Consider the following 56,886-nt stretch of genomic DNA (forward strand, 5'->3'; position numbering starts at 1 on the left):
TCGACCTCGTCCTCGCCGTCGAGCTCCCGCTGGGCCGTGATCATCGCCGGCTTCGGGGCGCTCGTGAACGAGAAGCGCACAAAGGGCGTCTCGATCACGGCGAGGCCTTCGATGAGGTAGTGCGGGTTGAACGCGACCGTGATTGGCTCTCCGTCGAGCTTCGCCTCGAGCTCCTCGGAGGCCTGGGCGTCCTCGCCGGTTCCGGCGTCCAGGGTCACGAGTCCGTCGGTGAATGCGAGGCGGACCGGAGTGTTGCGCTCCGCGACGAGCGAGACGCGGCGCACGGCCTCGACGAGCTCCTGCGTGGCGACGACGGCATGGATGGGGGTCGACTCGGGGAAGAGGGATCGGATCTTCGGGTAGTCGCCGTCGACCAAGAGCGAGGTCGTGGTGCGGCCGCCGCTCTCGAAGCCGATGAGCCGCGAGTCGTCATCGGCGAGGGCGAGGCTCAGCTCGCCCGAGCCGCCCAGGGTCTTGGCGACCTCACTGAGGGTCTTGGCCTTCACGAGGGCTGCCGTGGATGTGCCGGGGTTCGCCGGATTCCATGGGATCTCGCGCATCGCGAGGCGATAGCGGTCGGTGGCCAGCAGGGTGATGAGCTCGTTCTCGATCTCCATCCGCACGCCGGTCAGGATCGGCAGGGTGTCGTCCTTGCTCGCGGCGATGGTCACCTGGGCGACGCCCTTCGCGAACGTGTCACCGGAGACGGAGCCGAGGATGGCGGGCAGCCCCGGAAGAGGCGGGTACTCGGCCTCGGGCATCGTGGCGAGGTGGAAGGAGCTGCGGCGGCATGTGAGGGTGACCTTGGTGCCGTCCGTCTCAACATCCACCGGGGCGGCGGGGAGGCTGCGGCAGATGTCCGCGAGGAGCCGGCCGGAGACGAGGATGGTGCCCTCTTCGCGGATTTCGGCCGGGATCTCGAGGCGTGCCGACGTCTCGTAGTCGAAGCTGCTGAGGCTCACGACGCCGTCGTGGGCTTTGAGCAGCAGGCCGGCCAGGACGGGCACAGGGGGACGCGGGGAGAGCGAGCGGGCCGCCCAGCTCACGGCCTCGGTGAGGACATCCCGTTCGACTCGGAACTTCACGGACGCGTTCCGCCTTTCATCGCTGTCTCATTGGCCGCGGGGGCACACGTTCAGGGGTGCCGGCCGGGTCCGGCCAGGGCCTCGGTTCGAGGCGGCGGACCCACAGCAAGCGTTGAGCACAGCTTAGCCCCATGGGAGCTCACGGGTTCAAGCCAGAGCGGCTGGCGCCGGTTGGCCTTCGGTCGAGGACTCGTGCTGTCCGGTCGGGGCGGGGCAACTGTTGGCTAACGGTCTGGAGATTCTTGTAATTGGTGGTGTTAATAAGTGCTGTGGAAACTGTGGATAACCGGCTCTGGCCGCGGACTGGCGCGGAACTGGCCTGTTCATCCGGTGTTGATCCCGGCCGTCGAGCCTGAGGGCGGCCTGTGGATGCCCGGATTCGTGTCATTCGGGCTCTCCACAGCGGGCCTGGGGGTTTTAAGCCCATGGGGGCAGGATGTGCACTTAACCATCCACAGGCTTGTCCACAGGTGCCTGTTAATAAGGCACGCACGGGCGCGCGAGGCTCTGTTGGCTACAGGCCTCGCTGGGCCTGCTTGATCTTGTTCGTCAGCTCCGTCACCTGGTTGTAGATCGCGCGGCGCTCGGCCATCAGCTCGCGGATCTTGCGATCGGCGTGGATGACCGTGGTGTGGTCGCGGCCGCCCAGGACCTGCCCGATCTTCGGGAGCGACATGTCCGTCAGCTCGCGGCACAGGTACATCGCGATCTGGCGGGCCGTCACGAGCGTGCGGGTGCGGGACTTGCTGTTGAGCTCGTCGACCGTGAGCTTGAAGTAGGCCGCGGTCTCCGTCAGGATCTGCTCCGCCGTGATCTCGAGGGCGGACTCGTCGGTGATGAGGTCCTTGAGCACCATCTCGGCCAGGGCGACGTCGACGGGCTGCTTGTTCAGGCTCGCGAACGCTGTCACACGGATCAGGGCGCCCTCGAGCTCACGGATGTTCGCCGAGATGCGGGACGCGATGTACTCGAGCGCGTCGTCCGGCGCCGAGAGGCCCTCGCTGTTGGCCTTCTTGCGGAGGATCGCGATACGGGTCTCGAGGTCCGGCGGCTGGATGTCGGTCAGGAGGCCCCACTCGAAGCGGGACTTCATGCGGTCCTCGAACCCGTGCAGCGCCTTGGGGGGCTGGTCCGAGGTGATGACAACCTGCTTGTTGCTGTTGTGCAGGGCGTTGAACGTGTGGAAGAACTCCTCCATGGTCCCCGTGCGGCCGGCGAGGAACTGGATGTCGTCGATCAGGAGCAGGTCCACGTTGCGGTACGTGGTCTTGAAGCTCGTGCCCTCGTCGTCGCGGATGGAGTTGATGAAGTCGTTGGTGAACTCCTCGGAGTTCACGTACCGGACCCGGATGCCGTTGTAGAGGCGGCGGGCGTAGTGGCCGATCGCGTGCAGGAGGTGCGTCTTGCCGAGGCCGGAGTCGCCATAGATGAACAGCGGGTTGTACGCCTTGGCCGGCGCCTCCGCCACCGCGACCGCGGCCGCATGGGCGAAGCGGTTCGAAGCGCCGATCACGAACGTGTCGAACACGTACTTCGGGTTGAGGCGGCTGACCTCCTGGGACGTGCTCGGCGGCGTCGGTGCCGGCCGCAGCTCCTCGCGGATCGCCTCGCGCATCTCGGGACGCTGGACCGGCTCGAACGTCTCGGCCCGGACGGGGACGAGGTCGGTGTCGACGTCGATCGCGCACCGGATGTCCTCGGAGAAGACCGAACGGAGTGCGTCGTCGAGGGCAGACTTGACCTGCCCCTGCAGGACCTCGCGCGTGAGCTCGTTGGGAACGGCGACCAGGAGGGTGGAGCCGATCAGCCCCTGCGCCTGCGCCAGCGAGACGAAGCCGCGCTGGCGCGGCGAGACCCGGTCATCCTCCTCGAGGAGGCGCACCACGCGGCGCCACGAACTGCCAAGGGTGTTGGCTTCGTTGGCTTCCTCTGGTCCCATGTGCTCCTCTACCTGCCTGCTTCGCATCTCACGCCCTCGCTGCCCTCGCGTCCGTGACGCGACGATGACCGGGGGCGAACCGGACGCGGGCTGGGAGGTTTTTGTCCCCCCGTGGGTGCGCCCGCATCCTCTGAACCGCTTGTTTCATCCACAGGGATACCCACAGGCGTGGAGGAGGGCGCTCGAACAGACTAGATGATGGGACAACCCAGAAGATAGCTGGCATCGGCGGGCGGAGGAATTACACTGGTGAAGTTCTCGACGGGGGCCGTGCAGGGGCGCTGTCCACAGGCCTGTGAGTGGAGTTGGCCACAGCTGGGGACAACCTCGGCAAGAGGGGTCCTGGCTGCACGGGCGCAGCCGGTGATCGGCACGGCGAATTGACGCCGCCCCTTGCCGTGCCCTAACGTCGTTAAGTCCTTTGTGTCTGCCTACTTCTCCTGTCGCATGCCCTCGGCACGCCCCACGCACAGCCCCTCCTGGCGCTCGTGCTGCGGATGCCGGCATGAGGCGCGGCGGGGGCGGCAGGCCGTGAATACATAGCGTCCGCCAGCACTTCGACCCGTCCGGCAGACGCGCTCGATCTACTGGAGTGAGAGAAGTGAGCAAGCGGACTTTTCAGCCGAACAACCGCCGTCGTGCCAAGAAGCACGGCTTCCGTCTGCGGATGCGCACCCGCGCCGGCCGCGCCATCCTGGCTGCGCGCCGGTCCAAGGGCCGCGTTGAGCTCTCGGCCTGAGTCCTGACTCGGCCGGGTCGGATCGCGGGCACGCGCTGATGGCGGACTGATGCTCGCCGCGGCCCATCGCCTGCGCTCCGGCGCGGACTTTACGCATACCGTACGTTCCGGCGTCCGCCAAGGGCGCCGGAACGTCGTGCTGTATGCGGCCCCCAACGGCGAGCGTGCCAGCCGGTTCGGTTTCATCGTGTCCAAGGCCGTGGGGAACGCTGTCACCCGCAACCTCGTTAAACGGAGGCTGAGGGAGGCTGCCGCCTCGACGGTGCGTGCGCGCCCGGTGGGACTAGACGTCGTGGTCCGCGCACTCCCTGCCTCGTCGACGGCGAGCTGGGGCGACCTCAGCACGGACTACGAATCGGCGCTCGGCGCAGCCCTGCGCCGCCTCGAGCGGGGCACCGGCCCTGACGGGGCCGCCGGACGGGAGAGGACAGCGGATGGCAGCGGTGGCTGAGATGCCCGCCGGCGCGCGGCGACCGGCGGCCGTCAGGTGGGTGGCCTGCGTCGGCCGCTTCGTCTGGACCCTCCCTCAGCACGTGCTCATCCTGCTGCTGAAGGCCTACCGCGCCGTCGTCTCCCCGCTGTATGGGCAGGTGTGCCGGTTCTTCCCCTCCTGCTCGGCGTACGCCCTCGAGGCCGTCACCGTGCACGGCGCTGTGCGAGGATCGTATCTGGCGGTGTGCCGGCTGGCCCGATGCCATCCCTGGAACGCCGGGGGCATCGATCCCGTCCCCGAAGGCCATCGCCATTGGCCCGAGGACCGCATCCCGCGGATCGTCGTGCTGAACCACCCGGACCGCTTCTGGACCGACGGTGCTGGCCCCGCAGGGCCGCGCCCCAACGACACGAGTAACTGACATGAGGAACAGGGAAAACGCATGGACCCTCTAGGGACAATACTTCTGCCCTTCGAGTGGCTGGTCTCCTTCGTCATGGTGGCCTTCCACGAGGCCCTGTCCTTCATCGGCCTGCCTGCAGCGAGCGGCTGGACGTGGACGTTCTCCATCATCGGGCTCGTCCTGGTGATCCGCGGAGCGCTCATCCCGGTCTTCGTCAAGCAGATCAAGGCCCAGCGCGGCATGCAGCTGCTGCAGCCTGACCTCCAGAAGCTCCAGGCGAAGTACAAGGGCAAGACCGACCAGCTCTCCCGTCAGGCCATGGCCCAGGAGCAGATGGCGCTCTACAAGCAGCACGGGACCAACCCGTTCTCGGCCTGCCTCCCCATGCTGATCCAGATGCCGTTCTTCTTCGGGCTCTTCCGCGTGCTCTCGGGGATCAGCAACGCTCAGGCGAACAACACCGGCATCGGCGCGATGACCCACGACCAGGTCGAGCAGTTCCACAACTCGAGCATCCTGGGGGCGCCGCTCTCCGCCTCGCTGCTGCACGGCGGTGGCGGGGACGCCGTCGCCGTGGCCATTCTCTCCATCCTGATGATCGTGGCGATGACGGCCTCGCAGTTCATCACCCAGAAGCAGATCATGGCGAAGAACATGTCCGACGCGGCCATGGCCAGCCCGTTCATGCGCCAGCAGAAGATCCTGCTCTACATCCTCCCGCTCGTCTTCGGCATCGGCGGCATCAACTTCCCGATCGGCGTGCTGATCTACTGGACCATCTCCAACCTGTGGACCATGGGGCAGCAGTTCTACGTGATCCGCCGGATGCCCGCTCCCGGGTCGCCGGCCGCACGGGCCCTCAACGAGCGCAGGGCCGCAAAGGGCCTTGCCCCCATCGACGTCACCACGGGCAAGGTCATGCGGGCCGAGGACATGCCGCCTCCGCCGCAGCCCAAGACGCAGCGCCAGCAGCCGCAGCGGAAGAACAGGAAGAAGAAGTCATGACCTCCGAGAGCACTGCCGTGAACGTCCCCGAGGACCACGACGCCGAGGACGCCGCCTCCGAGACGCCGCTCAGCCGGCTCGAGGAGGAGGGCGACGTCGCCGCCGACTATCTCGAGGAGCTCCTCGACATCGCCGACATCGACGGCGACATCGACATCGAGGTGCGCAATGGGCGAACCTACCTCTCCGTCGTCGGCGACGACGAGGCCGAGGGCCTCGACACCCTCGTAGGTGCTGACGGCGAGGTCCTCGAGGCCCTCCAGGAGCTCACGCGCCTGTCCGTGCTCTCTGCCACGGGGAACCGCTCGCGGCTCGTCCTCGACATCAATGGGTACCGCGGCGAGCGGTCCGTGCGCCTCCAGGAGATCGCCGAGAAGGCAGTGGAGCGGGTCAAGGCCGGCGAGTCGACAGTCCACCTCGACCCCATGAGCTCCTACGAGCGCAAGATCGTGCACGACGCCGTGGCGGAGCTCGGGTTCGTCAGCGAATCCGAGGGCGAGGGCGCCGCCCGGCACATCGTCGTCTCGGCCGACTGACGCCGTGGCCGAGAAGTCGCCCGCTGAGGTCGCACTCGGCGGCGTACCCGAACTGACGGGAAGCGATCTGGCTGCTGCCGAGCACCTCTTCGGCGACCGCCTCGACCTCGCCCGCCGCTACGTGCGCCACCTCGCCACGTCCGGCCTCGAGCGCGGTCTCATCGGTCCGCGAGAGGTTCCGCGGCTGTGGAGCCGGCATGTCCTCAACTGTGCGGTCATCGAGTCCGAGTTCCCTGCCGGGGCTCGGGTTGCAGACGTGGGGAGCGGCGCCGGTCTGCCCGGCCTGTGTCTGGCGATCGCGCGGCCCGACCTGCACCTGACGCTCATCGAGCCGCTCGAGCGGCGTGTTCTGTGGCTCGAAGAGGTCATTGCCGATCTGGGCCTCACCAATGCCGCCGTGCTCAGGGGACGGGCCGAGCAGGTTGCCGGCGAGGTCGATGCTGACTTCGTCACCGCCCGTGCAGTGTCCGCGCTCGCGACACTAGTGCCCATGACGCTCCCGCTCCTGCGGGGATCCGGGACACTCGTGGCGATCAAGGGCCGCAGCGCGGCGGAAGAAGTGGAGAAGGCCGCCAAGGCCATCCGGAAGTTCAAAGGCCACTCCGTAGACGTGCACCCCGTGGGCGAGAGCCTGCTGGAGGAGCCGACGACCGTCGTGAGGATCGATGTCGGCGAGGCCTGAACTCCCGCGGGAGGACGGGTTGAGCCGTTAGTCTAGGGAGAGGCAATCGACGCGAATCGAGAGTGAGTTGACAGTGACCAGTGGCGAGACGTCGGCCCAGCGCATACCTCCCTTTTTGACGCTGGGGTCTGCGCGCGCCACGGCCGGCGGGACCACGGAAGCCGGTCCCCAGCCACCGTCGGTCCCGACCGAGCTCTTGGCTGCGCCGAAGGGCGATGCCCAGTCCTTCCTGCAGAACCTCGACGAGGGCAGCCCGATCGCGAGCCAGCTCGCGAGCGAGGCGCGGCGCCGCGAGAGACTCAGCGGACGCACGCTCCGCCGTCCCGAGCGGACCCGCGTCTTCACCGTGTCGAACCAGAAGGGCGGGGTCGGCAAGACCACGACGACCGTCAACATCGCTGCGGCCCTGGCCTCGGCGGGGATGCAGGTCCTCGTCATCGACATCGACCCTCAGGGCAACGCGTCGACAGCACTCGGCATCGAACACCATTCTGAAGTCGAGAGCATCTACGACGTCCTCATCAACGATGCCCCACTCAAAGACGTCGTCGCCCCGTGCCCGGACGTTCAGAACCTCGTCTGCGCGCCGGCGACGATCCACCTCGCGGGAGCCGAGATCGAGCTCGTCTCGCTGGTGGCCCGCGAGCAGCGCCTGCGCCGCGCCATCGACAACTATGCCGCGGAGCGCGAGAAGGCGGGGCTGGAGCGCCTCGACTACATCTTCATCGATTGCCCGCCGAGCCTCGGCCTGCTCACCGTCAACGCCTTCTGTGCGGCGACCGAAGTGCTGATTCCGATCCAGTGCGAGTACTACGCGCTCGAGGGATTGAGCCAGCTGCTCAAGAACATCGAGATGATTCAGAAGCACCTCAACGCCGAGCTGCGCGTCTCAACGATTCTCCTCACCATGTACGACGGCCGTACGAACCTCGCGGCCCAGGTGGCGGCGGAAGTGCGGGAGCACTTCCCCGATCAGGTCCTGGAGGCAGTGGTGCCGCGCTCTGTCCGGATCTCGGAAGCACCTAGCTACCAGCAGACGGTGCTGACGTACGATCCGACGTCGACGGGTGCACTGTCCTACCTCGAGGCCGCGGCCGAGATCGCGGAACGCTAGCTCGTTGGCGGGTCACCAGTCTCGCACCACCTGTGAACAGCCAGTGCCCGGGCGAACGGGCTCAAGGGAGGAAACCGCTATGAGCGAGAAGCGCCGAGGACTGGGCCGGGGCCTAGGAGCCCTCATCCCGAGCACGGCCCCGGCTAGCGGCTCGGCGACTCCGTCACGCCCTGTCGACCTGTTCTTCCCGGATAGCGGACGGCGGACCGGCCAGGAGCCGCAGGAGAAGGCGGAATCCCGCGCGCCAGAGGCGGAGGCAGCCGCCGAGGAGCATGCCGACAGCAGCGGAAGCCAAGCCGCTCTGAAGTCTTCGTCGTCTGCGGAGGCGAGCTCGGGCGCCGACTCGGCAGAGGCTGAGCAGCCGGTAGCCAAGGCGCCGCGCGGTCGGTCGAAGCGCGCGCAGGGCGAGGATGAACTTGACCTCGTTGAGGTCCCGGGAGCCCAGTTCGCTGAGGTCCCCGTGGAGGACATCCACCCCAATCGGAAGCAGCCTCGCACCGTCTTCGATGAAGAGGACATGGCCGAACTCGTGCACTCCGTGCGGGAGATCGGCATCCTCCAGCCCATCGTCGTACGGAAGTCAACCGAATCCGGTAGCGAAAGCTATGAACTTGTCATGGGTGAGCGCCGCTGGCGCGCTGCCAAGGCGGCTGGACTCACCGCGATTCCCGCGATCGTCCGCGACACCGGTGACGACGCACTGCTGCGCGATGCTCTGCTGGAGAACCTCCACCGGAGCCAGCTGAATCCTCTCGAAGAGGCCGCGGCCTACCAGCAGCTCCTCGAGGACTTCGGAACCACGCACGAAGAGCTTGCGGACCGTCTGGGCCGTTCGCGGCCGCAGGTGTCCAACACCATCCGGCTTCTGCGCCTTCCTCCGCTCGTGCAGCGGCGGGTTGCTGCGGGTGTACTGAGTGCTGGCCATGCCAGGGCGCTCCTCTCTCTGCCTGACGACGCGGCCATCGAGAGGATGGCCCAGAAGATCGTCGCCGAAGGATTGTCTGTGCGGGCCACCGAGGAGGCCGTCGCCCTGTATCAGGAGCCCCAAGAGGCGCGGCGCGCTTCGACTCGGAACAATGCGCGTCACGAGCGGCTCGACTTCCTCGCGTCGAGCCTGGCCGATCGCCTCGACACCAACGTCAAGATCACCCTCGGTGCGCGCAAGGGGAAGGTCAGCATCGAGTTCGCCTCGGTTGAAGACCTCAACCGCATCATGACCCTCATCAGCCCGGAAGAAGAGTAGTCTTTCATCGCTGAGATGCATTAGAGGGATGAGCTGGGGAAGGGGCCCGTTTCACGTGAAACGGGCCCCTTCCTCGTTCTGCAATGGCACCAACAGGCTGCGTTCGGAGGCCTTTGAACCGTGGGCGCGTGTGCCTGGGCTGAGGTGGCCTTCTCCGGGGAGAGTACCGAACGCACACCGACAGTGCCGGTACCGCCCGCGTGGGCTCGCGTGATGTTTGGCCCGATCACGTTGTTGACGGGTATCACCACCGCGACGGCGGGGCTTTCGTCCCGCTCTGCTCGCCATTAGCTCACGGCCCAAAGAGCAAACCGCGGTGCGGCAAAGGGATCCGCTGGCGCGATCCCTACTGGGCGGGGCGCATTGTCTGAATCCAAAGGCGAAATGGCCCCAACTAGGCGGTGTCGGCGCTGCTGCTGGGGCGGATTGTCGCTCGGCGCCGAGTCTCGATGGCTTGAGCGATGGACGTTGAGCTCGTCTCGTAAGCGTTGAAGCGAGTATCTTCTGTCAGCAGTGCGGGTCATGAGAAATCGATCGCAGCGCAAAGGGTGCGACAAGCCGCGCGTCGGCGATCAGCCGAGGGATCTCGTGGGATCGATAGAGTTTTTCTCCGGTATGGGCGGCCCCGCTGGATGCCTGCACGTGGCCACGAGCCATGCGCGTGCGCTCCACGCCGTGCGGGTGTGGATGCCGCGATATACGCTCAATGCCGGCCGCGGCAGGCCACCGCGCGACCTGGTGCAAGATCACGCCCCACAACTGCAAGAGCTCACTGACGGGCCGTCCCCATGACGCGGTCCGAGACGCGGAGCTCGACTGTTCTCTCTGGGGTCGTTTCACGTGAAACGCTCGGCTCCTCTGGTCCGCCCATCGCACCAGAGACTCACGTGAAGCTGCCGCGTCGACGTCTTTTAGGAGGCTGGCGCCATGACGCGGCTGGCTGGCTTGTGGCGGCCGGTCGACGTGGACGAGCCTAGGTTCGCACCGATAAGTCGCCACATTCGTCCGCCCAGGTCGGTCTACACGCCTGCGCGGCGATCATCGGGAGCCTCGACAGCTATCGGTGGACCGCGATGAGTGGCGGCTCCGTACGATGCCGATCTCTCGGGGCGCCCTGCTGGCAGCTACCAGGGCCGGCGAAGGCTCCCGACCCGTGGCTCCCGGCGGGGAAGCCTCGGCGGCATCTCATGAGCCCTGCCAGCGTCAAAGAGTGCTTTGGGGCGCGTCGCATGTCCCCAGTGCGCCTCCCGAGATTGACCGCCGCGACTGTCGAACACACTGTGTTTCACGTGAAACATGCTCGGTCTTTGGCCGTGCGTCCGGAGTCCGGTGGGTACATGAGATGTGCAGGCGCAGTGTTTGACCACGGTCTAGAGGCGACCCGTCCGACGATGCGGAAGAGGGAGCCTCGCTTCTCATCGGGCATAGCTGAAGCGGATTGGGGTCACACAGCCCGTGGACAGCGGGAACCGGGCTGGCGGCGGGTCGCTCCCTCGGCCTCCGGCGGTGGGCTGGAAAGAGTCGCCGATCTATACTCCAGCCGGCGTTTTCGCCACAAGGCAGGGACTGGAGCGGCGCGCGGCCCAGGGGCACACCGATCATCGAGCGAGGTTGGGCAGGGAACAAGCCAGGGCACGGTCCAGTACCTATTCGTGGCGCCCGGTTTAGCCGGCCTCTAGACAGGCTGCCAGACAGGCTGGCTGTGGATCGCTCACGCGCGTCGTGGCTTGCCGCAGTTGAGGCACGCGATCTACACGAGAATGTCCGAGTGCCGCGACAGCCCTGTGGATATCCCTGTGCGTGGCCGCGGCAGTTCCGATCGCGGCCTGTGGATAACACTGGGGATAAACTCTGTGGATTGCACCACTTCTCGGCACCTCCGTTGCTCACGAAAGAGGGCGCAGGCACCGGGATCCTCCGATGGGTGCCGACCACACTGGGTATCTCCGTGCCGGGAAGCGGCGGAGATGGCTGGTGCCGTACTCGCTCCGCTCGCCCTACAGCGACCGCGCAGTAAATGAGACGAGATCAGGACGAATATCGCGCCAAGATTGGCACCGCAGACGGCGCCGATGTCGCTTGACTTCCGCTTCTGCTCGCCCCGGGTACCTCGATAAGGGCCGCCACCCAGACCCGACGCTGCGGCTTCCGACCCAGCGTGCCTGTGGATTGCCGAAGCTGGCTGGACCGTGGGCAGCCAACTGTGGATAGCGGCTGTGGATAACGCTGTGGAGAACGACCAGTCAGTCAGCCTGTGGTGTGGATAACTGTCGAGGCTTGCGCACGACCTCGCGGTGAGCGGCCCCTAGGCAAGGGCAAGGGCGTGATGAAGTTTCACGTGAAACCTCCTGGGCGGTTCGTTCTGTCAGTGCGAAGTGCGCGTCAACAGGCCCGTCCTTTTGGTGCCATGCCCTCTCCATCGCGAATCAGCGGACCCCCCTGGCACCGTGGACACCCTTCGTGAGCGAAGCACCAGCGCAGGAACACCCCTCGCACCAGCCGGCAAATGAGGGCTGCCGAGCAGGCGGGCTGCGAACGAAGGCGCTGCATGATGGCCCGCGCGGGTGGTGTAGGGCAGGTCCTGCCGCAGACCGGGCTGCGACCGGTATCCTCGTCGTCTTGCCCGCCTCATCGTTGTCCTGGAGTGTCACGATAGATTCTCGATCGGAAGGCCGCCGTGTCGGCGGCAGCACGGCGCCGTGGGCAGGAGCTGACCGGTGGCCTGTGGGGCCTAGACCCAATGGATCGCTCCAAGAGGTCACGCTGTCGAGTACACCCAGTCGATCTATTGCGTTCCATGGCCTCATGATGGCGTCGACAGGGCAGCTTCTGTGCCTGTCTGCCGAGGGCAATCCTGGGGGCCACAGCCGGGAGCTCCGCCGAGCGGTTCCCCCGTCCACGGTCGAGACGCAGCGACGTACTCCTTTGTGCGATGTAGACCAGGGGGATAGCGGCAGCCACTCGTGGAAATTGCCTCGCGGCCGCTGGTTCCGCCGCAGCTCGTGGCAGGGGTAGTGAGGGAACAGGGTAACGCATCTTTGAGCATCCGAATCGTGCGCGGATCCATTACGCACAGAACCACGATGGGCATCATTGGCGTGGCTCAAAGGGGCGTCGTCGCTTGGCCAGCGGGCGGTCTCGGCTCAACTTTGCGGTTCTGAACGCTGCCAGCTGGCTCTAATGCGCGCGTGCAGCGGGGTGGGAGGTGATCCAATACAGCGCGAACCGGCAGGGCATGTTTCACGTGAAACAACGCGCCCGGCGCGCAGCGGCACTGCGATCCTGCCCGCGCCCTAGCGTACATAGGTCGTCGTACCAGCTGCCCGATGTGGAAGTGCGAGTGAGTAGAGCGTACCCGGTAGCCTTCTGTCCGCTGAGCGATCCCGGTTTGCGAGCGCAGAGACGAGACAGCATGCATGCCCAGCATGCTTTGCCCTCGCGACCGTGCCGGGGGACAGAGATGGAGCCCTATGCGTAGCTACCGGCGCCGGAAGACTTTCCCCTTTCGTGCTGATTCCCCTCCTGCGGCTGTGCAGGCCTCGCGGGAAAAGTGTGGCGTCGTGGTCCGGAGCTGTTTCACGTGAAACGTCGACCGCCGTGGCGTACTTTCGCATTCTTGGGGGCATAGGAAAAGGGGAGGACGCGTCTACCACGTCCTCCCCTTGAGCCAGGGTCGCGAGAGAGCTACTTCGCGAGAACCTCGTTCCACTCCTTCTCGAAGTACTGCTTCGGCCGCGCGCCGATGACGGTGCCCGTGACCTTGCCCTTCTCGAAGAGGTACACGGCAGGAATCGACGTGATCCCGTACTCCGCAGCGATGTTCGGGTTGTTGTCGACATCGACCTTCACGACATCCACCTTGTCGGCGTACTCGACCGAGATGTCGTCGAGGATGGGGCCGAGCTTGCGGCACGGCCCGCACCATTCAGCCCAGAAGTCCACAATCACAGGCTTCTCGGACATGAGGACCTTGTCAGTGAACTCGGCGTCGGTGACGTTCTTGGCGTTGCTCATCTCTTCTGATCCGATCTCTAGGGGGTCTCAGGACTGGGCTGCGAGGGAACGGGCCTCGACGTCGGCCAGATAGTGCTCGACGTCGAGCGCGGCGACGCAACCCGAACCGGCTGCGGTGATCGCCTGGCGGTACGTCGGGTCGACAACATCGCCGGCGGCGAAGACGCCCGGGATGCTGGTCTTGGAGGACCTTCCCTCGACCGCAATAGTGCCCTCGGGAGTGAGTTCGAGGACGTCCTTGACCAGGCTCGTCCGCGGATCGTTTCCGATGGCCACAAACACGCCGGTCACTGCAATCTCGGACTCAGTGCCGTCCACGGTGCTGCGCAGGCGCAGGCCGGTCACCTTGTCGCCGCCAACCACGTCGGCGACCTCGGAGTTCCATACAAAGGTGATCTTCTCGTGCGCCAGAGCGCGGTCGGCCATGATCTTGGACGCGCGCAGGCTATCGCGACGATGCACGACAGTGACGGAGCGGGCGAACTTCGTGAGGAACAGCGCCTCCTCCATGGCGGAGTCACCGCCGCCGATCACGGCGATGTCCTGGTCCTTGAAGAAGAAGCCGTCGCAGGTGGCGCACCAGCTGACCCCATGGCCGGACAGGCGCTTCTCGTTCGGGAGGCCGAGCTCGCGGTACGCGGAGCCGGTCGCGATGATGACGGTGCGGGCCCTGTAGCTCTCACCGCTGGCCAGGGTCACGGTCTTGACCTCGCCCTGGAGATCGAGCGACTCGACGTCTTCGAATTCGATCTGGGCACCGAACTTCGAGGCCTGCTGCTCGAACTTGTCCATCAGCTCAGGACCCTGCACCCCCTCGGGAAAGCCGGGGAAGTTCTCCACCTCGGTGGTGTTCATGAGCTCGCCGCCTGCGGTCACCGAACCGGCGAAGATCAACGGATTCAGGTTGGCTCGCGCGGTGTAGATGCCGGCGGTGTACCCCGCGGGACCAGAACCGACGACGATGACGTCGCGGATCTCTGCGCTCGTCTCTGCAGTGCTCACGGAGTGCGTACCTCTTCCTTGGCAAACAACGGTTGGCGTCAGCATCCACAACACGCCGATGGATATCGATATTCCGGGACGCTGTCTGGTCCAAGGGTACCCATCCGGCCCGGCTGCATCCCAAGCGTGGGTCACACGTCGGGGAAGCAGCAGGGGCCCCGGGCATCGCCCGGGGCCCTGTGAGGCTGCGTCGCGACCGGCCGCTACTCGACCTTGATCTCAGCGAGCCGCAGTCCGAACGGGTACTGCGTCTTGGGAGCAGAGAGCCGGGGTAGCGCGTTGATCTGGATGATGACGTACTGCGCGGTCGGAGTGCCGCTGACGGGCACGGACACCTGCGGCCCGGTGAAGGACGTCGTGCCCGCGAGGGTTGCACCGCTGAGGCTCGGCTGGCTGTTGGTGTAGATGCTCAGGTTGCCGCCCGATCCTCCGGACTGGATGAGCGTGACCTGCTTGACCTGGGCAGGGTTCGTGAGCTTGACCGAGAGGGCAACGCTCTTGGTGAACCCGCCCCAGTCCTCACGGGCGAACTCCATGTCGGACCAGTAGGTTGCCGTGTTCCCGTCGAACGTCAGCGGGAGCCTGCTGTCGAACGAGTCCGCGAAGGAGAGGTCCTGCGGGTTGAGTCGGGTGACCGAGTCGATGGCCGGCGGCGCTGCAGGGGCCGTGGGCTCGGCCGAGGCGGACGCACTCGGCTCCTGGCTGGCGGTCGGCTGCTGGCTGGGCTGGCTCGTGCTGTTGGCTGTTCCCCCCTGTGGCTGGAACAGCCCGCCGAGCGTGGTGAAGGCGAAGATGAGCGCGGCAATGAGCACGACGGCGAGCACCCCGCCGACCAGCCACGGCATGGATCGCGGCCGCGTCGACTCGTCGTCCTCGTAGTCGACGTCCTCGTTGGCGGGCGACGACGGCCTGACCGCCGCCGGCAGGAACGGTGCGGCGCCCGCGGAGGGCTCCGGCTGGCGCTGCTGCGGCTGCGCGGCGGGCCGCTGCTGCGGGGAAGCCGCCGTCGGGACGTCCCCGGAGGAGTCCCGGTTCCCGGCGGAGGACCAGGGCGTGACCTTGGGGGAGGCGGTCTCGGATGCCGGCTCGGCACCGGCACTCGCCGCAGCGCCCGCCGCGGCAGCAGCGGCACCAGGAGCCGCGGCTCCGAAGGACTGAGTGGATGTATCGGCCGACGAGGACGGGCTGCCCGCCGGCCGCGGAGGGGCCTGCGGGGGCGGAGGGACTACTCCGGAAGCGCCGGCACCCCCCTGCGCCGTGCGCGGCTGCGGCTGGGCGGACCGGCCCTGCGCGGGGCTGCCCTGTCCGGGCCGGAGCCCGCCGGGCTCGCTCTGCTGGTGCTCCTGCCGTGCGGCGGCAGCCGCACCCGCACCCGCAGCCCCACCGGCGGCAGCTGCGCCGGCAGCCCCACCGCGCGCGGTGTCACCCTCGTGGTGCTCCGGCTGGCCGTAGTCGTCGTAGCGGATGTACTGGTCGGGACGCCCGGGGTCCACCATGCCGTCGTACGTCTCCGGCTCCCGGGACCGCGACTCACCGAAGATCTCGCTGCCGAGGGTGTCGGTGAAGAACGGCTCGACGTACGGTGTCTCCTGCGGCACGATCAGGTCCAGCAGGTCCGCGGGCGAGGTGTGGTTCGTGATGAGGTACGTGGACCCGTGGCTGATTCCGAGGTCCAGCACCTGGACGGCACCGTGGCGCTCGCCCATGGCCACCTCGCGGGCGCTCTGGGCCAGCTGGTCGGCGTTCGAGGGCCCGGCGACGAGGATGCTCACGGGCCGGTTCAGGACCTGGTCCACGCCGCCGAGGACGAGATCGCTCTCGTGGGACGTCACGATCGAAGACGTGACTTTGTACCGCCCCCCGAGCACGGTGCCGACGTCGATGGACTGGGCCACGGATACCTCCTGGTCGCTGGCGCGGGCACGACCGGTGGCCGCGCTTGTGCTGCTAGTGATCCTAGCGGACGGGGCTGTCAAGCCTCGGGGCGGCGGTGATCCGAATCGTCCGGGAAGTGCGGATTCTCTCCGGGAGGGCCCTGGAACGTGTGCCGGCCCGGGATCCTCTCGACAGGCGCTGTGGCCGGTCTGGCCCGATACATGACGGGATCGAACTGGCCCGAGATGCGCGGAATGATGCCGGTATCGTCCGAGAGCGTGCTGAGCGCGGCGGTGATGGGCTCCTCGGCGGGCTCCGGGCGGGAGCCGGCGGCAGCGCCGGCGTCGTGCGCGGGAGCGGCCGACGGCGCGGCGCCGCCACTGAACCGGCCGCCGAGGCGCCCGAGGATGGGGCCGAGCAGGTCCTGCACCTCGGTGACGCGGAAGAGCCGCAGGAGCACGAAGTAGACCACGAGCATCGGGACGGCGATGATCACGATCGCCGCCAGTGCCGCCCAGTTGGAGCTCCAGATGAAGCCGCTCGGGTTGTAGCCGCCCAGCAGCCCGACGGCGAGGGCGCCCACCACGGCCGAGCCCGTCGCCGCGTAGCCCATCCGGACGTACGAGCGGGCGACCGTGGGCCCGTCGAGGTGGCCGAGCTGGCGGCGGAGGTAGTGGCTGCTGAGGACCACCGAGAGGATGTTCCCCACGGTGTAGAGCCCGGCGATAGAGAAGATGATGTACCGCGGCGGCAGGAACTGGATCGCGAAGGCGCCCACCACGTTGAGGATCGCGAGCCACAGCTGGATCTTGAACGGGGTCCGCGCGTCCTCCTTGGCGTAGAAGACGCGGGCCATCATGAAGTTCGCGCTCATGAAGGGCGTGCTGAGCGCCAGGATGCTCAGGGTCTGGGCGAGCATGACGCCGTCGGACGCGCGGCCCCCGGAGAAGAACATGCCCAGCGGCGCCGCCAGCGCGAACAGCGCGAGGGCGGCGAAGACGGTTGCGACGGCCATGGTGCGCAGGCCATGGGAGAGCGCCTCCCGGACCCCGGCCCGGTCGCCCGCCTGGGACGCCTCGGTCATCCGGTTGAAGAGCACCGTGGCGAGGGACAGGGCGATGATCGAGTGCGGCAGGAGGTACAGCTGCGACGCGATCTCGAGGACGGTGTTGCCGGGGACCTGCTGCCACAGGGGGTTGCCGGCCTCTTGGAGCCGCTCGCGCTCGGCGCCCGGCTGCGAGGCGACCTTCATGACATAGAGGAACGTCAGCTGCCCCACCGCGGTGGTCGCGAGGGTCCAGATCCCGAGCCGGGCCGCGGCCCCGAGGCCCACGCCCCGCCAGCCGAAGCGGGGCGCCAGGCCGAGCCGGAGCTTGAGGACCGGGATGAACAGCAGCGCCGTCTGGATCGCGACGCCGATGGTGGACACCGCGGCGATGAAGAAGGTGTGGGAGCCGGTCCAGTTGTCGAGGCTGTGCGGATTGCTCCGGTTGGCCCCGAAGATCCACACGAACATGCCCAGGCCGCTGATCGCGACGATGTTGTTCACGATCGGCGCCCACATCGCCGGGCCGAACGCCCCGTGCGCGTTGAGCACCTGGGTCAGGAGGGCGTAGAGCCCATAGAAGAAGATCTGCGGCAGGCACCAGTAGGCGAAGACCGTCGCGAGGGCCAGCTGCTGGGGGCTGTACCCGGACGTGGTCAGCTGCATGACCCAGGGGGCGGCCACCGTGACCGCGGCCGTGAGGACCAGCATGACGATCACGCCGAGCGTGAGGAGTCGGCTGATGTAGTCAGCGCCTCCGTCTGCGGCCTTGCTGGCCTTGATGATCTGCGGGACGAGGACGGAGTTGAACACGCCGCCGGCCACGAGCAGGAAGATCAGGTTCGGCAGGTTGTTCGCGTTGACGAACGTGTCCGCGACGGTCGAACCCAGGCCGAGGGCGAGGATGAGCATCCACGAGCGGATGAAGCCGAGCGCCCTCGAGACGAGGGTGCCGGCCGCCATGATCGCGCTCGAGCGGGCCTCGGAGGCAGGTGCGGACTTGGGTGACGCCACGGCCTGCCTCACGAGAGAAGGTGCTCGGGCAGCACCTCGCGGGCCAGGTCCGCGATGCGGCGCTCATTCGGGAAGGAGAGGCGCCGGGTGAGTTCCGAGATGGGGATCCACGCGACGTCGACCGCCTCGTGGTCGGGATCGTTCTCGATGGTCAGGTTCCCGCCCACGGCCCGCAGGAGGTAGTGGTGCACGGTCTTGTGGACGCGGTGGCCCGTGACGGTGAACCAGTAGTCGATGCTGCCCAGCGGGGCGAGGATCTCGCCGGAGATGCCCGTCTCCTCGCTGATCTCCCGGATCGCTGCGCGCTCGTTCGACTCCCGGCCTTCGGGATGGCCCTTGGGCAGGCACCATTCGAGGCGGCCGCCGCGGTTGAGGCGGGCGATGATCGCCACCGGGAGGTTGGGGTCCGCCGTGTCGACGACGACTCCGCCTGCCGAGACCTCTTCGACGGTGGGGAGCGAGGAAGGATAGGCGTGCCCGGCCGGGGCGATGTGCGGCCCGACGGCCGACGGCAGGGGCGCACTCCTCCTCTTCTGAGGATCGCTCGGCAACGGGATGACCATGCAGTCCACTCTAACCAACGAGCCCCGACCGGGACGGCACCGGGGGTGCGGAACGCGCACGCGCCGGGATCTGCCAAGCTTTAAGGACTATGGCAGCAGATGACACGGCAGCGCAGGGGCCCCGGTTCGAGGTGGACCCGGTGGTCCTGGAGCTCGGGCGGAGGTTCGCAGAGGCGGGGTTCGAGCTCTCCCTCGTGGGCGGCCCCGTGCGCGACCTCTTCCTCGGACGCACCTCCCCGGACCTGGACTTCACGACGAACGCGACGCCGGACGAGACGCTCGCCGTGGTGAAGGGGTGGGCGGACGCCCACTGGGACATCGGCCGCGAGTTCGGCACCATCGGGCTGCGCAAGGGCAGGCACCAGATCGAGGTCACGACCTACAGGGCCGAGGCCTACGACTCCGACTCCCGCAAGCCCGAGGTGGCCTTCGGCACGAGCCTGGAGGCCGATCTCGGCCGGCGCGACTTCAGCATGAACGCGATGGCCCTCCGCCTGCCCACGCTGACCCTGGTCGACCCGTTCGGCGGCCTGGCCGACCTGCGCGCCGGGATCCTGCGGACGCCGGGTGCCCCCGAGCTGTCCTTCTCGGACGACCCCCTGCGCATGATGCGCGCGGCCCGCTTCGCCTCCCAGCTGCGCGTCGGGGTCGCCCCCGAGGTGCGGGCGGCGATGGCCGGCATGGCCGAGCGGATCGCCATCGTCTCGGCCGAGCGGGTCCGCGACGAACTCGTGAAGCTCGTCAACGGCGCCGAGCCGCGCACGGGGATCGACCTGCTCGTGGAGACGGGCCTCGCCGAGCACGTGATCCCGGAGGTCCCCGCGCTGCGCCTCGAGGCGGACGAGCACCACCGCCACAAGGACGTGTACCACCACTCGCTCAAGGTCCTCGAGCAGGCCGCCGACCTCGAGACGGACCCGGACGGCCCCGTGCCCGGCCCGGACTTCGTGCTGAGGTTCGCGGCGCTGATGCACGACGTCGGCAAGCCGGCCACGCGGCGCTTCGAGCCCGCCGGCGGGGTCACCTTCCGCCACCACGACGTCGTGGGATCGAAGCTCGTGAAGAAGCGCATGAAGGCGCTGCGCTTCGACAACGACACGATCAAGGCCGTGGCACGGCTCGTCGAGCTGCACATGCGTTTCTACGGATACGGCGACGCCGGGTGGAGCGACTCCGCCGTGCGGCGCTACGTGACCGACGCCGGCCCCCTCCTCGAACGCCTGCACCGGCTCACCCGCTCCGACGTCACGACCCGCAACCAGCGCAAGGCGGACCGCCTCGCGTTCGCGTACGACGACCTCGAGCGGCGCATCGCGGAGCTGGCCGAGCAGGAGGAGCTCGCGTCGATCCGCCCGGACCTCGACGGCCAGCAGATCATGGCGATCCTGGGCGTGGGCCCGGGCCCGCTCGTGGGCCGCGCGTACAGGTTCCTGCTCGAGGAGCGCATGGAGCACGGCCCCGCCTCCGAGGAGGAGGCGAGGGAACGCCTGCTCGAGTGGTGGGCGCGGCAGCCCGAGGCGGCACCAGCGGCCGCAGAGAACGTCAAGAGCGTCGAGAGCAAGGAGCACTAGTGGACGGGATGGGCCTTCCGGGCATGGAGGACTTCGGTCTCACGCGGCTGTGGCTCCTGCGCCACGGCGAGACCGAATGGTCCAGGAGCGGGCAGTACACCGGGCTGACCGACCTGCCGCTCACCCCGGTCGGCGAGGATCAGGCCCGGGCCGCCCACCGCGCGCTCGACGGCGTCCACTTCGGCCTCGTGCTGACCTCGCCGCTGGTGCGGGCACGCCGGACGGCGGAGCTCGCCGGCTTTCCCGAGGCGCAGCCCGAGCCCAACGCCGTCGAGTGGGACTACGGCGACTACGAGGGCGTCCGGTCCGCCGACATCCGTGCCGAGAACCCCGACTACCTCATCTGGAAGGACGGCGTGCCCAACGGCGAGGCACTCGAGCACGTCGGCCAGCGCGCCGACAGGATCGTCGAGCGCGTGCGCACGGCCGGCGTCGAGAACGCCCTCGTGGTGGCCCACGGACACTTCTGCCGGATCCTCGCCGCCCGGTGGCTCGGCCTCCCCGCCTCCGCGGGGCGCCATTTCGTGCTCGGCACGGCAAAGGCCTGCCGCCTCGGCTGGGACAAGAGGACGCCCGCTATCGAGGCATGGGGGCTCTGACGTCAGCCCCGCGCGGCTGACTGGGAATTCTTTCAGAACTTCCTGTTTTTCCGCTTGCGGTTTATCGGACCAATGGGTATTTTATTGGTGCACGGCCTTTTCGGGCCGTTCCCGAAGCAGTTGCCCAAAGACCTACTGGAGAAGAAGGAGGCTGGACCGATGACGATCACCAAGGTTCTCAACCGTGGTTGGACTGCGTTTGCGACGGGCCGTCGCCGCGGCCTCCTGCCGGTCTTTGGCGCCTTCGGCGCCTGATCCATCGGCCAGCAGGCCTCTGCACCACACCTCGTCCGTGAGCGCCACCCGGTAGGTGGCGCGTCCGGACTGGTGCTTGAGGCCCGCCGCGGAGTGATCAGCAACCCCGACGTGACTTCACAGCCGTCCGGGGCAGCCGCCACGCTTCTCTTCCCCCGCCGTCCCTGACGCCCCCAGTGGGCCCCGCGACGGCGGCACGTCCCGCGGACCCTCCATATTCCGCGGGTCATTCTGGGCCGCCAATTCCCCTGCATTCTCTGCAGGCGAATTGTGCTGCGGAATTCGACGCCTTATTCCTTTCCGCCCTAACGCCTGCCCTTTTCGTCGCCCGCCGCGATGATCCGCCCCGGCCGCGCCCTCCGCGCTGCCCCCTGCCCTGGAGCTCCCATGCCCTCGCGCACCCTGCCCTCGACCGACCCCCGAGCCCGGCCCGCCGAGCGCGACGCGGCCCCTGCGCCGTCGTCCGCCACCGTGTCCCCGCGGCCCCAGATCCCCGATGAGGAGGTGACCCCCGTGGCCCATCGCATCCGCCGCGCCCTGCGCGCCCTCGGCCTCGCCCGGATCGACGCAGAGCGCATCGACGCGCACCGCGACGCCGTCCAGCGCGAGCTCGTCCTCTCCCGGCCGATCCTCTGACCGGCCCTTCACAGGCCTGTGGCCATCATGAAGAATCCCTTTCACGTGCACTGCACCCGTGCACGTGAAAGGGGAACCATGCACAGGAAACTCGCTGCCCTCGTGGCGGCTCTGGCCACGGCCTTCGGCCTGGCCTTCATCGCGGCGCCCGCTCAGGCGAGCACCGGCGGAACCGCCGACGGCGACACCCACCCGGGCGTCGCGATGATCGCCTTCTACGACGGCACCGGCAGATACCGCTGCTCGGCGGCCCTCGTCGCGCCGACGGTGCTGCTGACCGCCGCGCACTGCACCTCCGGCACCGTCGGCAAGGTCTACGTGGACTTCCGCTCGGTCGTCGCGGAGCAGCCGGCCCCCGGCGTCCTGCCGTCCGCAGCCGACCCCAGCGTCGGGTACACGGCCGCGGACCTCGCGGGCAAGGTCTCGGGAACCGCCCGGACGCACCCGGGCTACTCCGACTTCACCGACATGAAGAACTGGAACGACGTGGGCGTGGTGGTGCTGGATGCTCCGGCACCGGCAGGCCTGCCCACCTATCCGATAGCCGCGGCCGGCACGCTCGACGCGATCCGGCCCGGCGACGTGCCCAAGACCCTCGTCACAGCGGTGGGTTATGGCACCGAAGTCCGCAAGCCGGACTCCGGCCCGCAGAAGCCGACCCCGATGAGCTACCCGCTCATCCGCCGCCACGTCGACATGCCGCTGCAGAAGGTAGCCCCGCAGGTGTTCCAGGCCAACGGCAACCCGAACGACACCAAGGGCACCGGCGGCACGTGCTTCGGCGACTCGGGGGGACCGGTGTTCTACCAGGGCGCGATCGTGGGCGTCACGAGCTACGGCCTCACCTCGAACTGCCGGTACATCGACGGGTACCAGCGCGTCGACATCCCGGCGGCCCAGGCCTGGCTCACCGGGTTCGGCGTGACACCGTGACCGGGGACGCCTGAGGTCCCGCACCCAGGACGGCCCGCCGGAGATGCCGGGGCGGGCCGTCCTGCCAGCCGGTAGGCTCGACGCCATGGTGGTGCGCCCCGACGAGAAGCCCGAAGCACGGCAGGCGGTCATCTCGCCGACCCGCAACGACCCCCTGCTCCACACGCTCTCCGAGGCCGTGGGCGGACCCCTCGGCGAGCACGCCGCCCCGGGGATCATCCGCAGCGGATTCTGGACCCCCGAGCGGGTCCTCGTGATCCTCACCGTGCTCGCGGCGATGCTCGGTGTGGTCCTGAAGGGCTACTGCCGGGTCAACGGCTGGACCACCCCCCAGCAGTTCTACGCCACCTGCTACTCCGACTTCCCGGTCCTGTTCAAGGAGCGCGGGCTCGCCGACGGGGTTCTGCCCTTCCTCAACGCCAACGCTCCGTTCGAATACCCGGTGCTCACGAGCCTCATCGCCGGCCTCACCGCCCTCCTCGTGCCGGGGACCGGGAACACGGCGGCGCGGGCCGCCGGCTACTTCGACATCAATGCCGTGCTCGTCGCCGCGATGTGGATCGTCGCCGTCGTCGCGACTGCACGCTCGAACTCCCGGCGCCCCTGGGATGCCGCCATGCTCGCCGTGGCCCCGGGAGCCGTCCTCGCCGGGTTCATCAACTGGGACATGTGGCCCGTCGCGCTGCTGGCGCTGGGCATCTACGCGTTCGCCCGCCGCCAGCCGCTCTGGGCCGGGGTGTTCATCGGCCTCGGCGCGGCCACGAAGCTCTACCCCGTCCTCGCCCTCGGCGCCATCCTGCTCCTGGCTGTGCGCACGGGGCGGTACAGGCCGCTGTGGATCACGCTCGGTGGAGCCGGGGGCACCTGGCTCGCAGTCAACCTGCCGTTCATGCTCCTCGACCCGCGCGGCTGGCTGTACTTCTTCAACTTCACCCGGGATCGGCAGGCGGGGTTCTCCTCGGCGTACTACGCCTGGAACCTGGTGGCCGGCCGCCTGCGCTGGGCCGCGCTCGACACCCCCGCCGTCAACACGATCGCGGCGGTCTCCTTCGCGCTCGCGTGCCTGCTCATCGCCTTCGTGTCGCTCCACGCCCCGCGCCGCCCGCGCCTCGCCCAGCTCGTGTTCCTGCTGGTGGCCGCGTTCATCCTCACCAACAAGGTCTACTCCCCGCAGTACGTCCTGTGGCTCATCCCGCTGCTCGCCCTCGCCAGGCCACGCTGGCGCGACTTCCTCGTCTGGATGGCGGTCGAGGCACTCCACTGGTGGGCCGTCTGGATGTACCTGGGCGCGATCACGGGCGGCGGCCCGGCCACCAACAACATCGACTCGCCCTACTACGTCGGCGCCGTCCTGGCCCACATGGGCGCGGTCGCCTACCTCTGCATACGGGTGCTGATGGACATCTACGAGCCGTCCGCCGACCCCGTCCGCCGCAGCCGCCAGGACGACCCCCAGGGCGGCGACTTCGACCGCGCCGCGGACGCCCTCACGGTGCGGTCCCTCGCGCGCCGGCCGGCCTCCGGGAGGGAGACCGCAGATGCCTGAGGCGGGCACCCCGGCCGCGCCAGCGAAGACCGTGCCGCCGCGGGCCGTCCCGGCTCAGGCGGTGCCGGGTCAGGCCGTCCCGGCGCCCGCGGCCCGGACCGAGCAGGTGCTGCGCTGGCTCCGGGTGGCCCTGCACGTCGGCTTCGCCGCGCTCCTGCTGGTCGCAACCGTGCGCTCGCTCCTGCCGGTCGCCGCGGCCGAGGCGGGCGTGCCCGCTGAGGCGCCGGCCGGCGTCGTCCTTCCCCTCGCCGTGCTCCTCGCGCTCGTCTACCTCGCCGGGACGGTGCTCGAGAAGCGGCACTTCCAGGGTGCTGCCCCGGATCCGGCCCGGTACTCGCTGCCGTGGCTCGGGGTGGTGTGCGGCCTGTGGCTTGCCCTCGTGGCGGCCAGCGGGGAGTTCGCGTGGGTCGCGTTCGCCCTCTTCTTCCTCCAGCTGCACCTGCTGCCGCGGTGGTGGGGGGCGGGCGCCGTCGCCGTCACGGCCGCCCTCGTGGTCCTGGGCCTGGGGTGGCACGCCGGCGGCCTGTCCCCGGCGATGATGCTCGGCCCCCTCTTCGGGGCCGCGTTCGCGGTGGTGACAGCGTTCGCCTACCGCGCGCTGTACGCCGAGGCGGAGGCCCAGCGCGCCGCGGCTGACGAGTTGCGCCGCACCCGCGCCGAGCTCGCCGAGAGCCAGCACCGGGCGGGGGTCCTGGCCGAGCGGGAGCGGCTCGCCCGCGAGATCCACGACACCCTCGCGCAGGGCTTCTCCTCGGTGGTGCTCATGGGGCGCTCCGCTGCGGCCGCGCTGGACGACGGCGACACAGGCGCCGCCCGCGAACGGCTCGGGATCGTGCAGGCCACCGCTGCCGAGTCCCTGACCGAGGCCCGCGCGTTCGTGCGCGGGCTCGGCTCGCCGGCGCTCAGGCCCGAGCGGGAGGATGGGGCCCCCGACGAGCTGCCTCGAGGAACGGCGCCGGCCGCCTCGCCGCTGGCCGACGCGCTCCGCAGGCTCTGCGAGAAGACGGCTGCCGCCTCTGCCGCCCGCGGCACCGGGCTCACGTGCCGGTTCGAGGCCGACGGCGCGCCGCGCCCGCTCGCCGCCCCGGCAGGGGAGGCGCTCCTGCGCGCCGCCCAGACGAGCCTCGCGAACGTGTGGGCGCACGCGCGGGCCGCCACCGCCGTCGTGAGCCTTGCCTACCTCGACGGGGAGGTCACACTGGACGTCTCCGACGACGGGGTGGGATTCGACCCGGCAACGCTGCCCCAGGAGCTGCGCCCGGACGGGACAGGATACGGGCTGCGCGGGCTGCGGCGCCGGGTCGAGGGGGCCGGCGGGGCACTCACACTCGAGTCCGCTCCCGGCGAGGGAACGGTGGTGGCGGTCCGGCTGCCTGCGGGCCCGCACGGGGAGGAGCCGTGATCCGCGTCCTGCTCGTCGACGACCACCCCGTGGTCCGCGCCGGACTGCGCGCGATGCTCGCGGGCTTCGAGGGTGTGGAGGTCGCCGCCGAGGCATCCGACGGCGCCGCGGCCCTCGCCGAGCTCGGCCGGGCCCGGGCGCTCGGGGAGACGGTCGACGTGGTCCTCATGGACCTGCAGATGGCCGGCACGGACGGGGTCACGGCCACGGCTCGGCTCCGCGAGCTCGGGGATCCGCCGCCAGTGCTCATCCTCACCACCTACGACACCGACGCGGACATCCGGGCTGCTCTGGACGCCGGCGCCGCCGGCTACATGCTCAAGGACGCCCCGCCCGAGCAGATCCGCCGGGCCGTGCTGGACGCCGCCGCGGGAGCGCGCGTGCTGGCACCCGGCGTCGAGGCGCGGATCGAGCGCACACGGCTGGAGGACGCACTCTCGGACCGCGAACTCGAGCTCCTCGCCCTGCTCGCGGGCGGCGCGAGCAACCGGCAGCTCGCGAAGGCCCTCTTCATCTCCGAGGCCACGGTGAAGACGCACCTCGTGCACATCTACGCCAAGCTCGGCGTGGACAACCGGACGGCGGCGATCGCCGAGGCGCGGCGCCGGCGCATCATCCGGGCGTAGGCGCTCGGCGATCCCAGCACCCTCCGCCCGGCACAATGGACCGGTGACCTCCCGCCCGCCCGTGCCGCCGTTCGACCTGGCCCGCATCGGCGCCGGCCTCACGTTCGCCGGCTCGCTCGCGGAGCTCGGGGCGGCCCTCGCGGACCCGGGGGCCGCGGCAGTCGTGCAGGCGCCGCCGGGCACCGGCAAGACCACGCTCGTCCCGCCGCTCGTGGCGAACCTCGCCCTCGCGCAGGCGCACGACGGCGCCGCCCCGCCGCGCGTCGTCGTCACCCAGCCGCGCCGGGTCGCCGTGCGGGCCGCCGCACACCGTCTCGCGGCGCTGGACGGAGCCTGGGCGGGTGCCCGGACCGGGTACACCGTGCGGGGCGAGCGCACGGCCGGCGCGGGCACGGTCGTCGAGTTCGTCACGCCCGGGGTGCTCGTGCGCAGGCTCCTCGCCGATCCAGGCCTGGACGGGGTCGGGGCCGTGGTCCTCGACGAGGTCCACGAACGCGGGCTCGAGACCGACCTGCTCGTGGGCATGCTCGCCGAGGTCCGGCAGCTGCGCGGGGACCTCCGGCTCGTCGCAATGTCCGCCACCGTTGATGCTCCGCGCTTCGCCGCCCTGCTGGGCGACGAGGGGGAACCCGTTCCGGTGGTCGACTGCCCGTCCGCGCTGCACCCGCTCGAGGTGACGTGGGCGCCGTCGGACGCGCCGAGGCTCGACGAGCGCGGCGTGGCCCGCGCGTTCCTCGACCACGTGGCCGACACCGCGGCGGGCGAGCACGCCGCCGAGCGGGCGGCCGGCCGGGATGTCGACGCGCTCGTGTTCCTCCCCGGCGCGCGGGAGGTCCGGCACGTCGCCGAGCGGCTGCGCGCGCGGGCGGCCGGGACCGAGGTCCTCGAGCTCCACGGCCAGGTCCCGGCCGCCGAGCAGGACCGGGCGGTGTCCGGACGCGGCCCCGGGGACCGCCCCCGGATCGTCGTCTCGACCGCGCTGGCGGAGTCGTCGCTCACGGTGCCGGGGGTGCGGCTCGTCATCGACTCCGGGCTGGCCCGCGAACCGCGCCGGGACGCCTCGCGCGGCATGACCGGCCTCGTCACCGTCTCCTGCTCCCGCGCCTCCGCGCAGCAGCGCGCCGGACGTGCCGCCCGCCAGGGGACCGGCCGCGTGGTGCGCTGCTACGACGAGCGGGCCTACGCCGCGGCCCCCGCGCACTCGACCCCCGAGATCGCCTCGGCCGACCTGACCGAGGCCGCGCTCGTCCTCGCGTGCTGGGGAGCGCCCGGCGGCCGCGGGCTCGCGCTCCCGGACGCGCCGCCGCCCGCAGCCCTCGCCGACGCCGTCTCCGTGCTCGCCGCGATCGGGGCGGTGGACGACGCCGGCCACGCGACCGCCCTCGGACGCCGGCTCGCACGCATCCCGGCCGACCCGCGGCTGGCCCGCGCCCTGCTCGAGGGGGCGGGACTGGTGGGTGCGCGGGCCGCCGCGGAAGCGGTCGCGATGGCTGCCCGCGACCTGCGGCCGCCCGGCGCCGACCTCGGGCGCCTGCTCGAGGCGCTGCGGTCCGGCCGCGACCCGCAGTCCCGGGCATGGGCAGAGGAGGCCAGGCGGTTCGAGCGGATCGCGCGGGAAGCTGGGGCCGGGTCCGCGCAGGGACATGACCCCTCAACGCAGGGAGGTGACCCCTCAAGGCAGGGACATGACCCCTCAACGGAGGTGGGGGCGGTCATCGCCCTGGCCTTCCCCGGGTCGGTGGCCCGCCGGGTTCCCGGCGACCGCGAGGCCTACCTGCTCGCCTCCGGCACCAGGGCCGGGCTCCCCGCCGGCAGCTCCCTGTCCGGCCAGGAATGGCTCGCCGTTGCCGATGCCGCGCGGGCGGCGGGCCGGGACGCAGCGGGGACGGGCGCCGTCGTCCGCGCCGCAGCGCCGATCACCCGCGAGCTCGCCGAGGCAGCCGCCGCACACCTGCTGACCGACCGGGTCGAGGCCGCCTTCGAGAACGGCCGGGTCGTGGCGCGGCGTGAGCGGCGGCTGGGCGCCATCCAGCTTGCCTCGACCCCGGTGCGGCCCGAGCGGGAGGAGGGCCATGCCGCGGTCGTCCGGGCGCTTGCGACCCACGGGCTCGGCGTGATCGGCTGGTCGGAGGGTGCGGACGCGCTGCGCCGCAGGCTTGCCCTCCTGAACCGCGAGCTCGGCGCGCCCTGGCCGGACGTGGCCGACGCCGCCCTCCTCGCCCGCCTCGACGACTGGCTCGCCCCCGAGATCGACGCGCTCGCGCAGGGCGCCGCGGCGCGCGGCATCGACCTCACCGAGCCCCTGCGGCGCCTCCTGCCCTGGCCCGAGGCCTCCCGGTTCGCCGAGCTCGCGCCCGAGCGGCTCGAGGTGCCCAGCGGGTCGCGGGTGCGGATCGAGTACCCGCCGGTCGAGGACGGCGCCCGCGCCGACACAGGAACGCCGGGCCCGCTGCCGATCGTGGCGGTCAAGCTCCAGGAATGCTTCGGCTGGGCGGAGACGCCCCGCCTCGTGGACGGGCGCGTGCCCGTGCTCTTCCACCTCCTCTCCCCGTCGGGGCGGCCCCTCGCCGTGACCGCCGATCTCGCCTCCTTCTGGTCGGGCCCCTACGCGCAGGTGCGGGCCGAGATGCGCGGCCGCTACCCCAAGCACCCCTGGCCCGAGGACCCGTGGACGGCGGTGGCGACCGCGAAGACCAAGCGGCGGCTCACGGGGGACTGAAGGCCCGCGGCGGCCGGCACCGGGGTTCCGGCAGCCAACCACTACGCTTGACCGGTGGCCCACCTCGACCTCTCAGGCATCGACTACGTCCTCTCCGACGGCACCCCGCTCCTGAACGGGGTGACCTTCAAGGTCCCGGAGGGCTCCAAGACCGCCCTCATCGGCCCGAACGGCACGGGCAAGACGACCCTGTTCAAGATCATCGCCGGGGACCTCGTCCCCGATGAGGGCGTGGTGGGGCGGTCCGGCTCGATGGGCGTCATGCGGCAGTTCATCGGGCAGGTGCGCGACGATTCGACGGTGCGGGACCTTCTGCTGGGGGCCGCTCCCGCCGATGTCGCGGCCGCGGGCTGCACGCTCGACGCCGCCGAGCTGGCGATGATGGAGGACGACGGCGAGGCCACCCAGATGGCCTACGCCCACGCGATCGCCGAGTGGGGCGACGCCGGCGGCTACGAGTGGGAGACCGTCTGGGACGAGGTCACCATGGCGGCACTCGGGGTCCCGTACGAACGCGCCCAGCACCGCGCGGCATCGACCCTCTCCGGCGGCGAGCAGAAGCGGCTCGTCCTCGAGGCGCTCTTCGCGGGCCCCGACGACCTCCTGCTCCTGGACGAGCCGGACAACTACCTCGACGTCCCCGGCAAGCGGTGGCTCGAGGACATGCTCAGCGCCTCGCGCAAGACCGTGTTCTTCATCAGCCACGACCGCGAGCTGCTCAACAACGCCGCCCAGCGCATCGTCACGCTCGAGCCCGGGATCAACGGGGCGAGCGCCTGGATCCACGGCGGCGGGTTCGCCTCCTACGTGGAGGCGCGGGCCGAGCGGAACGCCCGGTTCGAGGAACTGCGCAAGCGCTGGGACGAGGAGCACGCGAAGCTCAAGGAGCTCGTGACCATGTACAAGACGAAGGCGGCCTTCCGCTCCGACATGGCCAACCGCTACCACGCCGCCCAGACCCGGCTCGAGAAGTTCCTCGCGGCCGGCCCGCCCGAGGCGCTGCCGGTCGAGCAGAACGTGCGGATGCGCCTGCGCGGCGGGCGGACGGGCAAGCGCGCCGTCGTCGCGGAGAAGCTTGAGCTCACAGGGCTCATGAAGCCCTTCTCCACCGAGATCTGGTTCGGGGACCGGGTCGCCGTGCTCGGCTCCAACGGCTCGGGCAAGAGCCACTTCCTGCGCCTGCTCGCGCTCGGCGGCACCGATCCGGAGCGCGAGCACCTTCCCGTCTCCGACGTCGTGATCGCGCCCGTCCCGCACGAGGGCACGGTCCGGCTCGGGGCCCGGGTCCGCCCGGGGTACTTCGCCCAGACCCACTCCCGCTCGGACCTCGCGGGGCGGACCCTGCTCGAGATCCTGCACCGCGGCGACGAGCACCGCTCTGGCCTCGCGCGCGAGGCCGCGGCAGGTGCCCTCGACGGCTACGGGCTCGCTGGGCAGTCCGAGCAGAAGTACGAGTCCCTCTCGGGGGGCCAGCAGGCCCGGTTCCAGGTCCTCCTCCTCCAGCTCTCCGGGGCAACGCTCCTGCTCCTCGACGAGCCCACCGACAACCTCGACCTCCACTCGGGCGAGGCCCTCGAACGGGCCATCGACGCCTTCGAGGGCACCGTCCTGGCCGTGACGCACGACCGCTGGTTCGCGAAGTCGTTCGACCGGTTCCTCGTGTTCGGCTCCGACGGCACAGTCCGCGAGGCCTCCGAGCCCGTGTGGGACGAGGGACGCGTGGAGCGGGCGCGGTAGGCGCTGCGCGTAGCATCGCCCCATGGATGCCCACCCCGCCGAGTGCCGGCCCGCCGAGGGCCGGCCCACCCTGACCGTCCGCGACGCCACCGCCGGCGACTGGCCCCGGATCCGTGACATCTACGCCGCGGGGATCGAGCCCGGCGACGCGACCTTCGAATCGGCGCCCCCGCCCACCTGGGAGGCCTTCGCGGCGAGGAAGGAGTTCGTGCTCGTCGCGTGCGAGGACGCGGACTCCCGGGTGCTCGGCTGGGCCGGCGCGGGCCGCGTGTCCGCCCGCGAGGTCTACCGCGGCGTGGTGGAGCACTCGCTCTACGTCGACCCGGCAGCCGGAGGGCGCGGCGTGGGGACGTTCCTCATGGGTGCGCTCCTGGACGAGTCCCGGAACCGCGGCATCTGGACCGTCCAGGCGACCGTGTTCCCCGAGAACGCCGCAAGCCTGGCGCTCCACCGGAAGTTCGGTTTCCGTGAGGTGGGACGCCGCGAGCGGATCGCGCTCATGGGCCACGGCCCGCTCGCGGGAACCTGGCGGGACACCGTGCTGCTCGAGCTGAGGCTCTGACCGGGGAGGCCCTAAGCCCGCTCCGTGGGCCCGTCGCGAGGATCTGCCCCAAGGACAAGGGGGATTGCTGCCCTATCCAAACGGCCTCCGCGGGGGGAGAATGGCAGAACTGGGCGATCCCCTTCCGGACTGAATGAGCGCGACGACGTGCTCTGGGTCCTCCTCTGGATCGAACTGGAAGGAGTCAGCCCATGTCCCCCCAATCATCCTCTGCTGCCGCGCGCCCGCGGGCCCGACTGTTCATCTACGACCGCCATGACCTGGCACGCGAGAGCCTGCGGGAGCTCTTCGAGGACGAGGGATTCGACGTCGTCGGGACCGACCGGGATCCCGATGCCGCGGTGGCCCGCATCCTGGATCTGCGCCCCGACGTGTGCGTGCTCGACGCCGGCATGCGCACCGGAGCCGGCGTGGACATCTGCCGCCGCGTCCGGGACGCCGCCCCCGGCATCCGGTGCGTGCTCCTGGCCCCGTGGGATTCCCCCGAGCTGGCCCGCCTGGCCGCGGAGGCGGGAGCCTTTGCGCTCGTGCTGAAGAAGATCCGCACCGCCGAACTCCTCGGCGCCGTGGCCGCCGCAGCCTCTGATCAGGACCGCGCACGGGTGCCGGAGACCGCCGGCGAAGGCCACTGACCCGCTGCCCAGGGGCGCTGAATGGAGTGCGGGCTGCAGGGAGCGTGGCGCGGGTGGCCAAGACGTGGGACTTTTGGCCCTCCAGATGAGAGCCGTCGTCTCGGACCCTTGGAGAAGCTGTCCGAGGATGCGAAACGGAGACCGATGAAGAACGCGCCTGCTCGCCCCCCGCGCCACCATGACCGCCCTGCGGCCGCGCGCACCTACTCGCCCCGCCCGCTCGACGCAGCAGACGCCGACTGGTCGCCCCGCGATCCGGTCCGCCTTGCGCAGCTGCCATCCCACGGAGCGGGGCCCCTCGATCCCCATGCGGTGCGCCGCCAGGAGCAGATCTTGGACGAGCTCCTCCGCGTGGGCCTCGATCCGGAACAGGCCCTGGCCCAGATCCACCGCCTCGAAGCCGGCGACATCTGGAGCGGATAGGCTCGCGCGCACCGGCCTCCGCGGCACTGGATTCCCCGGCGCCCGCCCCGGCAGCGGCTGACTGGGCCGTTGGACTCTGGCCCGGATCCACGGCACGGGACGACAGTGGATCCAGGGGGCTGGGGCATCGTGGACAAGCAGGTCACGGGGGAACACGCTTCATCTCGGGCTCGGCAGCCCTCGCCATAATGTGCCTTCCAGAGTGACCAGGAGGCGAGGGCGATGGCTGTCAGCTCTCACCAGAAGACCCCGGTTTCCCCGCGCGTCCGGGTGCGCGTGGCGGCGTGCGCGGCACTGGCGGTGATCCTCGTCCTCATCTGTGCCGGAGGCATCTTCGGGACCCTCGCCTACCCGCTCTCGCTGGCCCTGCTGGCGGCCTGGTCCCTGCGGGCGAACGAGGCCCGCAACGGCAGGCGCTGACCCACCGCGCCGGCCGGGGCCAAGCGTCGTGGCCCGGGCGGCCGCAGGGCTGTCGGAGCCACCGCTTAGGCTGTCGGCGTGGGGAACTTCCGTGTGGTCTCTCTCGTCCTCGCCGCCGTCCTGATGGGCGCGGCGCTCACCTCGTGCGACGACGGTCGCCAGGCAGCCGCCAAGCAGGCCGCCGGCCAGCTCGCCTCGGCCCTGGCCGCCCGCGACGTCGGCGGCGTGCCGATGCAGGGCAAGGAGTCGGCCGCCGCCCAGCAGCAGCTCGCCGCCGCCTTCAAGGGCCTCGGCGACGTGAAGCCGGCCGTGGCCGCAGGCGAGCCGAAAGTGGACGGCGACCAGGCCGACGTCGCCCTCGCCTATGACTGGAAGGTCGCCGGGCAGGACTGGACGTACCAGACGACGGCGCACCTCACCCGGGACGGCGACCGCTGGCTCACGCGGTGGAAGCCGGACCTCCTCGCCCCCCAGCTCGCCGAGTCCGAGGTCCTCACCGTCGACACCGCGGCGCCGGCGCGCGCGGACATCCTCGGCGCCGGGGACGCGAAGCTCGTGACCGAGCGGCCCGTCCTCCGCGTGGGCATCGACAAGTCCCAGCTCGCCGGCGACCGACAGGCCGACTCTGCCGCCAAGCTCGCTGCCCTGACCAAGATCGACCCCGGGGAGTTCGCGAAGCAGGTCAAGGCCGCCGGCGAGAAGGCCTTCGTCGAGGCCATCACGCTCCGGGACGAACCCGGACGCACGCCTACTGACGATCAGATCGCAGCCGTCCCCGGTGCCATCACGGTCAAGGACACCATGCCCCTGGCTCCGACCCGCACCTTCGCCCGGCCGGTCCTCGGCGTGGTCGGGCAGGCCACCGCCGAGCAGGTGAAGGACTCCGGCGGGGCGATCCAGCCCGGCGAGACAGCGGGTGCGAGCGGGCTGCAGGCCCAGTACGACTCCCAGCTCCGCGGCCAGGACGGAGTCACGGTCTACGCCCAGCCCGCGGACCTCACCGCGGAAAAGCTCAAGGCGGACCCTGGGGCCCGGCGCACCCTGTTCACCAAGCAGCCGGTGCCGGGCACGCCCCTGAAGACCACGCTCGACCCCCGCCTGCAGCAGCTCGCCGAGGACGAGCTCGCCGGGATCGGGCCGGCCTCGGCGATCGTGGCCCTGCGCCCCTCCGACGGCGCTGTCCTCGCAGCCGCCTCCGGGCCCGGCAGCAACGGGTACAACACCGCACTGCTCGGCCAGTACGCTCCGGGGTCGATCTTCAAGACCGTCGACTCCCTGGCGCTCATCCGCCAGGGCGCAACCGCGGACCTGAAGGTGCAGTGCACCCCGACCCTCACCGTGGACGGCAAGACGTTCCAGAACGCGACCGGCTACCCGGCCTCCTCCCTTGGCGAGATCACCCTGCGCGATGCCTACGCCCACTCGTGCAACACGGCCTTCATCTCGCAGCGCGACAAGGTCTCGCAGGCCCAGCTCGAGTCCGCCGCCACCTCGCTCGGCGTGGCCGTCGATGCCCCCAAGCTCGGAGTGCCGGGCTTCCTCGGCTCCGTCCCGGGCGATGCCGGCTCCACCGAGCACGCGGCGTCGATGATCGGCCAGGGCAGGGTGCTCTTCTCCCCGCTCGCGGCCGCGATCATGGCCGGGTCGGTCGCCAAGGGCTCGCCCGTCTCGGCACAGCTCGTGCTCAACCCCCAGGCGGGGACGACTCCGGGCGGATCGCAGTCCGCGGGCTCGTCCGCCACTGCCTCGGGTGCCGCCCCTGGTGCAGGGAGCGGCTCGACCAGCCCCCCGCCGTCGTCCGCGGGCACGACGGCGAGCCCCGCCTCCCAGCCCGGCCCCCCGCTCACGGGGGGCGAGGCAGCGGTGCTGAAGGACATGATGCGGGCGGTCGTCACGAGCGGGCACGCGGGCTTCCTCGCGGACGTCCCCGGCGGCCCGGTGGGGGCGAAGACCGGCACGGCGGAGTTCGGGTCCGACACCCCACCCAAGACCCACGCCTGGATCGTCGGCACCCACGGCGACCTCGCGGTCGCGGTATTCGTCGAGGAGGGCGGCCTCGGGGCGACCGTGTCCGGGCCGCTACTGAAGAACTTCCTCGTCAAGGCGGGCTGAGGCGCCGTTTCGAGCCCGCCGGGCCGGGTAACCGGTCGCAATGTTCACGAAGAACGCGGCCCCCGGAATCCACCGGCTCGAGCATGCCGCCACCAACCTGTACGTGGTCGAGGACGGCGGGAGCCTGACGCTGGTGGACGCCGGGTTCCCCTCGAGCGAGCGGCTGCTCGCCCAGGCCGTCCGGGAACTCGGCAGAGGGCCAGGGGACATCCGCGCGCTCGTCCTGACGCACGGGCACTTCGACCACATCGGCTCCGCCACCCGGCTCAGGGCGAGGCTGGGCATCCCCGTCTATGCCCACGCCGCGGACCACTACATCGCGGCCCATCCCTACCGGTACCGGCACGAGCGGAGCGCGCTGCTGTACCCGATCCGGTACCCGAAGTCCCTCGTGGCCCTCGGCAAGATGGCGGCCGCCGGCGCGTTCGCCGTGCCCGGCCTGCGGGACGTGCAGGCACTCGACCAGGACGTGCTGCAGTCCCTGCCGGGGCGGCCCACGCTCCTGCCGGTTCCCGGCCACACCGCCGGCTCGGTCGCCCTGTGGTTCCCCGAGCGTGACGCGGTGATCACCGGCGACGCCATCGTGACCCTGGACCCCTACACGGGCGGCCGGGGCCCGCAGATCGTGGCCCAGGCGGCGACTGCGGACAGCGCGACGGCACTGGCCTCCCTGGACGCCCTCGCGTCGACGCGGGCCTCGGTGCTCCTCCCCGGCCACGGGGAGCCCTGGACGCAGGGAGCCGAGGCGGCCGTTGCCCGGGCCTTGGAGGTCTCCCGCCACTGATACGCGCACAATCCCTGCGCCCACGCAATCATTGCGTCCTCACGCCCCGGGGCCGATGATGGAGGTGTGGACAGCGACAGCCCCGCCGCGGAACGTGCGTGAGGGAGGTGGCATGGGTGACGACCGAGAACATCGAGACGCAGACCGGGACCGCGCGCCAGCTGCAGGAAGCCCTGCTCGCGTGCGAGGGCCTTCAGGCCTTCCTGGACCAGCTGGCGGCGGCCGCGGCCGAACGCCTCGCGCCCCGCGGCGTGGACTACTGCAGCGTCACCCTCGAGCGGCGCCGGCGGGGAATCACCCTCGCCGCCAGCGACTGCGAAGCGTCGCGGTGGGACGAGCTCCAGTACGCGGCGGACGAGGGCCCCTGCCTCGAGGCTGCGCGGATCGGCTCCGCCGTCTGCAGTGGCGACCTGTGGTCCGACCAGCGATGGAGCGGCTTCGCAGCCCACGTCCGGGACCACGGCCCGCGTTCCCTGATGGCCGCGCCGATCCCGCTCCAGGGCGAGGCGAAGGCCGCCCTCAACTGCTACGGCATCCGGCGCGACGCCTTCGCGGAGCCCGACAGGGAGGAGCTCCGGGCTGTGGCCTCCGAGGCGTCGGGAGCCGTCCGGATCGCGCTGCGGCTGGCCGCGGAGAGCGAACTCTCCAGCGACCTCATGGCGGCGCTCGACTCGCGGACGGCGATCAATCTGGCGCTCGGCATCATCATGGGGCAGTCCCGCTGCACGCAGCGGGAGGCAAAGGAGATCCTCGTCCAGGCGTCCAACCACAGGAACCAGAAGCTCAGGGACGTCGCGCTCGAGATCGTGTCCGCCCACGACCCAGACCTGCCCTCGACCGGCTTCGAGTGCCCTGAGCTGAGCTGACCCTCAGCCCGGGCCGGAAGCCGCGGGGGCGGGCAGGCCGGGCTACTGCGTTCTGGGGTCCTCCGACAGCCGCCCGCTCTTGCCCTGGAGCCTGTCGATGTGCCGTGACGCCTCCGCCTTGGTCAGGTCCGCGGGAAGCTCCTCGCCGGCCTCCCTCGCGAGCGTGTCCAGATAGCTGCGCTGGGCGGCGGTCATGGGCTCGTCTCCGGTCACCCAGTCGCCAGGGTCGCGGTCCAGCCCTCCCTGGGGCTCGGGGTCGGGGCTGCCGAGGGTCGCGGTGTCATCACTCATACGCACTCCCGTGCCCGCAGCGGCCCACCGCCAAACAGGCGGAGCTGGGCTCGGGTCCGGGCACGGATTCGCGGCGCCCCGACGCGGCGCCCCCGGGCCGAAGCCCCGGGGTGATTGAGTAGGGCCATGCGATCGACGGATTCGGGGGCCCCGGTGGGAGCCCCATGAGCACCCGCACCGACTCCACCGGGACCGTCCGGGCCGCCGCCATCGCCATCTTCATCATCTTCGGCACCAACGGCTTCATCTTCGCCTCCTGGGCAGCCCGCATCCCGTCGGTGACGGAGACGCTGGGGCTGAGCACCGGCGAGATGGGTGCCGTCCTGCTCGTCGGCGCCCTCGGCTCGCTCGTGTCGCTGCCGCTGACCGGTGCGATCGTGGACCGGATCGGGCTCAAGGCGACCGTCCGGTTCGGCGGTTCGCTGGCCATCGCCGCCGGCGCGGTCATCGGCATCGGCCTGCTCGCCCACTCGGTGTGGGTGGTCACGGCGGGCATGGTCCTCTTCGGCAGCGGCATCGCCTTCTGGGACGTCGCCCAGAACATCGGCGGCGCGGACGTCGAGCACCGGCTCGGCCGCACCGTCATGCCCCAGTTCCACGCCGCGTTCAGCGGCGGCGCCGTCCTCGGAGCGCTCATCGGGGCGGCCCTGAGCGCCGCCCGGATCGACCTTTCGCTGCACCTGTTCGCGATCGTGGTGGTGGTCGGGGCGATCATGGTCCTGGTTCCGCGGCACTTCCTCGCGCACGACGCCGCCGGCTCGCCCCACGAGGTCGCCGCGCCTGCCGCCTCGGGAGCCGGCGATGCAGAGGCGTCCGTCGCGGCCGCCGTCGGCGCGCCAAGGGGCAGCGTGCTCGACGCCTGGCGTCACCCCCGCACCGTGCTCATCGGCGTCGTGGTCCTGGGCGCAACCCTCACCGAGGGGGCTGGGAACGACTGGATCTCCAAGGGCGTGGTGGACGGCCTGGACGCGAGCGAGGCTGCCGGCGCGGCGCTCTTCGCGGTATTCGTCGGGGCGATGACCGTGGCCCGCTGGTTCGGCGGCCGCATCATCGACAGGATCGGCCGCGTGGCCGCCCTGCGCATCAGCATGGTCTCGGCCCTGATCGGTCTGACCGCATATGCCCTGGCGAGTACTTATCTCCTCTCCGCCGTCGGCGCCGTGTTCTGGGGCCTCGGGGCGGCCCTCGCCTTCCCCATGGGGATGTCCGCCGCCGCGGACGATCCCCGCCGGGCTGCCGCCCGGGTCTCGGTGGTCTCGACGATCGGCTACATCGCCTTCCTGGCCGGTCCGCCGTTCCTCGGCTTCCTCGGCGACCACCTCGGGCTGAGGCACGCGCTGCTCGCGATCCTGGTGCCCATCCTCGTGGCCCTCGCCCTGGCCGGCGTGACCCGGAAGGAGGCCCTCGGACATGGCGCAGCGCAGTAGGCTGGCCCGCATGAGGCGACCCCGCAGGCTCCGCGACCTCCGACCTCCGGGCCTCCCGTTCCATGCCGTCCAGCGCATGGACACCGCCTTGGTCGACCGGGTGGCCCGGCTCCCGCGCGGCCCCTGGGACCCGGCCTTCTCCTGGCTGACCCGGGCCGCCACGCACTCGAAGCTGTGGATCGCCATCGCCGCGGGCCTGGCGCTGAAGAAGGGGCCGCCCCGCCGCGCCGCGGCGCACGGGCTGATGGCCGTGGCGCTCGCCTCCGCGAGCGTGAACCTCGTGGCCAAGCGCCTGCTCCCTCGCGCCCGTCCGCACTCCGAGGCGCTCCCCGTGCACCGCTTCCTCAGCCCCCAGCCCACGAGCTCGTCCCTCCCGAGCGGCCACTCGGCCTCGGCCTTCGCGTTCGCCACGGGGGTCGGCCTGCTGAGCCCTCCCCTCGGGGCCGCGCTTGTCCCGCTGGCCGCCGGCGTGGCCTACTCGCGCGTCCACACCGGTGCGCACTGGCCCAGTGACGTGGTCCTCGGCTCCGCCTGCGGCGTCGGCGCCGCGCTCGTGACGCGCACCTGGTGGGCGCGCCTCGAGACCGCTCCGCCCGCCCGGACGACCCCCGCCCCGGCCCCGGCCCTCGAGCGGGGGGAGGGACTCGCCGTCGTCCTCAACCCGGCGAGCGGGCCCGCGGGGACCGACTCCGCGGCCAGAGTGCGGGAGCTCTTCCCGGCCGCGATGGTCAAGGAGGTCGGCGAGGACGACGACGCCGAGGACGTGGCCCGGACCCTCGCCTCGACCTCCGGCGTCCGCGCCCTCGGCGTCTGGGGAGGAGACGGCACGGTCGGTGCCGTGGCCGGCGTGTGCGCCGACCTCGGCCTGCCCCTCGCGGTGCTCCCGGGCGGGACGTTCAACCACTTCGCCCGCGACCTCGGAGCGCTCGAGGGCGCCGACGTCGCGGCCGCCGTGGCCGCCGGGACGGCACTCGTGTGCGACCTCGGCCGCGTGCGGGCCGCGCGGGGGAACGCCGAGGCGCCCGAGGAGGTGCGCGCGGTCATGCTCAACACGGCGAGCGTGGGGGTCTACCCCAACCTCGTCCGGCGTCGGGACCATCTCCGCCGCCGCCTGCCCTGGCTGCCCAAGCGCGCCGCCGGCACCCTCGCCGCCCTGCGCACGTTCGGCGCCTCGACGCCCACCCGGCTCGAGATCGACGGCGTCCGCCGGAAGGTGTGGACCCTCTACATCGGCCGCGGGCGCTACTGGCCCCGCGACATCGCGCCCCTCGAGCGCCCCATCCTGGACGACGGCGTCCTCGACCTCCGCGCGGCCAGCGCCCGGCCCCGCTTCGCCCGGCTCCGGCTGCTCACGGCCCTGGTCACGGGAACCGCCGAACGGAGCCCGGCCCTGCACGAGTGGGATGCCGAGGAGGTCGAGCTGGCGGCCCTCGGGCGCCCGCTCGTCCTCGCCGTGGATGGCGAGGTGATCCCCGGCGTCCTGCGCGCGACCGTCCGGGTGGAGCGGGGCGCCCTCACGGTGTACTCGCCGCGCGCCGCCGACTGAGCGAGCCGCGACTGGGGGAGCCGCGACTGAGGGAGCCGCGAGGAGTCATCCTTGAGGACGAGGCGCGGCGCTGCGGGCGGGCCAGAGTTCATCCCCGCGGTCGTCGCGGCCGCCCGGATGGCCGCCCTAGCGTGGAACCATGCGAACACGAAGGGGAATGTCATGATCCAGGCGCAAGACCTGGCCAAGGTCTACGGCGACAAGACGGCCGTGGACGGTGTCACCTTCACCGTCCAGCCGGGCCGCGTCACCGGGTTCCTCGGCCCCAATGGTGCCGGCAAGTCCACCACGATGCGCATGATCATGGGCCTCGACGCGCCCACGCGCGGCACCGTGACGGTCAACGGCGAGCCGTACGTGAAGCACCGGGCCCCGCTGCGGGAGATCGGAGCCCTCCTCGAGGCGCGCGCCGTCCACCCCGGCCGCACCGCCTACACCCACCTGCGGGCCCTCGCGGCCACCCACGGCATCCCCGTCTCGCGCGTCAGCGAGGTCATCGAGATGACCGGCCTCGGCGCCGTGGCCCGCAAGAAGGTCAAGGGCTTCTCCCTCGGCATGGGGCAGCGGCTCGGCATCGCCGCCGCCCTGCTCGGCGACCCCCAGGTCGTGGTGCTCGACGAACCCGTCAACGGCCTCGACCCCGAGGGCGTCCTGTGGGTCCGGAACCTCGTGAAGTACCTGGCCTCCGAGGGGCGCACCGTCTTCCTCTCGAGCCACCTCATGAGCGAGATGTCCCAGACCGCGGACCACCTCATCGTGATCGGCCGCGGGAAGATCATCGCGGATGCCCCGATCCAGGACATCCTCAACGGCGAGGGCCGCGCCCGCACCCGGGTCCGCACCGACAGCCCCGAACAGCTCGCCTCGCTCCTCGCCCGCGACGGCGTCAGCATCCAGACCCAGGAGCGCGAGCTCCTCGAGGTCTCCGGGCTCGAGCCGCGCGAGATCGCCCAGGCCGCGCTCGGCGCCGGCGTCCTCGTCTACGAGCTCACCCCCCTGCAGGCGAGCCTCGAGGAGGCCTACCTCGAGCTCACCAAGGACGACGTCGAGTACCGCTCCGACCGTCCCGACGCCGGCCACGCGCCCAGCCTGCCCGCTGCGGGCACCCCAGCCCAGACCCAGGAGGCGAACCGATGAGCACCGCAGTCCAGCATGCCCGCCGCTCCGCGGCACCGGCCCTCAGCGGCCCCACCTTCGTCCGGGTCCTCAGCTCCGAGCGCATCAAGCTCTTCTCGCTCCTGTCGACCAGGATCCTCCTGCTGTGCTCCGTGGTGCTCATGGTCGGCTTCTCAGCCCTGCAGGCGTGGGGGTTCGGCCAGGTCTCGCAGGCCCAGCGCAGCGGCGCCGTGACCAACCCGCGCGAGGCCATCGACGTCTCCGCGCTCCTTCCACAGCTCCCGGTCGCCGGCGTCTCGTTCTCCCAGCTCATCCTCGGCTCGCTGGCCGTGCTCATCATCAGCGCCGAGTTCACCTCCGGCATGTCCCGGGCCACGTTCGCCGCCGTCCCGAAGCGGTGGCCGGTGCTCACGGCGAAGGCCGTGTACGCCGTCCTCGTCGGATTCGTGCTCACCTACGTCGGCGCCTTCCTCGGCGGCCTCGCCGCCCAGCCCATCCTCGGCAACTACAGCCTGCATCTGGACATGGCGAGCTGGGACGTCCAGCGCATCATGCTCCTGAGCGCGGCCTACGTCGCGGCGGTGGCCCTCATGGGCCTCTCCCTCGGTGCGCTCCTGCGGAACTCGGCCGGTGCCATCGTGACCCTCGTCGCGGCCCTGTTCGTCCTGCCGATCATCTTCCAGCTCATCCCGAACGACTTCTTCAAGGAGGCCCGCAAGTACCTCCCCACGAACGCCGCGAACGCGATGATGGAGGCCGGCTCGGACAACCCGCTCAACACGGCCTACCTCGAGCCCTGGCAGGGCACGCTGGTCATCGCCGCCTACGTGGTGGTGCTCCTCTTCGCTGCCTTCACCACGCTCAAGCAGCGGGACGTCTAGGAGGACCGTGCACGCTCCCGGCGCGCAGGCGCTCGCCCTCGCGGTCCCGCCACGGCGGGGCCGCGTGCGCGCGTACCTGGCCGACCGCCCGGTGGCGATGGACTGGATCGTCGTCGCCGCCGCCCTGTTCCTCGCGGTGCCGCTCTTCGCCGAGTACGCCCTGCACGGCAACTGGTGGCAGTTCGCCCTGCTGGCGCTCCAGCAGGCGGTCCTGCTGGGCCGGCGCCGGTCCCCGTGGGCCGTCCTGGTCGTGACGGTCGCGATCGACGCCGCCCTGCTCTACCAGTCCCCGAACAGCTCGGTCATGAGCGCGGCGATCTTCTTCGCCCTCTATGCCGTGGCCGCCTCGGCCCCGGCCCTCATCGCCTTCGGCGCCGCCGTCCTCGCCTCGGTCCCCGCCTCGGCGTACTACGCCTTCGTCTACACCCCCCGCGGGCCCGCCGTGCCGGACAACGCCCACTACGTCGGCCTCGTCGCCGCGGTCTCCGTGCTGCTCATGGACGTCCTCGCCACGGGGCTCGGCGCATGGGTCCGAGGCACGCGCGAGCACCAGGCCGAGATCCGCGCGTGGGCCATGCGCAGGGCCGAGCTGGCCTCAGTCCAGGAGCGCAACCGCATCGCCCGCGAGATGCACGACGTCGTGGCGCACTCGCTCACGGTCATGGTCGCCCTCAGCGACGGCGCCGCGAAGATCGCCGCCAAGGACCCGGACAGGGCCCAGGAGGTCCTCGGCGAGCTGTCCCGCACCGGGCGCACGGCGCTTGCGGACATGCGCCGCGTCCTCGGGGTGCTCCGGGAGCCCGCGGCGGGCGCGAGCCTCGCCCCCGCCCCCGGCACCGAGAGCCTCCAGTCGCTCGTGGCGGGTTTCCGGACCGCGGGCCTCCCGGCCGTCCTCACCCTCACCGGCGCCGCCCCGCCCGCCGACCCCGCCTTCCAGCTGGCCGTCTACCGGATCGTCCAGGAATCCCTGACCAACGCGCTCCGCTACGGGCGGGGGGTCTCCCGCGTCGAGGTCGAGCTGGCACGGGAGGGCGGCACCGTCAGGGTCCGGGTCGAGAACGACGGCGCGGCGGCCGACGGCGCGCCGCCTCGCCTCGGGACGGGCGGCGGCATCGCGGGGATGCGCGAGCGGGCGGCCCTGTACGGCGGCACGCTCCGCGCCGGCCCGCGGCCCGGGGGAGGATGGACCGTGGAGACCGAGCTGCACTGGGACGAGCAGCACTGGGCGGAGGGGGACGCATGAGCGAGACGGAGCACCACGGCGAAGGGCCCCTGCGGCTCCTGCTCGCCGACGACCAGCCCCTCCTGCGGATGGGATTCCGGCTCGTCCTCGAGTCGGAGGACGGCATCGAGGTGGTCGGCGAGGCCGGCAACGGCGCCGAGGCGGTCCGGCTCACCGAGTCGCTGCGGCCCGACGTCGTGCTCATGGACGTGCGGATGCCCGTCATGGATGGCATCGAGGCGACGCGTCGCATCGCCGCCGCCCACAGCCCCGCGCGGGTCATCATCCTCACGACCTTCGACCTCGACGAGTACGCGTTCTCGGGCCTCCAAGCCGGGGCGTCGGCGTTCCTCCTCAAGGACGTCGCGCCCGCCGAACTCGTCCAGGCCGTGCGCCTCGTGGCGAGCGGGGACGCCGTCGTGAGCCCCCGAGTGACCCAGCGGCTCCTCGAGACCTACGTCCGCAGCCCCGGCGCCCCCGCGCGCGGCAACGGGCCAGCCGCGCCGGATCCCCTGCTGAAGGACCTGACGCCCCGCGAGCTCGAGGTCCTGCGGGCGATCTGCGAGGGGCTGAGCAACGCCGAGATCGCGCAGCGGTTCTTCCTCTCCGAGGCGACCGTGAAGAGCCACGTGCGCCGGATCCTCACCAAGCTGCACCTGCGCGACCGGGTGCAGGCCGTGGTCTACGGGTACGAGACTGGGCTCATCATCCCGAGCAACCCCGACTACTGACCCTCCCCAGGCCTCGTGGGGCGAGTGTGAACCTCCGTGACGGACGCGTTTTCGTCCCGCGCCCCGCCCACCGGCAGACTGGGCGAAGAATCAAGAGTTCCGGCATCAAGCCCTGGCTTGCCGGACGGCAACCCTCCGGCTGTAGTGGGGTGCCCCAGGTGAGGATTCGACGGCGTGCGGGACCCCCGGCGTCGTAAGTATGGCGCCTGAGCGAGCCTCGCGCCGCGACCCGAAGAGGACCTTCATGGCCACCCTCCTGAGAACCGAGCCGGGACTCGGCACCGCCCTGCGCGCCAAGCGCCGCATCCTCGCCTCCGCGTTCGTCGGCACCACCATCGAGTGGTACGACTTCTACCTCTACGGCACGGCCTCGGCTCTGGTGTTCAACAAGCAGTTCTTCCCGGACGCGAGCCCGCTCGTGGGCGTCCTCGCCTCCTTCGCCACGTACGCGGTCGGGTTCATCGCCCGGCCCCTCGGCGGCGTCATCTCCGGGCACCTCGGGGACCGGATCGGGCGCAAGGCCCTGCTCGTGGCCTCCCTGCTGACCATGGGCGTCGCCTCGACCCTCATCGGGGTCCTGCCGAACTATGCCTCGATCGGCATCCTCGCCGTGGTGGGCCTCGTGGGCCTCCGGCTCATCCAGGGACTCTCCGCAGGTGCAGAGTGGGGCGGCTCAGCGCTGCTCTCGGTCGAGCACGCCCCGGCGGGGCGGAAGGGCCTGTTCGGCTCCTTCACCCAGGTCGGCTCGGCGGCGGGCATGCTCCTGGCCACGGGCGCCTACGCGCTCACCCAGACGTTCCTCACCCCCGAGCAGTTCCAATCGTTCGGATGGCGGCTGCCGTTCCTCCTCTCCGGGGTCCTCGTCCTCGTCGGCCTGTGGATCCGCCTCGGCGTGACCGACGCGGAGGAGTTCACGGCCGTCAAGGACTCCGAGGGGACCGTGGCCCGGCCCGTGGCCCGCGTGCTGCGCGAGCACCCGCGCGGGATCCTCGTGACCATCGGCATGCGCCTCGTCCAGCCGGCCATCTACACGCTCATGACCGTCTACATCCTCGGCTACCTCAAGGACCGCCGCCACGACACCACCTCGGGTCTGGCCGCGATCCTCATCGTCTCCGCCATCGGGCTGCTCTCGGGCCCGTTCTGGGGCTGGCTCTCCGACCGGGTCGGCCGACGACGCATCGCGGTCGCGGCCGCCGCGGGCGTGGTGGTGCTCATCTGGCCGTTCTTCTGGTTCCTCGACCACGGCAGCCTGACGTTCCTCCCGCTCGTGCTCCTCGTGGGGATGAACATCCTGCATGACGCGATCTACGGCCCGCAGGCCGCATGGTTCGCCGAGCAGTTCCCCACCGAGCTGCGCTACTCGGGCGTCTCCTTCGGCTACCAGGTCGGCACCGTGCTCTCCGCGGCCGTCACCCCGCTCGTCGCCGCCGCCCTGCTCCAGGCTGGCGGAGGGGCGCCGTGGCTCGTGTGCGGCTGGTTCGCCGTCCTCGGCGTCCTCACCACCGTGGCAGCGCTCGCCGCGAAGGACCCGGTCGGCCAGCGCGCCGCTCGGGTGACGACGGCGGCCGCCGGAACGGGCGCCTGAGGCGCCGCCCCGGCGTCGTCCGCGCTCCCGCCGCACCAAGCCCCGCACCCGAACCCGGAAGGAACCCCATGACCAAGCCCCTGCTCCTGAACGCGTTCGAGATGCTCGTGCCGGTGCACCAGTCGCCGGGCCTGTGGCGGCACCCGGACTCGCAGGCCCACCGCTTCGCCGAGCTCGGCTACTGGACTGGGCTCGCCAAGGCCCTCGAGGACGGCGGCTTCCACGGGATCTTCTTCGCGGACGTGCTCGGGCAGTATGACGTCTACGGCGGCAGCGCCGACGCGGCCGTGCGCGGCGGGGTCCAGTACCCGGCCCTTGACCCGCTGCTGATCGTGTCCGCGCTCGCCGCGGCGACCGAGCGGCTCGGCTTCGGCGTCACCGCCTCCGTCACCTACGACCACCCGTACCTCCTGGCCCGCAGGTTCGGCACGCTCGACCACCTCACCGGCGGCCGGCTCGCGTGGAACATCGTCACCTCGTACCAGGAGTCGGCCGCGCGGAACCTCGGCCTCGACACCCAGGTGCCGCACGACGAGCGCTACGACCGCGCCGAGGAGTTCATGGACGTGGCCTACAAGCTGTGGGAAGGCTCGGTGGACGACGGCGCGCTGGTCGCCGACGCCGCGGCGAACCTCTTCGCGGACCCGGCAGGGGTCCGGGGGATCGCGCACGACGGCGACGCCTACCGGGTGCCCGGGCCCGCCTTGGTCGGGCCCTCCCCGCAGCGGACCCCGCTGCTGTTCCAGGCCGGGGCCTCGGCCCGGGGGAAGGCGTTCGCCGCGAAGCACGCCGAGGCCGTGTTCTTCTCGAGCTCGACGCCCGCGCAGGCCAAGAAGTTCACCGACGGTCTGCGGGCGGAGCTCGCCGCCGCAGGCCGCGCGCCGGAGTCCGTGAAGGCCTTCAACCTCGCGACGGTCATCGTGGCCGAGACGGACGAGGCCGCCGCGGCGAAGCTCGCCGAGTACGAGTCCTACGTGGACACCGACGCGGCGCTCGCGCTGTTCGCCGGGTGGACCGGGGTGGACCTGTCCGGGCTCGACCAGGACGCCCCGCTGACGTACATCAGGAGCGAGGCCAACCAGTCCGCGCTCGCGCAGTTCACGCTGCTGGATCCGGAACGGACGTGGACCCTGCGAGAGGTCGCGAAGTTCATCTCGATCGGCGGCCGGGGGCCCGTCATCGTGGGCTCCCCGGCCACGGTCGCGGACGAGCTCGAGCGCTTCGCCGTCGTGGGGGGCGTGGACGGCTTCAACCTGACCTCGGCCGTCCGGCCGGCCGACCTGCTCGAATTCGCCCGGCTCGTGACGCCCGAGCTGCGCCGCCGCGGACTCCTCGCCGAGGGCGCCCCGGGCGCCACGTTCCGGGAGACCGTCCTCGGCGCCGGGCCGCGTCTGGCCGCCGACCACCCGGCGCGGCGAGTGGCCGGCGTCGTCCCTGCGACCGCCTGACGCAACCCCGGCCCCCATGGTTGAGGGGTCATATCCCAAGCTTGAGGGGTCATATCCCTGCCCGTTCGGCAGGGACATGACCCCTCAACCCCTCAACGCAGGGACATGACCCCTCAACGCAGGGAGGTGACCCCTCAACGCAGGGAGGTGACCCCTCAACGCAGGGAGGTGACCCCTCAGGGAAGGCCGGTCAGAAGCCGCCCACCCCGTTGGGCGTGCCGAGGCCCGTGGGGCCGTCCCAGCCCGCGCCGGCGGTGCACCACTGGGACGTGGGGCACGTGCCGTTCGAGCCGCTCGTCACGTCGAACAGGCTCGAGGAGTGGCCGTACGGGATCGAGTTCGCGTACGTGCCCGTCGCTGCCGAGCCCGTGTTGCCGCTGAGGGCGTACACGGAGGAGATGATCGGGGAGGCCTCGCTCGTGCCGCCGAACTGGCCCCACGTCGAGGCGCTGCTCGAGGTCGGGTAGTAGACGGCCAGGCCGCCGTAGTTCGGGTCGGCCGCAGCCGAGACGTCCGCCATTGCGCGGTTGGCGCACCCGGTGTTGAACGGGGCCGCCGCCGGGAGCGCGGCGTTGTACGTCGAGCAGCCGGAACCGGCGCCGCTCCATGCGGACTCCGTCCAGCCGCGCGTGTTCGAGGCAGCCGTCAGGGACGTGCCGCCCACGGCCGTGACATAGCTCGAGGACGCCGGGTAGGAGCCACCCTGGTAACCGTTGTCCCCCGTGCTCGCGGTGACCGCGATGCCCGGGAAGTTGTAGTACTTCCCGTAGGTGGCGTCGGAGGCGTCGGAACCGCCGTAGGAGTTGGAGATCGCCACGACCCCGGGGGTCTTGGCGGCCGCCTGCACAGCCGCACCGAGGTCCGCGAAGCTCGCCGACTTGGCCTGGAACACCGCGATCTTGCAGTCGGGGCACGCGGCCGAGACCGCGTCGACGTCGAGCGCCTGCTCCTGGGACCAGCCGAGGTCGAACCGCGGGAGGCTCGTGCCACCGGTCTGGTTGCGCACCGTCAGGCAGCCGCTCGTGGAGGTGCAGGCGGGTAGCCCGAACTGCGAGCGGTACACCCCGAGGTCACGCTCGAGGTTGGGGTACCCGTAGGCGTCCACGATGGCGACCGTCCGCCCGCCCGAGGATGCCCCGGTGAGCTTGTACGCGTTGCGGAGCTGGGCCGGGGTGAGGGCCGTGGACGGAGGGGCCGCGTTGCTCGTGACGGGCTTGCCCGTCGGATCTGCGGCCTGCCGGGCGGTGCACGCGGCATCGCCCGCGCGCGGTGTGGAGCAGACCTGGATGGAGCGGTCGGAGTGCGGGTTCGGACCGGGGTTTGCCGATGCCGGAGCTGCTGCGGCGACGCCCGCGAGCAGCAGGCCTGCCGCCGCTGCGGTGAGGAGCTTCCTCATGTCTTGCCCTTCTGGTTGGGGGACAACGCGATGTCACGCCGGGTAGACGATTTACATCATGAGTCTTGACTACTTTCGTCATACCGACGGGGGAACACTCCCAGTCATCAGGTTCCGCGGCAAGGGTGCGGCCGATATTGCCAGCAAACTCTCAGTTGCATATCCGGACGAGCCAACCCTGTCCAAGCAGCCTCACTGCAGCCGCCGGGTCCGCCATCCGCCCGGCAGCCCTGCTCCGAATGCTCTGCATGGACAGGGAATCTCGCCTTGGGCGCCGCAGGTCGGCCGCAGCGGCACTGGCCGGCGGTCCGGTGGCGGTGGGCCTTGGACTCGTGGCCCACCTTGTCTCGGGCGGGGCTGCGCCGCCGGCGGGGGTGCTCGCAGCGCTCGCCGTGCTCGTGAGTCTCCTCGCCGCCGCGGCGGCCCGCGCGCCCCTCGCCCCGTGGATGCTCGCGCTCGGCAGCGGCGCCCTCCAGCAGGTCCTGCACCTCGCCTTCACGGCGCTTGCCGGCCCCAGCGGTCCTCTCTTCCCCGCCGCGGGGCACGCACACCACGGCGCAGTGTCAACGGCGGCAGCGGCGGCGGCCACCCCCGGCCCGGGCGTGCCCTTGGACTTCCACCTCCTCGTGGTCGCGCACATCGCGGCGGCGCTCCTGACTGTCCTCGCCCTCACCGCCGCGACACGGGTCGCAGCTTCGCTGCAGGCGCCGGGGAGCCGACAATATCGTCATGAGGCCCTTCCTTCTGCTGGCATCCCGTGACCACGACGAAGTGGCGGACGACGAGTACCGGGCCTTCTGCGCCTACGCCGGTCTCGAGCCCGAGCACCTGCACCGCGTCCGCGCCGAGGCCGGTCCGCTCCCGCAGATCCGGCTCGAGGACTACTCGGGGGTGATCCTCGGCGGCAGCCCGTTCACCGCCTCGGACCCGGGCGAGGAGAAGGGGCCCGTCCAGCGCCGCGTCGAGGAGGAGATCGGGGTGCTGCTGCGCCGGATCGTCGAGGCAGACTTTCCGTTCCTCGGCGCCTGCTACGGCGTGGGGCTCCTCGGCGGCCACATGGGTGCCGTCATCGACCGCCACTTCGGCGAGCCCGTCGGGCCCGTGAAGGTGAGGCTGAGCGCCGTCGGCCTCCGCGACCCCCTCTGTGCCGGCCTCGAACCGGCCTTCCACGCTTTCGTGGGCCACAAGGAAGCCGTCCGAACGCTTCCGCCGCACGCCGCCCTGCTCGCCGGCTCGGACACGTGCCCGGTGCAGATGTTCCGCTTCCGCCGCAACCTGTACGCGACCCAGTTCCACCCGGAGCTCGACGTCGCGGGGCTCGAACGGCGCATCGACGCCTACCGGCACTCGGGCTACTTCCCGCCGCACGAGGCCGAGCAGGTCAAGGAGCGCGCCCGCGGCACCCAGGTGAGCGAGCCGCAGAAGATCCTGGCCAACTTCGTCAGCCGCTACGCCGCGGGGGACTAGCGGGGCGGCGGGCCGCCGGACGCGGGAGCCGGGCTGGCTAGACTCGTAGCATGCCTACCGCCGCGCATGCGCACGCCCTGGACCTCGGCCGCTTCGTCATGGCCTCGCCATCGAGCTTCCATGCCGCCGCCGAGGGCACGCGGCGGCTCGCCGAGGAGGGGTTCGCGGTCCTCTCCGAGTCCGACGAGTGGCCCGACGCCCCCGGGAGGTACGCGGTGGTCCGGGACGGGGCACTCATCGCGTGGACCGTGCCCGAGGGCGCAGGCCCCACCACCCCGTTCCGCATCCTCGGCGCGCATACCGACTCGCCGTCCTTCAAGCTCAAGCCCAAGCCCACCACCGGCCGGCTCGGCTGGCTGCAGGCCGGAGTCGAGGTGTACGGCGGGCCGCTGCTGAACTCCTGGCTCGACCGGGAGCTGCGCCTCGCCGGCCGCCTCGTGACGCTCGACGGCGCGCAGCACCTCGCCGCGACCGGCCCCCTCCTGCGCTTCCCGCAGCTCGCGATCCACCTCGACCGGGCCGTCAACGAGGGCCTCGCCCTGAAGAAGCAGCAGCACATGAACCCCGTCTGGGGCCTCGGAGACCCGTCCGACGAGGACCTCCTCGGGGTGCTCGCCGAGGCCGCCGGCGTGGACCCGGACCAGGTGGGCGGGTACGACGTCGTGGTCGCGGACATCCAGGAGCCTGCGGTCTTCGGCGCGCACGGCGAGTTCTTCGCCTCGGGGCGGCTGGACAACCTCTCCTCCGTGCATGCGGGCCTCGTGGCCCTCGTCCAGGCCGCGGAGGCCGCGGAGGCCGCGCCGGGGGAGGGCGGCCCGATCGCCGTGCTCGCCGCCTTCGACCACGAGGAGGTCGGCTCGGCCTCCCGCTCGGGCGCGTCCGGCCCGTTCCTCGAGGACGTGCTGGCCCGCATCGGCGACGCCTTGGGCGCGACGGCGACCGAGCGGCGTCGTGCGCTCGCGGCGTCGTGGCACCTCTCAGCGGACGCCGGCCACGCCGTCCACCCCAACTACGCCGAGCGCCACGACCCAACCAACCACCCGCTCCTGGGCGGCGGCCCGCTGCTGAAGATCAACGCGAACCAGCGCTACGCCACCGACGCCCCCGGAGCGGCCCTCTGGGCGAAGCTGTGCGGCGAGGCGGAGGTGCCGTACCAGGAGTTCGTCTCCAACAATGACGTGCCGTGCGGATCCACGATCGGGCCGCTGACCGCAACCCGCCTGGGCATCCGGACGGTGGACGTGGGCATCCCGCTGCTGTCGATGCACTCGGCCCGCGAGCTGGCCGGGGTGCAGGACCCGTGGCGGCTGTCCCGCGCCGTGGAGCGCTTCTTCGCCCACGCAGGCTGAGCCGGGCCGCGGCGACCGGGCGGAGTCGGACCGGCTAGCCCGCCAGGCCGATGACGAGGTTGATGGTCGCCGCGAGGATGAGGGTCGCGAACACGTACGCGAGGATGCTGTGCTTGAGCGCCTCCGTGCGGATGGCACGGGTCCTTATGGCGGTGTCGGACACCTGGTAGGTCATGCCGAGGCTGAAGGCCATGTAGGCGATGTCCGTGTACTGCGGAGGCTCGTCCTGGTTGAAGTCGATGCCGCCCTCGGGGGTCGCGTAGTACAGCTCCGTGTAGCGCAGCGTGAAGAGGGTGTGCAGCATCAGCCACGAGGCCGCCACGACGGTGAGGGCGAGGAACGCCAGCGCGGCCTTCGCCGGGCCGTTGGCATTGTTGCCGGAGACGATGACGATCACCACGGCGATGATGGCCGCGACATTGGCGCTCAGGATCAGGAACTCGCGCGCGCTGCGGCGGGGGTCCTCCTGGCGCGCGTGGATGCGCGTCTCCTCGGGGTCCATGGGGGTGATGCGCACCCAGACCCAGACGTCATAGACGAGGGCGGCCGCGCCCCAGCCGGCGGCGGGCGCGTGCCACCACGAGCTGAAGATGCCGGTCAGGACGGCCACGACCACTCCGACGGCGAACATGATCCACACGCGGCGGCGCGCGGTCCGGGCACGGTGGGTGAGCTCGGCATCTGGCTTCATGCGCCCGATCCTTACAGCCGAGTCTGGGAATCCGGCGAGTCCTCCCCACAGGCGCGCTCCCGGCGTGTCGTCCACATAGGGGCTGCCGCACGTACGACGTCGGGCGGCCGGCGCTAGCGTGGATCGCGGGACGGCTGCCCGGCCCGGTCGGGGGACGGGCCCGGATCGGGTAGACTTGTGCAGTCTGTGCGCCACCTCCCGCCCTCCGCGGGGACGGCGCACGGGCGCGCACATGAACCTCCTGTTGCGGAAAGACCGCAACCGCTTAGCCCGAAGGAGGTGGGTTCACACATGCGTCCTTACGAACTGATGGTCCTCATCGACCCCGAGGTCGACGAGCGCACGGTCCAGCAGTCGCTGGATAAGTTCCTCTCTGTGGTCACCACCAGCGGTGGCTCCATCGACAAGGTGGACATCTGGGGTCGTCGCCGCCTGGCGTACGACATCAAGAAGAAGAACGAGGCGATCTACGCCGTCGTCAACTTCACCGCTGAGCCGGCCACGGCCCAGGAGCTGGACCGCCAGCTCTCCCTCAACGAGACGATCCTGCGCACCAAGATCATCCGCCCCGAGGACCAGAAGGTGTCCGCCAAGTAGTCTTGGCGTGATTCCCTCAAGTACATCGATCTTCAGCACGCGTCGGACGAACCAGGAGGAAGCATGGCAGGCGAGACCACCATTACGGTGATCGGCAATCTGACGAATGATCCCGAGCTGCGGTTCACGCCGTCGGGCTCTGCTGTGGCCAATTTCACCGTGGCCTCGACCCCGCGCACGTTCGACCGCCAGGCCAACGAGTGGAAGGACGGGGAGACCCTGTTCCTCCGCGCGTCGATCTGGCGCGAGGCTGCCGAGAACGTCGCCGAGTCCCTCACCAAGGGCATGCGCGTGATCGTCTCCGGTCGCCTGAAGAGCCGTTCGTACGAAACCAAGGAAGGCGAGAAGCGCACCGTCATCGAACTCGAGGTCGACGAGATCGGCCCGAGCCTGCGCTACGCGTCCGCGAAGGTCAACCGCACCCAGCGCTCCGGCGGCCAGGGCGGCAACTTCGGCGGAGGCCAGGGCGGGAACTTCGGCGGCGGCTCCTCCGGTGGCAACTGGGGCGGCAACCAGGGTTCGCAGAACCAGGGTGGCGGCTCCGGCGGCAGCTGGGGCGGCGGCGGCGGCCAGCAGCAGGACGACCCGTGGGCAACCCCGGGCGTCAGCAGCTCTGGCGGCGGCTGGGGCACGGGCAACGACTCCGAGCCCCCGTTCTGATCGACTCACCTTCCACATCGCACATCACAACCATCCCGTGGCTGATGCCACGGGCTCCAGAGACTAAGGAGCTCCACGATGGCCAAGGCTGAAATCCGTAAGCCGAAACCAAAGTCCAACCCCTTGAAGGCCGCTGACATCACCGTCATCGACTACAAGGACGTCGCCCTGCTGCGCAAGTTCATCTCGGACCGCGGCAAGATCCGCGCGCGTCGGGTGACCGGCGTGTCCGTGCAGGAGCAGCGCAAGATCGCCCAGGCGATCAAGAACGCCCGCGAGGTCGCCCTGCTCCCCTACTCCGGCGCTGGCCGCGGCTGAGAAGGGAAGCAATCTCATGGCAAAGCTCATTCTGACGAACGAGGTGACGGGTCTCGGCTCCGCCGGTGACGTCGTCGAGGTCAAGGACGGCTACGCGCGCAACTACCTGCTGCCGCGTGGCTTCGCGGTCACGTGGTCCAAGGGCGGGGAGAAGCAGGTCGACCAGATCCGCGCCGCCCGTGAGGCACGTGCCCACAAGTCGCTCGAGGCCGCCCAGGCCCAGGCCGCCGCTCTCGCGGGCACCCCGGTGCGCCTCGAGGTGAAGGCCGGCAAGGAAGGCCGCCTGTTCGGGACCGTCCGCCCGGACGCGGTTGCCGGTGCTGTCGAGGCCGCTGGCCTCGGCGCCATCGACAAGCGCAAGGTGGTCATCCCCGGCCACATCAAGTCCACCGGCAAGTACGAGGTCTCTGTGCGCCTGCACGACGAGGTCTCGGCCGTGGTCAACCTTGAGGTCGTCGCCGCGAAGTAGTCTGCGGCACCGACCCATGCCACCAGGCATGACGGGTTTGGAGAAGGGCCCCCACCGTTCACGCGGTGGGGGCCCTTCCGCATTCGGCGCTCGCGCCGGGGAATACAGTCCGGGATCTGCCCGTTGGAGGAGGTAGATGCAAAAGCATGTACTTCGAGAGCAAGGCAGGATCATGGCAGCCAGCACGTCCATCGTCGTCATCTCCGCGGGCCTCGGCGTCCCCTCGTCGAGCCGGCTGCTCGCGGACCAGCTCTCCGCGGCGGCCGAGAGGCTGGGCCATGCCGCGGGGCTCGACCCCGTGGTCACCACGTTCGAGCTCCGCGACCTCGCCGTGGACATCGCCAACAACTTCGTGACCGGCTACGCGGCCCCCGACCTCGCCGAGGCGATCTCCGCCGTGGAGCGCGCCGATGCCATCATCGCCGTCACCCCGGTCTTCTCGGCCAGCTACAGCGGCCTCTTCAAGTCCTTCATTGACGTGCTCGAGCCGCGCTCCCTCGAGGGCAAGCCGGTGCTCCTCGGGGCCACAGGGGGCACGGCCCGGCACAGCCTCGTGCTCGACCTCGCACTGCGCCCGCTCTTCAGCTACCTGCGGACGCGGACGGTGCCCACGGGCGTGTTCGCGGCCCCGACCGATTGGGGCCAGGGCGACGCGGAAGGTGTCCAGTCCGCGGGCCTCCCGGCCCGGATCGAGCGCGCTGCCGCCGAGCTCGTGCGCGACCTGGCGGCGTCCCGGCCCGAGGCGTCCGCCGAGGGCGCCCGGACGCTTCCGTCCGCGGCCACCCGCCCCGAGGACAAGTCCTTCGAGGAGCTCCTCGCCGACCTCACCGCCCCCCGCACCTCCTGAGAGCCACGTTCTGGGCCCCCCTGAGGGTCGTCTCCTGACCGCTAGGTTCTGGGGGGCACCAGACGTGGCCTCCAGAGGGTGACCCGGCAGACGTACGATGGCGGGATGCAGCAGCCAGCCCCCGGCCACGCGCCGGTCTTCGACGGCCACAACGACCTTCCCTGGGCCCTCCGCCAGGACTTCGGCTACGACGTCGCCGCGGCCGCACTCGGGGCGCGCCAGCCCCGCCTGCATACCGACATCCCGCGGCTGCGCGAAGGGGGCGTCGGCGCGCAGTTCTGGTCTGTCTTCGTCCCCTCGACACTGGGCCCGGCCGAGTCGGTCGTCGCCACGCTCGAGCAGATCGACTGCGTGCGCCGCATCGCGGCTGCACACCCGGACGTGTTCGAGCTGGCCCGCACCGCCGACGAGGTGCGCGGCGCCGCTGGCCGGGGCCGCATCGCCTCCCTCATGGGAGCCGAGGGCGGCCACAGCATCGCCGGCTCGCTCGCCGTGCTGCGGATGCTTGCCCAGCTCGGCGTGGGCTACATGACCCTCACGCACAATGACGACGTCCCCTGGGCCTGCTCGGCCACCGGCGCGGCGATGGCGGCGGGCCGCGACACCGGCCTGACCGGGTTCGGGCGCGAGGTCGTCGCCGAGATGAACGGTCTGGGGATGCTCGTGGACCTCTCGCACGTCTCACCGCAGACCATGGTGGACGCGCTCGATGCGACGAGCGCTCCCGTGATCTTCTCCCACTCCTCGGCCCGCGCGGTCTGCGACCACCCCCGCAACGTGCCCGACCATGTCCTCGAGCGCCTCCCCGCGAACGGCGGCGTCCTCATGGTCACGTTCGTGCCCAAGTTCGTCTCCGAGCCGTGCCGCGAGCACGCCCTCGCCGTCCGCGAGACGCGCCTCTCGCTCGGCCTTCCCGTGGATTTCCATGACGTCGCCCCCGAGGAGGACCCGCAGGCCGCCGCAGAATTCGCGGCCTGGCTTGAGTCCCATCCCGCACCCGAGGCGACGATCGACGACGTCGTGCGCCACCTCGAGCACGCCCGTGAGGTCGTGGGCCCCCTCCACCTCGGCCTCGGCGGCGACTTCGACGGCACCACGGACCTGCCCCGGGGCATGGATGGCGTAGCCGGCTACGGCCCGGTGCTCTCGGCCCTGGCGGAGCGGGGCTGGCCGCGGGAGGACCTCGACGCGCTGTGCTGGGGCAATGTGCTGCGGGCGCTCGAGGGCGCCCAAGAGGCGGCGGTCTAGCTCACAGCAGTGCGACGAACGCCCGCGCGTCCTCGATGCTGATGTCCGAGTGGCGGTGCAGCATCTGCGCCGCGTCCTCGGCGTCCCCGATCCGGGCGAGGGACTTGATCTCGTTGTAGATCTCGTCGTTGAGCATGTTGGAGGCGACCTCGAGGGTCTGCCGGCCGTTGCTCACGATGGCGCGGTATCGGTAGGGGAACCGCTCGGGGCGCCCCTCGCCGGGGCCTCCGGAACGCGAGCCACCGGCCGACGGCGCGCCCTCCACGCTCCTCGCCGGTTCCCCCGACGCTTCTGCCGCGCTACGCCGCGCGACGGCGGGCGGCTGCTCGGACGCCGCGGGCTCCACGGGCGCTGGGGGCTGCACGGGTTCGGCGGGCTGCTGGGGCGCCGGCTGGGCCTCCGGCACGGGCGTGGGCCCGGGGGTGCGGAAGGCCTGGGGGTAGCGGTCCAGCAGGATGACGGCGTTGCGCGCCTCCACGAGTCCGGAGCCCGTGGCCTCGCGGTAGGCGGCGATGGCCTGGACGGTGAGGCCGCGGGCGATGAGCGAGTAGACGGCGCGGTGCTGGGCCTCGTTCAGCCGGGCGGAGGCGGCCGCCGCGGCGGCGGGCCCTCCCGAGAGGGCGCCCTCGAGGGATTCCCTGCTGCGCCGTGCGCCGGCGCGGAGCACGAAGACGACGATGGCAGCGACGACGAGGAGGATCAGGAGCGGAGGCAGGAGGTTTTGCATGAGGGCTTCTCGGGTGGCGGAGTGGGCACTTCCAGCGTAGTGCCTGCGGTCATCCGCCTGCGAGAGAGCGCGTGCATGCCGCGCAGCGCATGGTCCGGAAGGCCTCCGGACCGAGCATGTGGCCTGCGCCACATGAGGACGATGTGCATGTGTGGCCGTGCATGGATCGGGGCGCGGCCAGGAGCCGGAGCTGTGGATTGCGGCTGTGGACAAACTTCTTGCATCCACAGGATGTTCACGGAGTTTTCCCACGTCAGAGGCCGGTTTTGAATCTAGGCGGAGAGTTGTCCACAGATATCCACAGCTCCGTGAACATGCGGAGCGGCTTTTCCCACAGGTTGTCCACAGGGCT

At 71.0% G+C, this 56,886-nt stretch carries 52 protein-coding genes and 1 riboswitch (1 of these 53 only partly in view); of the genes, 41 read left to right on the forward strand and 11 right to left on the reverse strand.

What is annotated here, in order from left to right; translation table 11 throughout:
- Together dnaN and dnaA are read right to left on the reverse strand one after the other, a co-directional pair.
- On the reverse strand, window positions 1-1,085 hold the 5' portion of the coding sequence (gene dnaN / locus J2W21_RS09120) for a DNA polymerase III subunit beta (protein WP_307114184.1). 40 nt of this gene lie to the left of the window's left edge; 1,085 of the gene's 1,125 nt are visible here — the first part of the coding sequence; its start codon is at window positions 1,083-1,085; the stop codon falls past the left edge of the window.
- A 514-nt stretch (window positions 1,086-1,599) separates the two neighbouring features.
- Complete coding sequence (dnaA, locus tag J2W21_RS09125) at window positions 1,600-3,024, reverse strand: chromosomal replication initiator protein DnaA (protein WP_307114185.1); 1,425 nt, start codon at window positions 3,022-3,024, stop codon at window positions 1,600-1,602.
- 601 nt (window positions 3,025-3,625) lie between these two features.
- On the opposite strand from dnaA, the gene rpmH reads away from it, so the two are divergent.
- The 8 genes from rpmH (at window position 3,626) to J2W21_RS09165 (ending at window position 9,179) form a co-directional block, all read left to right on the forward strand.
- On the forward strand, window positions 3,626-3,763 hold the full coding sequence (rpmH, locus tag J2W21_RS09130; protein WP_074588526.1) for a 50S ribosomal protein L34: 138 nt from the start codon (window positions 3,626-3,628) through the stop codon (window positions 3,761-3,763).
- A 49-nt stretch (window positions 3,764-3,812) separates the two neighbouring features.
- Window positions 3,813-4,214 carry a ribonuclease P protein component gene (rnpA, locus tag J2W21_RS09135; RefSeq protein WP_307114186.1) on the forward strand — a complete coding sequence of 134 codons (402 nt, stop codon included), beginning with the start codon at window positions 3,813-3,815 and terminating at the stop codon, window positions 4,212-4,214.
- A complete protein-coding gene (gene yidD, locus J2W21_RS09140; RefSeq protein WP_373423094.1) occupies window positions 4,198-4,617 on the forward strand; it encodes a membrane protein insertion efficiency factor YidD in 420 nt (139 codons plus the stop codon). The genes rnpA and yidD overlap by 17 nt, the downstream gene beginning before the upstream one ends.
- Before the next feature lie 21 nt (window positions 4,618-4,638).
- Window positions 4,639-5,604 (forward strand): membrane protein insertase YidC, encoded by a 966-nt coding sequence (gene yidC / locus J2W21_RS09145; RefSeq protein ID WP_307114187.1) that lies wholly within the window; start codon window positions 4,639-4,641, stop codon window positions 5,602-5,604.
- Entirely contained in the window at window positions 5,601-6,140 is a 540-nt protein-coding gene (locus J2W21_RS09150) for a Jag family protein (protein WP_307114188.1), read from the forward strand. The genes yidC and J2W21_RS09150 overlap by 4 nt, the downstream gene beginning before the upstream one ends.
- Before the next feature lie 4 nt (window positions 6,141-6,144).
- Entirely contained in the window at window positions 6,145-6,822 is a 678-nt protein-coding gene (gene rsmG, locus J2W21_RS09155) for a 16S rRNA (guanine(527)-N(7))-methyltransferase RsmG (RefSeq protein ID WP_307114189.1), read from the forward strand.
- A 196-nt stretch (window positions 6,823-7,018) separates the two neighbouring features.
- A complete protein-coding gene (locus J2W21_RS09160; protein ID WP_373423095.1) occupies window positions 7,019-7,936 on the forward strand; it encodes a ParA family protein in 918 nt (305 codons plus the stop codon).
- A gap of 79 nt (window positions 7,937-8,015) precedes the next feature.
- Entirely contained in the window at window positions 8,016-9,179 is a 1,164-nt protein-coding gene (locus J2W21_RS09165) for a ParB/RepB/Spo0J family partition protein (RefSeq protein WP_307114190.1), read from the forward strand.
- 3,684 nt (window positions 9,180-12,863) lie between these two features.
- Here the strand turns inward: J2W21_RS09165 and trxA are convergent.
- The 5 genes from trxA to J2W21_RS09190 form a co-directional block, all read right to left on the reverse strand.
- Complete coding sequence (trxA, locus tag J2W21_RS09170) at window positions 12,864-13,193, reverse strand: thioredoxin (protein WP_066501726.1); 330 nt, start codon at window positions 13,191-13,193, stop codon at window positions 12,864-12,866.
- A 27-nt stretch (window positions 13,194-13,220) separates the two neighbouring features.
- Window positions 13,221-14,195 carry a thioredoxin-disulfide reductase gene (trxB, locus tag J2W21_RS09175; RefSeq protein ID WP_307114191.1) on the reverse strand — a complete coding sequence of 325 codons (975 nt, stop codon included), beginning with the start codon at window positions 14,193-14,195 and terminating at the stop codon, window positions 13,221-13,223.
- Window positions 14,196-14,398: 203 nt separating this feature from the next.
- Window positions 14,399-16,090: an ABC transporter substrate-binding protein gene (locus J2W21_RS09180; RefSeq protein WP_307114192.1), complete on the reverse strand. Its 1,692-nt coding sequence runs from the start codon at window positions 16,088-16,090 to the stop codon at window positions 14,399-14,401.
- A 77-nt stretch (window positions 16,091-16,167) separates the two neighbouring features.
- On the reverse strand, window positions 16,168-18,129 hold the full coding sequence (gene murJ, locus J2W21_RS09185) for a murein biosynthesis integral membrane protein MurJ (protein WP_307114193.1): 1,962 nt from the start codon (window positions 18,127-18,129) through the stop codon (window positions 16,168-16,170).
- An 8-nt stretch (window positions 18,130-18,137) separates the two neighbouring features.
- Window positions 18,138-18,644: an NUDIX hydrolase gene (locus J2W21_RS09190; protein ID WP_066502983.1), complete on the reverse strand. Its 507-nt coding sequence runs from the start codon at window positions 18,642-18,644 to the stop codon at window positions 18,138-18,140.
- Window positions 18,645-18,781: 137 nt separating this feature from the next.
- Here J2W21_RS09190 and J2W21_RS09195 point away from each other — a divergent pair, with 137 nt between their 5' ends.
- The 16 genes from J2W21_RS09195 to J2W21_RS09270 all read left to right on the forward strand — a co-directional run bounded on the left by J2W21_RS09195 (window position 18,782) and on the right by J2W21_RS09270 (window position 36,515).
- A complete protein-coding gene (locus J2W21_RS09195; RefSeq protein ID WP_307114194.1) occupies window positions 18,782-20,263 on the forward strand; it encodes a CCA tRNA nucleotidyltransferase in 1,482 nt (493 codons plus the stop codon).
- Between the two features lie 8 nt (window positions 20,264-20,271).
- Window positions 20,272-20,862 (forward strand): histidine phosphatase family protein, encoded by a 591-nt coding sequence (locus tag J2W21_RS09200; protein WP_307114259.1) that lies wholly within the window; start codon window positions 20,272-20,274, stop codon window positions 20,860-20,862.
- 642 nt (window positions 20,863-21,504) lie between these two features.
- A complete protein-coding gene (locus J2W21_RS09205) occupies window positions 21,505-21,753 on the forward strand; it encodes a hypothetical protein (protein ID WP_307114195.1) in 249 nt (82 codons plus the stop codon).
- Between the two features lie 78 nt (window positions 21,754-21,831).
- On the forward strand, window positions 21,832-22,686 hold the full coding sequence (locus J2W21_RS09210; RefSeq protein ID WP_307114196.1) for a S1 family peptidase: 855 nt from the start codon (window positions 21,832-21,834) through the stop codon (window positions 22,684-22,686).
- Window positions 22,687-22,771: 85 nt separating this feature from the next.
- Window positions 22,772-24,232, forward strand: a complete 1,461-nt coding sequence (locus tag J2W21_RS09215; protein ID WP_307114197.1) for a glycosyltransferase family 87 protein — start codon at window positions 22,772-22,774, stop codon at window positions 24,230-24,232.
- The gene (locus tag J2W21_RS09220; RefSeq protein ID WP_307114198.1) at window positions 24,225-25,634 is read left to right on the forward strand and encodes a sensor histidine kinase; all 1,410 of its coding nucleotides are present in this window, start codon (window positions 24,225-24,227) and stop codon (window positions 25,632-25,634) included. The genes J2W21_RS09215 and J2W21_RS09220 overlap by 8 nt, the downstream gene beginning before the upstream one ends.
- A complete protein-coding gene (locus tag J2W21_RS09225; RefSeq protein WP_307114199.1) occupies window positions 25,631-26,260 on the forward strand; it encodes a response regulator transcription factor in 630 nt (209 codons plus the stop codon). The genes J2W21_RS09220 and J2W21_RS09225 overlap by 4 nt, the downstream gene beginning before the upstream one ends.
- A gap of 43 nt (window positions 26,261-26,303) precedes the next feature.
- Window positions 26,304-28,979, forward strand: a complete 2,676-nt coding sequence (gene hrpB / locus J2W21_RS09230) for an ATP-dependent helicase HrpB (protein WP_307114200.1) — start codon at window positions 26,304-26,306, stop codon at window positions 28,977-28,979.
- 54 nt (window positions 28,980-29,033) lie between these two features.
- Complete coding sequence (locus J2W21_RS09235) at window positions 29,034-30,716, forward strand: ABC-F family ATP-binding cassette domain-containing protein (protein ID WP_307114201.1); 1,683 nt, start codon at window positions 29,034-29,036, stop codon at window positions 30,714-30,716.
- 22 nt (window positions 30,717-30,738) lie between these two features.
- Entirely contained in the window at window positions 30,739-31,278 is a 540-nt protein-coding gene (locus J2W21_RS09240; RefSeq protein WP_307114202.1) for a GNAT family N-acetyltransferase, read from the forward strand.
- Between the two features lie 191 nt (window positions 31,279-31,469).
- Complete coding sequence (locus J2W21_RS09245; protein WP_307114203.1) at window positions 31,470-31,910, forward strand: response regulator; 441 nt, start codon at window positions 31,470-31,472, stop codon at window positions 31,908-31,910.
- A 144-nt stretch (window positions 31,911-32,054) separates the two neighbouring features.
- Entirely contained in the window at window positions 32,055-32,333 is a 279-nt protein-coding gene (locus J2W21_RS09250; protein WP_307114204.1) for a hypothetical protein, read from the forward strand.
- Window positions 32,334-32,555: 222 nt separating this feature from the next.
- Complete coding sequence (locus J2W21_RS09255) at window positions 32,556-32,753, forward strand: hypothetical protein (protein WP_307114205.1); 198 nt, start codon at window positions 32,556-32,558, stop codon at window positions 32,751-32,753.
- Window positions 32,754-32,831: 78 nt separating this feature from the next.
- Entirely contained in the window at window positions 32,832-34,865 is a 2,034-nt protein-coding gene (locus J2W21_RS09260) for a penicillin-binding transpeptidase domain-containing protein (protein WP_373423096.1), read from the forward strand.
- Window positions 34,866-34,905: 40 nt separating this feature from the next.
- On the forward strand, window positions 34,906-35,649 hold the full coding sequence (locus tag J2W21_RS09265) for an MBL fold metallo-hydrolase (protein WP_307114206.1): 744 nt from the start codon (window positions 34,906-34,908) through the stop codon (window positions 35,647-35,649).
- A gap of 116 nt (window positions 35,650-35,765) precedes the next feature.
- Complete coding sequence (locus tag J2W21_RS09270) at window positions 35,766-36,515, forward strand: GAF and ANTAR domain-containing protein (protein WP_307114207.1); 750 nt, start codon at window positions 35,766-35,768, stop codon at window positions 36,513-36,515.
- Between the two features lie 42 nt (window positions 36,516-36,557).
- Here J2W21_RS09270 and J2W21_RS09275 read toward each other — a convergent pair whose 3' ends face one another.
- Window positions 36,558-36,806, reverse strand: a complete 249-nt coding sequence (locus tag J2W21_RS09275) for a DUF3072 domain-containing protein (protein ID WP_307114208.1) — start codon at window positions 36,804-36,806, stop codon at window positions 36,558-36,560.
- A 164-nt stretch (window positions 36,807-36,970) separates the two neighbouring features.
- Here J2W21_RS09275 and J2W21_RS09280 point away from each other — a divergent pair, with 164 nt between their 5' ends.
- The 8 genes from J2W21_RS09280 (at window position 36,971) to J2W21_RS09315 (ending at window position 46,765) form a co-directional block, all read left to right on the forward strand.
- Window positions 36,971-38,233 (forward strand): MFS transporter, encoded by a 1,263-nt coding sequence (locus J2W21_RS09280; RefSeq protein ID WP_307114209.1) that lies wholly within the window; start codon window positions 36,971-36,973, stop codon window positions 38,231-38,233.
- Window positions 38,234-38,243: 10 nt separating this feature from the next.
- The gene (locus J2W21_RS09285; RefSeq protein WP_307114210.1) at window positions 38,244-39,779 is read left to right on the forward strand and encodes a bifunctional phosphatase PAP2/diacylglycerol kinase family protein; all 1,536 of its coding nucleotides are present in this window, start codon (window positions 38,244-38,246) and stop codon (window positions 39,777-39,779) included.
- Window positions 39,780-39,941: 162 nt separating this feature from the next.
- A complete protein-coding gene (locus J2W21_RS09290; protein WP_307114211.1) occupies window positions 39,942-40,916 on the forward strand; it encodes an ABC transporter ATP-binding protein in 975 nt (324 codons plus the stop codon).
- On the forward strand, window positions 40,913-41,776 hold the full coding sequence (locus tag J2W21_RS09295; protein ID WP_307114212.1) for an ABC transporter permease: 864 nt from the start codon (window positions 40,913-40,915) through the stop codon (window positions 41,774-41,776). Before J2W21_RS09290 ends, J2W21_RS09295 begins: the two co-directional genes overlap by 4 nt.
- Window positions 41,777-41,783: 7 nt before the next feature.
- The gene (locus J2W21_RS09300) at window positions 41,784-43,019 is read left to right on the forward strand and encodes a sensor histidine kinase (RefSeq protein WP_307114213.1); all 1,236 of its coding nucleotides are present in this window, start codon (window positions 41,784-41,786) and stop codon (window positions 43,017-43,019) included.
- On the forward strand, window positions 43,016-43,729 hold the full coding sequence (locus J2W21_RS09305; RefSeq protein ID WP_307114214.1) for a response regulator: 714 nt from the start codon (window positions 43,016-43,018) through the stop codon (window positions 43,727-43,729). Before J2W21_RS09300 ends, J2W21_RS09305 begins: the two co-directional genes overlap by 4 nt.
- Window positions 43,730-43,817: 88 nt before the next feature.
- Window positions 43,818-43,935, forward strand: a riboswitch (SAM riboswitch).
- A 38-nt stretch (window positions 43,936-43,973) separates the two neighbouring features.
- Window positions 43,974-45,317 carry an MFS transporter gene (locus J2W21_RS09310; RefSeq protein ID WP_307114215.1) on the forward strand — a complete coding sequence of 448 codons (1,344 nt, stop codon included), beginning with the start codon at window positions 43,974-43,976 and terminating at the stop codon, window positions 45,315-45,317.
- 68 nt (window positions 45,318-45,385) lie between these two features.
- Window positions 45,386-46,765, forward strand: coding sequence for an LLM class flavin-dependent oxidoreductase (locus J2W21_RS09315; protein WP_307114216.1), 1,380 nt, complete (start codon window positions 45,386-45,388; stop codon window positions 46,763-46,765).
- A gap of 190 nt (window positions 46,766-46,955) precedes the next feature.
- On the opposite strand, the gene J2W21_RS09320 is transcribed toward J2W21_RS09315, so the two are convergent.
- Window positions 46,956-48,161, reverse strand: coding sequence for a S53 family peptidase (locus tag J2W21_RS09320; protein ID WP_307114217.1), 1,206 nt, complete (start codon window positions 48,159-48,161; stop codon window positions 46,956-46,958).
- Between the two features lie 248 nt (window positions 48,162-48,409).
- On the opposite strand from J2W21_RS09320, the gene J2W21_RS09325 reads away from it, so the two are divergent.
- The 3 genes from J2W21_RS09325 to J2W21_RS09335 are packed head-to-tail and all read left to right on the forward strand — an operon-like array spanning window position 48,410 to window position 50,977.
- Window positions 48,410-48,922, forward strand: a complete 513-nt coding sequence (locus J2W21_RS09325; protein WP_307114218.1) for a hypothetical protein — start codon at window positions 48,410-48,412, stop codon at window positions 48,920-48,922.
- Complete coding sequence (locus tag J2W21_RS09330) at window positions 48,891-49,628, forward strand: glutamine amidotransferase (RefSeq protein WP_307114219.1); 738 nt, start codon at window positions 48,891-48,893, stop codon at window positions 49,626-49,628. The genes J2W21_RS09325 and J2W21_RS09330 overlap by 32 nt, the downstream gene beginning before the upstream one ends.
- A gap of 50 nt (window positions 49,629-49,678) precedes the next feature.
- Window positions 49,679-50,977 (forward strand): M18 family aminopeptidase, encoded by a 1,299-nt coding sequence (locus tag J2W21_RS09335; RefSeq protein ID WP_307114220.1) that lies wholly within the window; start codon window positions 49,679-49,681, stop codon window positions 50,975-50,977.
- Window positions 50,978-51,011: 34 nt separating this feature from the next.
- Here the strand turns inward: J2W21_RS09335 and J2W21_RS09340 are convergent, their stop codons facing one another.
- Window positions 51,012-51,668, reverse strand: a complete 657-nt coding sequence (locus J2W21_RS09340) for a DUF1345 domain-containing protein (RefSeq protein WP_307114221.1) — start codon at window positions 51,666-51,668, stop codon at window positions 51,012-51,014.
- Window positions 51,669-51,959: 291 nt separating this feature from the next.
- Here J2W21_RS09340 and rpsF point away from each other — a divergent pair, with 291 nt between their 5' ends.
- From rpsF to J2W21_RS09370, 6 genes are all read left to right on the forward strand, one after another.
- On the forward strand, window positions 51,960-52,265 hold the full coding sequence (gene rpsF / locus J2W21_RS09345; protein ID WP_066501662.1) for a 30S ribosomal protein S6: 306 nt from the start codon (window positions 51,960-51,962) through the stop codon (window positions 52,263-52,265).
- Between the two features lie 63 nt (window positions 52,266-52,328).
- A complete protein-coding gene (locus J2W21_RS09350; protein ID WP_307114222.1) occupies window positions 52,329-52,925 on the forward strand; it encodes a single-stranded DNA-binding protein in 597 nt (198 codons plus the stop codon).
- Window positions 52,926-53,003: 78 nt separating this feature from the next.
- A complete protein-coding gene (rpsR, locus tag J2W21_RS09355) occupies window positions 53,004-53,243 on the forward strand; it encodes a 30S ribosomal protein S18 (RefSeq protein ID WP_026820365.1) in 240 nt (79 codons plus the stop codon).
- Window positions 53,244-53,259: 16 nt separating this feature from the next.
- Entirely contained in the window at window positions 53,260-53,712 is a 453-nt protein-coding gene (gene rplI, locus J2W21_RS09360; RefSeq protein WP_307114223.1) for a 50S ribosomal protein L9, read from the forward strand.
- A 172-nt stretch (window positions 53,713-53,884) separates the two neighbouring features.
- Window positions 53,885-54,559, forward strand: coding sequence for an FMN reductase (locus tag J2W21_RS09365; RefSeq protein WP_307114224.1), 675 nt, complete (start codon window positions 53,885-53,887; stop codon window positions 54,557-54,559).
- A gap of 105 nt (window positions 54,560-54,664) precedes the next feature.
- The gene (locus tag J2W21_RS09370) at window positions 54,665-55,807 is read left to right on the forward strand and encodes a dipeptidase (RefSeq protein ID WP_307114225.1); all 1,143 of its coding nucleotides are present in this window, start codon (window positions 54,665-54,667) and stop codon (window positions 55,805-55,807) included.
- Between the two features lies 1 nt (window position 55,808).
- On the opposite strand, the gene J2W21_RS09375 is transcribed toward J2W21_RS09370, so the two are convergent.
- The gene (locus J2W21_RS09375; protein ID WP_307114226.1) at window positions 55,809-56,534 is read right to left on the reverse strand and encodes a hypothetical protein; all 726 of its coding nucleotides are present in this window, start codon (window positions 56,532-56,534) and stop codon (window positions 55,809-55,811) included.
- Window positions 56,535-56,886: the final 352 nt, after the last annotated feature.

It is taken from the genome of Sinomonas atrocyanea, from assembly GCF_030811715.1.
Classification (GTDB): Bacteria; Actinomycetota; Actinomycetes; order Actinomycetales; family Micrococcaceae; genus Sinomonas; species Sinomonas atrocyanea_A.

Coding starts and splice junctions, on each gene's coding strand:
- dnaA (WP_307114185.1), bottom strand. CDS start 3,024: ATGGGACCAGAGGAAGCCAACGAAGCCAACACCCTTGGCAGTTCGTGG.
- rnpA (WP_307114186.1), top strand. CDS start 3,813: ATGCTCGCCGCGGCCCATCGCCTGCGCTCCGGCGCGGACTTTACGCAT.
- yidD (WP_373423094.1), top strand. CDS start 4,198: ATGGCAGCGGTGGCTGAGATGCCCGCCGGCGCGCGGCGACCGGCGGCC.
- yidC (WP_307114187.1), top strand. CDS start 4,639: ATGGACCCTCTAGGGACAATACTTCTGCCCTTCGAGTGGCTGGTCTCC.
- J2W21_RS09150 (WP_307114188.1), top strand. CDS start 5,601: ATGACCTCCGAGAGCACTGCCGTGAACGTCCCCGAGGACCACGACGCC.
- J2W21_RS09165 (WP_307114190.1), top strand. CDS start 8,016: ATGAGCGAGAAGCGCCGAGGACTGGGCCGGGGCCTAGGAGCCCTCATC.
- trxA (WP_066501726.1), bottom strand. CDS start 13,193: ATGAGCAACGCCAAGAACGTCACCGACGCCGAGTTCACTGACAAGGTC.
- J2W21_RS09195 (WP_307114194.1), top strand. CDS start 18,782: ATGGCAGCAGATGACACGGCAGCGCAGGGGCCCCGGTTCGAGGTGGAC.
- J2W21_RS09200 (WP_307114259.1), top strand. CDS start 20,272: ATGGGCCTTCCGGGCATGGAGGACTTCGGTCTCACGCGGCTGTGGCTC.
- J2W21_RS09205 (WP_307114195.1), top strand. CDS start 21,505: ATGCCCTCGCGCACCCTGCCCTCGACCGACCCCCGAGCCCGGCCCGCC.
- J2W21_RS09210 (WP_307114196.1), top strand. CDS start 21,832: ATGCACAGGAAACTCGCTGCCCTCGTGGCGGCTCTGGCCACGGCCTTC.
- J2W21_RS09215 (WP_307114197.1), top strand. CDS start 22,772: ATGGTGGTGCGCCCCGACGAGAAGCCCGAAGCACGGCAGGCGGTCATC.
- J2W21_RS09220 (WP_307114198.1), top strand. CDS start 24,225: ATGCCTGAGGCGGGCACCCCGGCCGCGCCAGCGAAGACCGTGCCGCCG.
- J2W21_RS09240 (WP_307114202.1), top strand. CDS start 30,739: ATGGATGCCCACCCCGCCGAGTGCCGGCCCGCCGAGGGCCGGCCCACC.
- J2W21_RS09245 (WP_307114203.1), top strand. CDS start 31,470: ATGTCCCCCCAATCATCCTCTGCTGCCGCGCGCCCGCGGGCCCGACTG.
- J2W21_RS09250 (WP_307114204.1), top strand. CDS start 32,055: ATGAAGAACGCGCCTGCTCGCCCCCCGCGCCACCATGACCGCCCTGCG.
- J2W21_RS09255 (WP_307114205.1), top strand. CDS start 32,556: ATGGCTGTCAGCTCTCACCAGAAGACCCCGGTTTCCCCGCGCGTCCGG.
- J2W21_RS09265 (WP_307114206.1), top strand. CDS start 34,906: ATGTTCACGAAGAACGCGGCCCCCGGAATCCACCGGCTCGAGCATGCC.
- J2W21_RS09275 (WP_307114208.1), bottom strand. CDS start 36,806: ATGAGTGATGACACCGCGACCCTCGGCAGCCCCGACCCCGAGCCCCAG.
- J2W21_RS09280 (WP_307114209.1), top strand. CDS start 36,971: ATGAGCACCCGCACCGACTCCACCGGGACCGTCCGGGCCGCCGCCATC.
- J2W21_RS09285 (WP_307114210.1), top strand. CDS start 38,244: ATGAGGCGACCCCGCAGGCTCCGCGACCTCCGACCTCCGGGCCTCCCG.
- J2W21_RS09290 (WP_307114211.1), top strand. CDS start 39,942: ATGATCCAGGCGCAAGACCTGGCCAAGGTCTACGGCGACAAGACGGCC.
- J2W21_RS09295 (WP_307114212.1), top strand. CDS start 40,913: ATGAGCACCGCAGTCCAGCATGCCCGCCGCTCCGCGGCACCGGCCCTC.
- J2W21_RS09305 (WP_307114214.1), top strand. CDS start 43,016: ATGAGCGAGACGGAGCACCACGGCGAAGGGCCCCTGCGGCTCCTGCTC.
- J2W21_RS09310 (WP_307114215.1), top strand. CDS start 43,974: ATGGCCACCCTCCTGAGAACCGAGCCGGGACTCGGCACCGCCCTGCGC.
- J2W21_RS09315 (WP_307114216.1), top strand. CDS start 45,386: ATGACCAAGCCCCTGCTCCTGAACGCGTTCGAGATGCTCGTGCCGGTG.
- J2W21_RS09320 (WP_307114217.1), bottom strand. CDS start 48,161: ATGAGGAAGCTCCTCACCGCAGCGGCGGCAGGCCTGCTGCTCGCGGGC.
- J2W21_RS09325 (WP_307114218.1), top strand. CDS start 48,410: ATGGACAGGGAATCTCGCCTTGGGCGCCGCAGGTCGGCCGCAGCGGCA.
- J2W21_RS09330 (WP_307114219.1), top strand. CDS start 48,891: ATGAGGCCCTTCCTTCTGCTGGCATCCCGTGACCACGACGAAGTGGCG.
- J2W21_RS09335 (WP_307114220.1), top strand. CDS start 49,679: ATGCCTACCGCCGCGCATGCGCACGCCCTGGACCTCGGCCGCTTCGTC.
- J2W21_RS09340 (WP_307114221.1), bottom strand. CDS start 51,668: ATGAAGCCAGATGCCGAGCTCACCCACCGTGCCCGGACCGCGCGCCGC.
- rpsF (WP_066501662.1), top strand. CDS start 51,960: ATGCGTCCTTACGAACTGATGGTCCTCATCGACCCCGAGGTCGACGAG.
- J2W21_RS09350 (WP_307114222.1), top strand. CDS start 52,329: ATGGCAGGCGAGACCACCATTACGGTGATCGGCAATCTGACGAATGAT.
- rpsR (WP_026820365.1), top strand. CDS start 53,004: ATGGCCAAGGCTGAAATCCGTAAGCCGAAACCAAAGTCCAACCCCTTG.
- rplI (WP_307114223.1), top strand. CDS start 53,260: ATGGCAAAGCTCATTCTGACGAACGAGGTGACGGGTCTCGGCTCCGCC.
- J2W21_RS09365 (WP_307114224.1), top strand. CDS start 53,885: ATGGCAGCCAGCACGTCCATCGTCGTCATCTCCGCGGGCCTCGGCGTC.
- J2W21_RS09370 (WP_307114225.1), top strand. CDS start 54,665: ATGCAGCAGCCAGCCCCCGGCCACGCGCCGGTCTTCGACGGCCACAAC.
- J2W21_RS09375 (WP_307114226.1), bottom strand. CDS start 56,534: ATGCAAAACCTCCTGCCTCCGCTCCTGATCCTCCTCGTCGTCGCTGCC.